This window comes from Psychroserpens damuponensis, assembly GCF_000826655.1.
Classification (GTDB): domain Bacteria; phylum Bacteroidota; class Bacteroidia; order Flavobacteriales; family Flavobacteriaceae; genus Psychroserpens; species Psychroserpens damuponensis.
In genome coordinates this window covers 115,344-173,014 of the sequence record NZ_JXJO01000010.1, presented here as the reverse complement: position 1 = coordinate 173,014, position 57,671 = coordinate 115,344, and the positions used below count along the sequence as shown (strand labels likewise).

Genomic DNA, 57,671 nt, shown 5'->3' with positions numbered 1-57,671 from the left:
TGTCTTCCTCTTATATCAAATACAGAAATATCAATGTCATTATTTGATACACTGTTTAGTTTTATGTTAAATGAACCATTGTTTGGATTTGGGTATACTAAAAACTCAGAAAAATTGCTGTCTAAGTCATCTACAGAAAGTGTTCCTTGTACACAAAGCGCTAAGCTAAAACTATTAAAAGTACCACCATCTGCGTTAGCATCATCAACAACAGTAAGAATCCAGTCTCCACCAGACATTTCGCCATTCAAAGTTGATAAGTCTCCTTCAGGAATATAACTACCTGTAAAAGGTGCAGCTCCATCAACAATGGAGCCATCAGTGCCTTCTTGATCAAACACCGTATCGGTATAATTGTCACCGTTAAACCCGTTGTCTGATGTTAATTCAATCACAGTACCAGCAGGACTTGTTAATGTAATATCTAAATCTCCAACCCATGTATGATTTATATCAATAACGACATTGACATCAGTAAGTGGAAAATTAGGTCCAATATTTATAGTAGAGGTAATGGTGTTGCCTGCTCCATTAGGTGAAATGCTTTGAGCTATGTCGTCTATAAAAACATCACACGTTAAATTAGCAGTTGTAAAACTAAATGTAGAAGATGGTATAGCAGTTGCACATTGGTTAGAAGCTGTTACTCTCCAAAAATATTCTGTATTTGCACCTAAATTAGAAGTTACGTAAGAATTAGACATAGTAGTTGCAGTCTCAATGATAGAATTAAAACTTGCGTCAGTAGCAATTTCAATTAAATAATCTTGAGCATTAGTATTTAAATCCCACTCTAAAGTACCATCGGCTGGCACATCAATAGCTCCATTTGCATGGCTTACTAGCGTCACAGGATCTAATGTAGGGCTAAATATATTTAGTGTTGCATCTACTGATTTTGTTATAGTGCCAGATGTCCCTTGAAAAGTAAAATTATAACTCCCAACAGGTAAGGTGTTTGTTCCAGATACTGTTATTGTTCCGGTGGTACCATTTGTTGTAGCGGTTAAAGGATTTATTACTGCTGTTACTCCTGCAGGTAATCCAACTACAGAAAAAGTAGAAGGATCATTAAAACCGAGAAATGTGTTGTACGTGAAATTGTAAATAGCATTATCTGGTTGGCAAATATTAACAGATGAATCATCTAATGTAATAACAAATTCTGATTCTTGTATGGAAAAACTACTTGAGTTAACAGCATAAAAAATATTATTGTTTCCTTCAACAATTATTCTAGCCATACTAGTGTCTCCACCTGTTATTGGTACAGTTACACTGTGAGAGCCATCATTAGGAACATTGGAGGCCATTATAAAAGGGAAAGTTTGTCCGCCATCTACAGATAAGAGAATATTTACAGTTGGTGTATTAACAGATCCTGTATTTGTTCCTGCAACATCCCAAGTAATAGTTTGGGTTGAGCCTGCATCCCAATTTTCATTTGTACTTTGAGACGTAACAGTAAAAGGTCCAGAGGTGTCATCTACAGTTACTATCATTTCATCAAAATCTGTTTGAGGCATTTGACCAACACCTCCTGCATCAGATCGATCTCTCACAGTAAGCGCGAAATTTAAATTTCTACTAACTGTAGATACGGTCTCCCAAGATGTGTTTTCAGTAGTTTCAACAGGGTTAGATTCTGTCAATTGCCCATTTAATACTCTGTTTAAAATTGGCATATATCTATTAGGTGAAATGCTAGGAGGTCTAGATCGCCAAACAGCTCCTGTAGTTTTATTTGGGCCAAAACTTCCGTTAGTGGTTATGCCGTCATCAATTTGTTCCCAAGTGTAGGTTAAAATATCTCCCGAATTATCATCTGTAGCTGCGCCTTTTAAAATAAAAGCGGTTCCCATAGGTATGGTAAAATCATTGCCAGCATTTGCAATTGGTGGATTGTTGGTTATGTTTGTAACGATAGCGCATTGATTAGCTCCACTAGTTACATTGTCAAGAATTTGATCAATACTCGCATAATGAAAGTAAGGATCGCTATGATCTTGAACATCATTTCCTCCTGTAATACCTGCGTAACCCATGATAGTTGTTCCGCTTCCAGGCTCAACATTTACACCTGTTTGTTCAGAATTATAAGAATATGTGTGATTTGCTCCCATTTGATGTCCTATTTCGTGTGGCACATAATCTATGTCAAAAAAGTCGGCCATAAAAGGGCCTCCATCATTATCGGCAAATGAATGTGAGGAAAAACCACTTCCTTTTCCGCTTTCGCAAACACAACCTATACATCCTGCATTACCGTTATTACCTCCAAAGTCCAAAAGATGTCCAATATCATAGTCTCCTTCTCCAACAGTAGCTGTTAGATTTGATTGTAAATCTCCATTTAAATTGTTTCCGTAAGGATCTGTTCCAGAGTACACTAGGTCTAGAGCAGGATCATCTAGTGTATCTACTAATAAAAATGTAATTGCCATGTCTACTTCAAAGACCTCATTGGTTCTATTTAATGTTGAAACCAATTGAGCTAAAGCGTCTTCCTGTGCATTGCCATTAGAGTTGTCTCCATCATCCCAAAAATTGGTGTACTCTGATGTTACAGACATTGCCATTCTAAAGGTTCTTAAAACTTGGTCGTTGGCATCTCTTGATATTTGATTATTGGTAATTGTTTTTGAAATGTCAATGTCTTCGGTTAAACATTCATAAGTATTAGATGCGTTAATCTCTGCTCGTTTATTATAAATTAAATATTGACCATTAGATACTTTAGTAACTGGTTGTATGTAAACAACTTCTTTTCCTGGCTCAGAAATCATTGCTTTAAGACCTAAAGGTGTAATGCTAAAACGTATTCTTGTGCTTGAATTACCTGTATTAAAGCCTAAATAAGTTTTAATATTTGGGTGTTGTGCTGCATTGTCTTCCGAAGAAAAAATAGAAGTTTCTACTATACGGTATTGTTGTAGTTTACCATTAATACTAGGAAAGCTAACGAGTGTGTTGGAGTATCCTTGAGACTGCTGCCTCAAAGGAGCATTGGTAAGTTGCTGTTTAATTTTTTCTATATCTAAATTAAAAACTGAATAGTGTTTTTGGTTTAAACCTTGTAGTGAGACACCTTGGGTACCTTCAATAAATTGAGTTTTCTGCCATTGACTTTCTTGGGCATTTAAAGAAAGAGATGCTAGTAAGAAAGAAAAAGATAACAAGTGGTATAATTTTGTTTTCATAATTAAATTTTTTTATATAAAAATATTCTATTCATTGCAGATTTACTAAAAACAACAAAAATATTTGTTTTTAAAAATTAAAAAAGGAGAGACTAAAAATAGCCTCTCCTTTTGATAAAAGATTATATTAAAATTATTCTACAACAATCTTTCTAGTGATATTTTTATCACCATCTGAAATACTTACTAAGTATAATCCAGATTGCACATTGTTTAATTTCACTGTTTGGTTAAAGTTGAAACCATTGTTATAAGAGTTGTTATAAATATTACGACCTCTAATGTCGTAGACATCTACATTGATTGCATTTCCAGAATTAGAATTTAATTTTATTGTAAACTCTCCCTCATTTGGATTAGGGAAAATTGCAAAATCTTCAAATCCAAATTCATCAACACTTAATGGTGACTCAAGACATAGTTCTAATTCAAATGCATTAAAATTACCACCATCGATATTGAAAAGATCTGTGACAGTTAAAACCCAGTCACCAGCAGACATTTCACCATAAATTACTGATAAATCTTCTAATGGTGTAAATGTACCAGAAAAAGGAGAAACTTGATCTTCTATAGCTAAGCTAGCTTCTTGATCAAATATTGTATTTAAATATTCTCCTGCTCCATCAAGACCAATATTGTTAGTAAGTATAACTTCTGTTCCGTTAGGACTTGTTAGTGTTACCCTAATATCTCTAATCCAATCATGATCTATATTTACAGTAACATTTACATCTTCAACTGGTAAATCATCAGTTATCGTTATAGTAGAGGTATAATCATTCGAACCTGAAGCAGATATAACAACTGGTAGTCCTGTAGCAACATAATCATCACAAACAGTTTCTACACAATTATTTTCTAAAACAACATCTACTGATTCAGTAACGTTACTTGGTGTAGAAGTACCAGTAACTGTAATTGTATAATCTCCTTCAGCCGTTAGGTTAATATTGTTAATTGTCATAGTAACATTACCATCAGAATTTAGATTAGCTGGAGAAAAAGTAGCTGTTGCACCTGCAGGAACTCCCGTTGCAGTAAATGTTGTAGTTTCATTAAAGCCCATTACAGTTGAATAAGAAAAATCAAAACTCACTTGATTATCTGTTGTAGGACAACTTAAGATTGTATCATCTCCAGAAGAGGCTATGTTAAATCCAGGAACTGCTGGTTCACAAACTCCTGGCTTAATACCAGGTGCAATAACACTTGATACGTAGGCATCAACCGCACTCATTTGATTTGGTGTAAACATATACATACATGCATCATTTACATAATCCATATAATTCATTGATAGAATTTTTTGTGGAGCAGAACAAGCATTTAAAGATCCTGGTGTTGGGCAATTATAGGTTTGTTGACCTGTGTTTGGTGTATCTGCAAAACCATCATCTGATGCACAACTTACGTTTTGATCATTACCCCAAGGGTGTCCTAAACTATAAAAGTGTCCAAGTTCATGAGTTACCGTACGTCCTAAGTTAAAAGGAGCTTGTGGTCCAATATTAGAACCAGTACAATCAGAACTAGTACCAAAAGTTTCTAAGTTCATAACTACGGCTCCACCATTAGTTAAATTTCCACCTAAAGGAGAGTATCCTAAAAGTCCTGGTCCAATATCTTTAATTAAAAAGTTCATATAACCAGCCCAATTAGCATCTTGTTCAGGAAAGCCTGCGCCATTTGCAAAATTATAACCAATAGTTACAGCTGGCTCTCCTTCAATTAGATCTGGGTCAATGCCTTCAGGGTGATTTGATGTTGCTAAACAAAAAGAAATATTAGCAGCGCCAGGTTGTAAACCAGGATAAAAAACACTAGCAGCTGCCCAATTTACAACATCGGCATTTGTAGCGGTATAATCTGCATTTAATACATCTACTTGACTTTGTGCTAAAGCAACAAGACATGCTCTGTCTGCTTCATTTCCTGATGGAAAGTGAACCGCAACAGGTATCGTAATTGTTGAGCCTCTTTGGCTATAATCTCCATTAGCTCTTCTAGCAAGTTCAGCTTGAAATTTCTGTTGATCTGCTTCGTATTGTGCAGCATATACAGGGTTCTTGAGAGCCTCTGCCATGTACTCGTCAGTAGCACATGTTCTCTGTTGTGCATACGAAGAGTAACTCATTAATAATGTTAATGCAAACATTAAAAATTTCGTTATTGTAATTTTTCGTTTCATGATTTTTATTTTAAAAATTATAAGATTTGTAAAAATATCTAAAAAAAAGTAATAAATGGGTCTCTCAATTAGAGAAATAAACACTTTTGTGATAATAAAAGTTAGAATGTGTTGATATTTTATTAATTATTTTGAGTTCTCCATCTTTGAAAGAGTGAATAAACATATCAAGCTTATTTAATTATTGTGCGCTACTTTCATTTTTAAGAAGGCAAATAACTATTTTTACAAAAAAATAGGTACTGAAAACAAATACCAAAAATATCGAGCATAAACAACCATCTGTAATTACAATAGGCACCTTTGATGGTGTTCATATTGGTCACCAAAAAATACTTAAACGACTAGTAGAAACGGGTAAAAAGAATGATTTAAAATCTATAGTGCTCACTTTTTTTCCGCATCCTAGAATGGTATTGCAGCCAGATTTTGATATTAAATTATTACATGCTATTAATGAACGAAAACACGTGTTATCTCAATTTGGTTTAGACCAAATAGTTATTAAAAAATTTACTAAAGCGTTCTCAGATTTATCTGCTCAAGATTATGTAAAGCAAATTCTCGTAGATGAGCTAAATGCCAAACATATTATTATAGGTTATGATCATCACTTCGGAAAAAATAGAACCGCAAATATTGACGACCTAAAAACCTTTGGACAGCAATACGATTTTACCGTCGAAGAAATTTCGGCTCAAGATATAAAAGACGTTGCAGTAAGTTCAACCAAAATAAGACAATCACTTTTAGATGGAGATATTGAAACTGCCAATTCTTTTCTAGGCTATCCGTACTTTATTTCGGGAACCGTTATTAAAGGAAAAGGTGTTGGAAGAACTTTAAACTTTCCTACCGCAAATATTCATATCAATGAAACTTATAAATTAATACCTAAAGATGGTGTATTTGTAGTTAAATCCTTAATTGATGGTGAAACCATTTATGGGATGATGAACATTGGTAAAAATCCAACATTTAAAGATCATAAACATGCGGTTGAAGTTCACTTTTTTAACTTAAATCAAAACCTTTACGATACAACTCTAAAAATTGAAATTCTACATCGTTTAAGACATGAATTTAAATTTGATTCAATTGATTTGCTTAAAAAACAACTTCAAAAAGATAAGCTAGAGGCCCTAAAACTAATATCTAATTATAATGAATAAACTACTGTTTAAACATATAGATAATAGTGGACTTATCGTTTTTAGAATCTTATTTGGAGCGCTTATTTTTTTAGAAAGTATAGGAGCAATTTTTACGGGTTGGACAAGAAGAACTCTCGTAGAACCAGAATTCACTTTTAACTTTATAGGTTTCGATTTTCTTCAAGCCATACAAGGTGAATGGATGTATGCTCACTTTGTAATTATGGGTATTTGTGGCTTGTTTGTAATGCTTGGCTATAAGTATAGAATTAGTATGATCACCTTCACGTTGTTTTGGGCTACAACGTACCTAATGCAAAAATCATCGTATAATAATCATTATTATTTTTTAATGATTTTAAGTGCTATCATGGTGTTTTTACCAGCTAATACATATGCCTCAATTGATGTGAAGCAAAACCCAAGTATACAAAGTAATTCTATGCCTAATTGGTGTCGCTTGGTTTTTATTTTGCAATTATTCATCTTGTATACGTACGCATCAATTGCTAAAATGTATCCAGATTGGTTAGATCTCACAGTGCCAGAATTATTGATGAAAAGCAAAAAGCATTATGTTCTCGTCGGAAATGTGCTGCAGCAAAAATTTGTCCATTATTTGGTAGCCTATGGCGGAATTCTATTTGACGGACTCATAATTCCGCTTTTACTCTTGAAGCGAACTAGGAAATTAGCATTCTTCGCTTCCATTTTTTTCCATCTGTTTAACTCATTTATCTTTCAAGTTGGGATATTTCCGTATTTGTCATTAGCCTTTGCAGTGTTCTTTTTTGAACCTAAAGTTATTCAAAAGCTATTTCTAAAACGAAAGCCATTATTTTCCGTAGAAAAAATTGAAATTCCATCCTATGCCACTGCTTTTAAAACCGTATTTGTGCTGTATTTTGTGGCTCAAATCGCATTACCTTTGAGGCAGCATTTTATTCAGGATAATGTATTATGGACAGAAGAAGGTCATAGATTGTCATGGAGAATGATGCTACGAACTAAAAGCGCAACAACTAGTTTTACTGTTGTAGATAAAGGGACGCAGACAAAAATACGAGTTAAGTTAAATGATTATTTAACTAAAAAACAAATAAGATCTGTTAGTAGCAAACCTGATGTTATGTGGCAGTTTGCTCAACGTTTAAAATCTATTTATGCTAAAAAAGGAATGGATGTAGAAGTGCATGTAAATGCCTATGTAAGTGTTAATGGTAGGCAAATTAAACAGTTTATTGATCCTAAGGTAGATCTCGCAAATGAGAAATGGAATCCCTTTAAACATCATGATTGGATTTTACCTTCAAATCTAGACAAGAATAACTAACAATTTATTAATTTTGACGTTTCAAAATAGACACCTTTTCAAAACGTTAAGGTGCATAAATTAGAATATAATTATGTTACAAGTTGCTTTTATAAGAGAACACAAAGAAGATGTTATCAAAGGTTTGGTAAAACGAAATATCGATGCCACTCAAATGATTGATGATGTAATTTCGCTTGATGAAGAACGTAGACAATTGCAAACCCAATTGGATAATACACTTGCAGAATCTAATGCGATCTCAAAGCAAATTGGTGAATTATATAAAACAGGAAAAGCTGCCGAAGCTAATGCATTAAAAGAAAAAACTGCAACACTCAAAGAAAGCTCTAAAACGTTAAGTGATCAACTTAATGAAAAGACTGATGCGCTTACTCAGTTATTATACCAAATTCCAAATGTGCCTCATGAAAGCGTTCCAAAAGGGAACTCAGACGAAGATAATGAAGAAATTTTCAGCGAAGGTGAGATTCCTAAACTTCATGATGCTGCTATGCCTCATTGGGAATTAGCAAAAAAATACGATATCATAGATTTTGAATTAGGTAATAAAATTGCTGGTGCTGGTTTTCCTGTATATAAAGGAAAAGGCGCAAGATTACAACGCGCTTTAATTGCTTATTTTTTAGATAAAAATACCGAAGCTGGTTATACTGAGTACCAATTACCTCATTTAGTAAATGAAGCCTCATGTTATGGTACTGGTCAATTACCAGACAAAGAAGGTCAAATGTATCATGACTCTCGTGATGATTTATATTTAATCCCAACAGCCGAAGTTCCAGGAACCAATGTGTTTAGAGACGTATTATTAGCAGAAAGTGATTTGCCAATCGGTATTACGGGATATACACCATGTTTTAGACGTGAAGCAGGAAGTTACGGTGCACACGTTAGAGGCTTAAATAGATTACACCAATTTGATAAAGTCGAAATTATTCGTGTCGAGCATCCAGATAATTCATACAAAGCATTTGAAGGTATGATTGATCACGTTAAAGGCATTTTAAAGGAATTAAAATTACCTTATAGGATTTTACGTTTGTGTGGTGGAGATACTGGTTTTCCATCTGCAATGACCTATGATTTTGAAGTGTTTTCTACAGCTCAAGATCGTTGGTTAGAAATCTCTAGTGTTTCTAATTTTGAATCTTACCAAGCCAATCGTTTGCGCTTACGTTTTAAAAATAGTAATGGTAAAAATGAGTTAGCTCATACCTTAAATGGTAGTTCATTAGCTTTGCCTAGAGTTCTAGCTGGTATTTTAGAGAATTACCAAACCGAAGATGGTATTAATATACCTGAAGTTTTAATACCATATACAGGTTTCGATAAAATATAATCAACCGTTACATAGTTTAGTATTGATGACAAAATTGGGACATAAATTTAGTATTAAAAATAATGACCAATATTGTGGTGTTTGTAGGAAAAATAAATTTAATATCGTTTAAATGCTAAAAAAAGACGTTGTTCAACGAATTTTTGGCGCTTTTTTTTGTTTTTTAAATTTTAATTAAGAAGTTAGTACTCCAAATGCGAACCAACCTATTAAATTATGAAAAATGTAAAACGAATTGTACCACTAGTTGCATTAGTAGTTATGGCAAGTAAAGTTTTTCTTTAAAATTTTATTTTATTTATATAGCTTTAAGAAAAGCCAAACAGAATAACTGAATCATATTGTAAAGAATTGATTAATAGCACATTTATTTTGTCGGTAATGCCTAAACTCATGTTTAGGCATTTTTTTTTGAAAGTGTTTAAAGGTTTTGAATTCATTAAGAACCTAAAAACTATTAATTATAAAAACATTCACATTATCTAGTTAGAGGAAATGTTATATTTACATAAATTAGAATATAATATGCGTCAAATAATTATCTGTTTAATAGTGTTATCATGTGGTCTTATGTTTTCGCAAAGCGAACAATTGGCTGATGACTACTTTAAACGTGGTGAATTTGATAAAGCATTAATCTCCTACCAAAAACTTAACGATACTAAAAAAAGCTCAAAATACGTTTATAAAATTATTGAAACCTTACAACAATTAGAGCGCTATGATGAAGCACAATTGGAGATCTCTAAACGTATGAAAGAAATTAATTATCCGCCTCTACTAGTGGACCTTGGCTATAATTATCAACTAATGGATAGTTTAGATTTAGCACACAAATACTATAAAGAAGCCATAGTAAAAGTTGAAGAAAGACCAAGTTATACGTACGCTATAGCAAAAAAATTTGAAGATCATTCTTTATTAGATGAAGCACTTCAAACCTATAAAAAGGGGATGGAGTTAAATCCAGATTATAATTTTAATATGCCAATGGCACGTATTTATGGTGAGCTAGGTAATATAGAGCTACTTTTTTCAAATTATTTAGATTATATAGAAACGAAACCTGAGTTTCTAAATACTGCCAAACGAGCATTTAGTGATTTTGTTTCAGAAAATAAGGAAATTGAAAACAATCAAACACTAAGAACATTATTACTCAAAAAATCGCAATCTAACCCACAACCGTATTGGAACGATATGTTGAGCTGGTTGTATATTCAGCAAAAAGAATACAATAAAGCGTTTATTCAAGAAAAAGCATTGTATCGTAGATCTAAAGAGAGTTTGAGTCGTATTTTAGACCTGGCTTTAACAACGGTAAAACAAAAAGATTACAACACAGCAAATTCTGTTTTTGAGTTTGTGTTAGATAACTCTCAAGACATCAACACCATATTAAAAGCACATCAATATATGCTAGAAATTGAGATTGACCTTGCAGAAACTGATAAAAAACAACTTAAAACCATTGATGAAAAATTTAATAAATTATTTTTCGAATATGGAAAATATGAGCAAACCATTGCGCTTCAAATTGCCTACGGAAATTTTATAGCCTTCAATAAACAGCAACCAAAAGAAGCTAGCGATTTTTTAAAAAAGAGCCTCAAACTAAATTTATCAAGCTTTCAAGCAGCAACCGTAAAGTTGAAATTAGGAGATATTCTCGTGTTTCAAGAACGCTTTAATGAAGCTTTGATCTATTATACGCAAATTCAAGCCAATTTAAAAAACAGTACCATTTCTCAAGAAGCACGTTTTAAAGTAGCAAAAACAAGTTATTATAAAGGCGATTTTGAGTGGGCAGAATCACAACTAAAAATCTTAAAATCTTCAACATCGCAATTAATTGCTAATGATGCTTTAGAGTTAAAACTGCTTATTAGCGATAATAAAGATGAAGACTCCTTACAAACGGCTTTAAAATTATATTCGAAAGCAGATTTGATGTCGTTTCAAAATAAAAACAACGAAGCCATTACGCTTTTAGATAAAATTCTAACTGAGCATAAAGGCGAAACCATAGAAGATCAAGCCTTATACATGCAAGCCAAACTCTACGAAAAAACTAAACAAATAGAGAAAGCAGTCGCTAATTACGAATATATCATCGCAAACTATAGAGACGAAATTCTTGCAGATGATGCACATTTTTACTTAGCAGAACTCTACCAAAACCAATTAGCACAACCCGATAAAGCTAAAGCACTCTACGAGAACATTATTTTTAATCACGAAGATAGTATCTACTTTATTGAAGCCAGAAAACGCTTTAGGATGTTGCGTGGTGATGCGATAAATTAGTATTCAGTTGGTAATGTTTATTCTTATATATAAAAATTAGTATAAATCATTTTTGGATTTACATTACCAATAAACAAACTATCCATTCAACTTTTGGAAAAATAAGGCTTATCTTATCAAAAAATAATAAAACCCTTTGATGACGACGAATAACTTCTGTTATTTGCAAAAGCGTTATAAGAAATTGACATTACGCGCTTGATGCGAAATTTACTACAAACGATAAAGAAAAGCATGATAATCTACAACATCACAATAAACATAGACGATTCAGTCCATACCGAATGGTTAGAATGGATGAAAACCGACCATATTCCTAAGGTGTTAGGAACAGGTAAATTTGAAAAAGCAACACTAACTCAAGTCATGGTAGAAGAAGATATGGGTGGGCAAACATACTCAGTGCAATATCGTTCGTATTCTCGAGAAGCCTTAGATGCGTATTATAAAGAAGATGCCGATAAATTACGTCAAGAAGGTCTTGTGAAATTCGCCGATAAAATGCTCGCTTTTAGAACAGAGCTTCAAATAGTAGATGAATTTAATGTAAAGTTTACTTAAGTAATACATATGTTGCGTAAAGAGTTTTTAGTTTTGAGAGCTTTAAAATAGATATTAGATTGCAAAGGTGTAATCACAATAGAGTAACTATAACGACGCTTTGAGAACATAAAAAGTAGAAGAAAAAATTAAAATAAAAAACGTGTCAAACAACCATCAAGTCAAAGCAAAAAAACACTTAGGTCAGCATTTCTTAAACGATGAGCAAATTGCAAAAGATATTGCCGATACTTTATCATTAGAAGGCTATAAGCAAGTTTTAGAAATTGGTCCAGGAACAGGTGTGTTGACAAAATACTTGCTTCAAAAGGATGTTAAAACACATGTGATTGAAATTGATACAGAATCTGTAGAATATCTCAAAGCCAACTATCTCAATTTGGCCGATCGTGTTCATGAAAAAGATTTTTTAAAACATGATTTAACTCAAATTTTTGGTCATGAGCCTTTTGCTATTATTGGTAATTTTCCTTATAATATTTCTACCCAAATTGTATTTAAAACCTTAGAAATGCGTGAGCAAATCCCAGAATTTTCAGGGATGTTTCAAAAAGAAGTGGCAGCGCGCATTTGCTCAAAAGAAGGCTCAAAAGTGTATGGTATACTATCTGTATTAACACAGGCTTTTTATGAAGCTGAATATCTATTTACAGTGCCTCCAACCGTATTTACTCCACCACCTAGAGTAGACTCAGGAGTGTTACGACTTAAACGAAAAGAAAATTTTACATTACCAGTTGATGAAAAATTATTTTTTAGAGTGGTAAAAACGGCATTTCAACAGCGTAGAAAAACGTTGCGAAACAGCTTAAAAAGCTTTAATCTTTCAGATAATTTAAAAGCAAATGTTATCTTTGGCAAACGTCCAGAGCAACTAAGCGTAGATTCGTTTTTAGAGCTTACAAAACTTATTGAAACAGACGCTAATTAAGCAGTTTACATTTCCGAAGAAAATAGCAGTACGATTTTATGATCGAAGAAAGAGAAAATAGTCAATTTGAACTCACAGATGAACTCATTGAGCAGGTAGAGCTTTGCATCGAAACTAAAGATGATAAAGAGCTTAAGCGTGTGCTTCATGAATTTCATTTTGCCGATGTTGCAGAGATTCTTGACGAATTAGATCTAGATGATTCGGTGTATGTTATTAAACTTCTCGATTCTGAAACAACGTCAGAAATCCTTATGGAACTCGATGAGGATACACGAGAAAAAATACTAAAAAACCTTACCGCAAAAGAAATTGCCGAAGAAGTAGAAGAGCTAGATACCGATGATGCTGCAGATATGATTGCCGAGCTGTCTGAAGAGCGTCAAGCTCAAGTAATTTCTCAAATTGAAGATGATGAGCATAGAGAAGAAATTACAGAATTACTTACCTATGAAGACGATACTGCAGGTAGTTTAATGGCAAAAGAGCTCGTAAAAGTTTATGAAACCTGGACCGTTGCAGGATGTTTGCGTCGCATAAGAGCTCAAGCAAAAGAGGTCACTAGAGTGCATTCTATTTATGTCGTAAATAAAGAAGAAAAACTCATTGGTCGCTTATCACTTAAAGATTTAATTGTTGCCAAAAGCGATCATAAAATTGCAGATATTTTAAAAGAAACTGTCGACTCTGTCAATGTTAATGATGATGTAGAAGATGTTGCTAAAGTAATGTCCAAATACGATTTGGAAGCCATTCCTGTTATTGATGATAGCCATACCCTTTTAGGCAGAATTACCATTGATGATATCGTTGATGTTTTAAAAGAAGAAGCAGAAAAAGATTACCAAATGGCAGCTGGTATTACAGGAGATGTTGAGGCAGATGATAGTATATTAGAACTCACCAAAGCACGATTGCCATGGCTGGTTTTAGGGCTTTTTGGAGGTTTAGGTAGTGTGTTTATCATGAAAGGTTTTGAAAACATCATGGAAACCGTACCATCACTCTTTTTCTACACACCATTAATTGCCGCAATGGCAGGAAATGTAGGTGTACAATCTAGTGCTATTATTGTTCAAGGTATAGCAAATGATAATGTTAGAGGCAGTATGGGAAGTCGATTGTTAAAAGAAGTAGGACTTAGTCTTATTAATGGTTTTGTTTTGGCAATTCTCGTCATTTTATTTGGTTTTATTATAGGTCAAGATCCAACCGAAAGCTTAGCAATTGCCCTCTCAATGATGTCTGTAATTGTAGTAGCAGCACTCGTTGGCACCTTTGTGCCTATCATTTTAGATAAGCGTGGCATCGATCCAGCCATTGCAACTGGTCCATTTATTACAACCAGTAATGATATACTTGGTATTTACTTGTTTTTTGTGCTTTCGGGATTAATTATTGGGTTCTAAAATTTTATTTTGGGCGTTCCCTTGTAGGTCGTGCTCTCGCAAGTCGCTCTCTGCGAGGAGCTCCAACAATTGCTCCATCACTAACGCAAAAATTCGTAATTTTAATGTCATAAATTCTATTGTTTATGAAGTCCATTAATATCAAAGACAAACACCAACTCTTCTCAAAACATTGGCATCCGCATCGTATTGCTACTGTTGATAATATGCAAGTTATTCTCGCCAAAATAAAAGGCGAGTTTGTATGGCATAGTCATGAGGATGAAGATGAGTTATTTCAAGTTGTAAAAGGGACCTTATACATGCAATTTAGAGATAGAACAGAGGTTGTAAATGAAGGAGAACTTATTGTTGTTCCCAAAGGTGTAGAGCATAATCCCTCAACTAAAAATGGTGAAGAAGTGCATTTGCTTTTATTTGAAAAACTCAGTACAGCACACACAGGAACCGTAAAAGACGAAATGACGCAAACTGAATATCCCGAAATATAGAAGTTTACGCGTCACGTCATGCTAAACCCGTTTCAGCATCACAGTATTAATACTAAACATTAAAACATATTCCAGCCTTTGCAGGAAATTATCATGAAAATACTCCACTTAGACCAAAATCATCCTCTACTCATTGAGCAACTCAATGCTTTAGGATATACCAACGATGAAGACTACACGTCACCAAAAGAGGCTATAGAAAACAAAATTCATCAATACGACGGATTTATCATACGAAGCCGATTTAAAATTGATGCACCATTTTTAGATGCTGCAAAACACTTAAAATTTATTGGTCGTGTTGGTGCAGGGTTAGAAAACATAGATTGTGAGTACGCAGCGCATAAAGGCATTAAACTTATTGCTGCTCCAGAGGGTAATCGCAATGCTGTAGGAGAACATAGTTTGGCAATGGTATTGTCTCTTTTTAATAAACTCAATACAGCAGATCGCGACGTGCGTCTAGGCAAATGGCAACGAGAAGAAAACCGCGGACTAGAACTTGACGGAAAAATCGTTGGTCTCATTGGTTATGGCAATATGGGAAAAGCCTTTGCTAAAAAACTTAGAGGATTTGATGTTGAGGTGCTCTGTTATGATCTTAAAGAAAATGTAGGTGATGAAAATGCAAAACAAGTCTCATTAAAAGAACTTCAAAATAAAGCCGATGTGTTAAGTTTACATACACCAGAAACGCCTTTAACTATTAATATGATTAATTCTGAATTTATCGATGGTTTTAAAAAATCGTTCTGGCTTATAAATACAGCTAGAGGAAAAAGTGTGGTGACCAACGATTTAGTTTCAGCTTTAGAAACCGGTAAAATATTAGGCGCAGGATTAGATGTTTTAGAATACGAAAAATCATCGTTTGAAAACTTATTTACCACAGAGATGCCAAATGCTTTTAAGTATCTCATTGCTGCAGAAAATGTGATTTTAACACCTCATGTTGCAGGTTGGACTATTGAGAGCAAAGAGAAATTAGCGCAAACCATTGTAGATAAAATAAAAGTAGAATTTTGTTAACTTTAAATAATCAATACATCTAATTATGACCTCTAAAGCAACAACTCCAGAAGAGTATATTAACCAATTACCAGACGATAGAAAAGCACCAATTACCAAATTAAACAATCTTATTATAAAGCATATGCCAAAAGGCCTAGAGGCTGGAATGGGATATGGTATGTTGGCCTATTATGTGCCAAAATCTATCTATCCAAATGGGTATCACTGTAAACCTTTTCCGCCATTGCCATTTATCAATTTGGCATCGCAAAAAAACTTTATTGCTTTATACCATTCTGGTTTGTACGCTAAAAAAGAGTTGTATGATTGGTTTGTAGCTGAGTATCCTAAGCATTGTAAGTATAAACTAGATATGGGTAAAAGTTGTGTGCGTTTTAAAAAAATGGAGGATATACCTTACGACCTAATTGAGCAGTTGTTAAGTAAAATGTCTGTTGAAGAATGGATTGAAATTTACGAAACTGCTATAAAAAAATAAAAGAATTGGTGATGTAGTTACATTTCCGAAGTCATAAAAAAGAGTTTAATTAAGTCTCCTGCATTTGTAGGACTGAAAATAGATATGCGATGAAAAAAAGAGTCACAGGAATAGGTGGTCTATTCTTTAAAACCAAAGATCCAAAAGCCTCAAAAGATTGGTATAATAAACATCTAGGATTTAATACCGATGATTATGGTAGTACATTTTGGTGGAAAGATAATGATGGTAAAGAATGCTCTACACAATGGAGCCCTTTTAAGGAGGATACCAATTACTTTGAGCCTTCTAAAAAAGAGTTTATGTTTAACTATCGTGTTGAAAATTTGAAAGAATTATTAGCAACTTTAAAGGAGGAAGGCGTCACAATTGTTGGAGATATGCAAGAGTATGATTATGGTAAATTTGGTTGGATTTTAGATAATGAAGGCAATAAAATAGAACTTTGGGAACCTATAGATCAAGCTTTCAAATAGTACTGTAACAATTTGTTAACTTTAACTACTTATAAATAAAAGCTTACAGTTAACGCAATTTTATTAAATTTATACCCTAACCGTTAAAATACAATTAATATGTCTGACGATAATAAAAATTTGAGTGACGACCTTGATGATATGATAGGTGATGCAAAAGATGGCGCAAAAAGAGCAGGAGAAAAAATTAGTAGTTCTGCTAAAGAATTTAGTGATGATGCAAAAGAGTTTGCTAATGATGCTAAAACTTCAGCCAAAGAATTTGCAGATGATGCAAAAGATGTTTTAAGTGATGGTAAAAACGTTGCTATTATTGCACATATTACACTTATAGGATGGATTATTGCTATTGTTATGAATAGTTCTAATAAAACAGAATATGGTTCATTTTATGTGCGTCAAGTTTTAGGTATTATGCTTCTAGGATTTGTTTGTGGTTTAATACCTGTTGTTAATCTTATTGCATGGATTTTACCTGTTGCAATGTGGATTATGAGTTTGATAGGATCATTAAGCGGAGAAAAGAAACCTGTATTTTTACTAGGAAACCAGTTTCAAGATTGGTTTAAAGGGATTTAATGAAATTGTATTTAAAGATACGTTATAAAGCTAAGAAGCCAGAATGTTATTTGTTCTGGCTTTTTTTATTCAATAGTGTCAAGTCCATAATTTAAGGGTAAAGAATCACCAACACGTTGACTACCCATGTTACCACCAAAAAGAACATCTTGTATTGGTGAGTAATTTCCAAATTTATCGATTTTGAAATATTGAACTTCGGTTTGTATTATAGATTCAATGGTGCCTTTATAAAAGATATCTAATTTTTCTTTTAACGCTACTGTTTTTATACCGTTAGAATTGGCTTTAGACATGATAAAATAGTCGTAGGGATTTACTACAAATCCTTCAACTCCAAAAATATAACCTTTGTCTTCTAATTGCTTATTATATAATGCTCTTATAAAATGTTGAACAGAACCATCATAAGCGCTTTGTCTGTTTTTAGAAGTACGTTTCTTTTTTTTAGGGTCTAAGTCTTTAAAAAACGAGGTTCCAGTATATACAACAGATGATGCTCCCCAAATTCCTAATGTCATTTCAAAATCAATAATTTCAAAGCTTACCTCATACTTTAAGTTTTTGTTTTTAACTATAATAGGTGTATTGCTCCAGGCGGTTATTGTTTTGTCACGCTTATTATAGCGTAATTTAATATCATCTTCATTAAGAATTTTACAGGATTTCCCATTTTCAGATTTGCCTAGAAATTCTCTTTTAAACTTCTTCAGCTTTAATTCTCTTGACATACCGTCATCTGCGTCAATTACTACGATGTCTAGTTCGTTTGCTGACTCTTTTAATAAAATTTTGATGTCATCTTTACTGCGATAGTCTGCAATGAATATTTTTTCATATCCTAAAAATGAAATGACCAAAGTAGATTGAACAGCATCTGTATATTCAATACTAAAATATCCTTTATCATCGGTTGACGTACCTATAGTTGTATTGTCAAAATAGACACTAACAGATTCCAATGGTTTATTGGTAGCTGTGTCTAAAACAGTTCCAGAAAATATTTGAGAATGTGAAATTGAAATATATAAAATAAGAAAAACTGATAGTAATTTAGTCTTCATTATGACCTGAGAATTTACGCTCTAACTCAGCTTGAAACTCTTCCATTACTGGTTTAACAGTGCTTTCTGGTAAATCTGCAATTTTAATGTACATCAATCCATCTACCGAGTTATTAAACAATGGATCTACATTAAAAGCAACAAGTCTAGCATTTTGCTTTATATATTTTTTTAGAAGTACAGGTAAACGTAAAGCTCCAGGTTCTATCTCGTCTATAATTTTATCAAACTTGTTTAAATCGGCTTCGGTTTCGTCAAAAACAAAATCTTTGTCGGCATCTTTTAGTTTTACTTTAAATTCTTTTTTAGGATGCACATATTGCGCCACATAAGGGTCGTAATAATGAGATTTCATAAACTCTATCATTAGAGATTTTGAAAAGTTTGAAAATTGATCACTAATACTTACACCACCAATTAAGTATTTATGTTCTGGATGACGAAGTGTGGTGTGTACGATACCTTTCCAAAGTAAAAATAAAGGCATTGGTTTTTGTTGGTATTCTTTAATGATAAAGGCGCGACCCATTTCAATAGATTCGCTCATCATTTTATAGAGTTCTGGTTCAAACCTAAACAAGTCTTGTAAGTAAAAACCATCAATACCATAACGTTCAAAAATTTTAGAGCCTAATCCCATTCTATAAGCACCAGCAATTTTTTTAGTTTCTGTATCCCATAAAAACATGTGGTGATAATACGTGTCAAAACTATCTAAATCTATAGCTTCGTTGGTGCCTTCTCCAATTTCTCTAAATGTAATTTCTCGTAAACGACCAATTTCATGAAGTATGTTAGGGATGAGTTTAGCTTCGGTTAAATATACCTCGTAATTTTTACTTTCTAGCAGTCTAAAATTTCCTTTTTTTAGAGCCTCTACTTCAGCAGCCATTTTTTCTGCACTTACAGATCCAACAATACGCTTTGGTGGTTTTGCAGGTGGTTTTAATGTGTTAGAGATATTATCTAAAATTTTAGATTTTTCTTCGAAAGAATTTGATAAAATATAGGTTTTACGTCTTATAAAATCTGAAAAATCGGATAACGATTTGTGTTCTTTTTGATCATTTACAGAAATCGCACGACCAATTCTCACTTTAATTACTCTGTTTTTTTGAGTTAGTAATTCTGATGGTAATTTTGCAGTTCTAAACGTATCACTTATTTTGGAGAGTTTATAAAATAATTTACTGTTTTTAGCATGAAAATAAATAGGTACAACAGGAACTTCTGCTTTTTGAATCAATTTCATTGCTGCCTCTTCCCATGGTTTATCAACAACTAATTTGCCATCTCTATAGGTTGATACTTCACCTGCAGGAAACACGCCTAATGGATGTCCATTTCTTATATGTAAAATTGCATTTTTAAATCCGGCAATACTAGATTTCACATCTTTTCTGTCTTCAAAAGGGTTGACAGGCATGATGTATGGTTTTAGAGGTTCAATTCTATGTAGTAAGAAATTGGCTATAATTTTAAAATCTTCACGCTGCTCAATCATTAATTTGAGCAATAAAATACCATCAATGCCACCAAGTGGATGATTAGAAACTGTGATATAAGCACCATCTTTTGGGAGTCGTTTTAAATCTTCTTCAGGGATTTCAAATTTTATTTGAAAATCCTCTAGAATACCATCTAAAAATTCACCATCGCTGAGGTGTTTGTTTCGTTTATAGATTTTATTGAGTGTAGATATTTTTAGAACTTTCATTAATACCCAACCAAAAAATGTTCCTACAAAGCCATATTTGCCAGCGTTAATTGCTGTTGCAACTTCTTTTGCAGTAACTAATCCTGTGTCTTGTTTTTTGGTCATATTTGATTGGTAGTAATGGTAAAAATAGTAAATCTTTTGATGAACTCATCTTCACGTTTTTTTTCTACTGAAAATTTCCCATTTTATGCCCTGAATTTGATAAAATGAAGTTCAGGTTATTGTGTTACAATTTGAATTGTTTCATGAGTTAACTGCTTTAAAAGTAGTTCTTTATCTTTTTCTATCGAAGCAATTGCCTGTTCGTTATAATGTCTTACAGTATAAAGACTCACATTGTCATTAATTGTGACTTTAAATTTTGCTTTTAAATGCTGCAGTAAACGTTCTAAATTGTCATACGTATTTTCAAAACATACCGAAAAGCTAATGGCAGAATTTTGAATGACATCAACCTTCATTTTGTACAGGTGTAATAATTTAAAAATTTCACTGATATTGTCTTCAACGATATAGCTAAAATCTAAAGATGATAAAGAGATTAAAACCTGATTCTTTTTAACAATAAAACAAGGTATGTTAGGTTCTATTCCAATTCCTTTACCAACTCGTGTTCCTGCATTTTTTGGATTTAAAAATGATTTTACAAATAATGGAATTTCCTTTTGCTGTAACGGTTGCAACGTTTTAGGATGAATCACTGAAGCTCCATAAAATGCTAATTCTATAGCTTCTCTGTACGATATGTTATTTAGTAATTGTGCGTTTTCAAAGTAACGAGGATCTGCGTTTAAAACACCTGGTACATCTTTCCAAATGGTGACGCTTTCGGCATTGAGGCAATACGCAAAAATCGCTGCTGTATAATCACTTCCTTCGCGACCTAATGTAGTTGTAAAGTTATTGGCATCACTGCCTAAAAACCCTTGGGTTATATTTAAAATAGTAGTATCAAAGTTGTTTTTTATATTGGCTTGTGTTTGATCCCAATCAACGTTAGATCGTCGGTAATAATCATCTGTTTTAATAAATTCGCGTACATCTAACCAATTGTTTTTAAGCCCGATTTCATTAAGATAAGTACTTATAATCGTGGTAGAGGTGAGCTCTCCAAACCCAATAACTTGGTCGTAAACAAAATTATAATCTGGTGATTTATTCCGAAGAAAAAATCCTTCTAAATCTGCAAATATAGAAGCTACGTGTTTAAATATTTGATGCTGTGGGTTGTCAAAAAGATCTAATAATATCTCATTATGATATGTTTTTACGTCTTGTATTGAATTTTGTAATTCACTTTTATTCTCAAAATAGTTTTTAATAACCAACTCTAAAGCATTGGTCATTTTACCCATTGCAGAGACAACGACTAGCGTATTTTGATAACCAACTTGCTTTAAAACTGATGCTAAATTTTTTACACCTTCGGCATTTTTTACAGATGCACCTCCAAATTTAAATACTTGCATGCTAAATATTTGATATATAGTTTTTTATTGCGTCTTCATTAAGATGTACAATATCCCAATCTCGCTTTACATTTGCGCCCTTTTTTTCGTAGAATGTAATGGCAGGTTCATTCCAGTCAATAACTTCCCAGCATATACGTTTAACGCCTAAACTATGACCATATTTTACAACTGTATCTAAAAGGGCAGTACCTAATCCTGTTCCTCTCATATTTTGACTAACAATTAGGTCTTCTAAGTGCAATACAGAGCCTTTCCAGGTAGAAAATCGATTATATACTAAAGCGATGCCTTCTATGGTACCTTCACAATCGGCCACAAAGCACACAAACTGCTTTGGAGTTTCAAAAGCACCTTTTTGCAAATCTTCTACTGTGATTTCTACAGCATCAGGCTCTTTTTCAAATACCGCCAATTCATGTATGAGTTCTAATACTCTTGACATATCTGTATTAGTCGCTTCTCTAATGGAAAAAGTCATAATTTTTCTTTAGTTCAAATATAGTTCAAACTAAGTTATTTTATGACACAATAAATACTCGAAATCGTTGTAGTTGAACAAAAAAATGAGATATTTGTAAAAACAACCATGCCATATGTCTCGAAAAAATCAAACGCTAGGAGAATTTATCATAGAAAATCAATCGTCTTTTAAATATACTTCTGGTGAATTATCCAGACTTATAAACTCTATACGTTTAGCTGCAAAAGTGGTAAATCATGAAGTGAATAAAGCAGGTCTTGTAGATATAATTGGTGCTGCAGGTGATACTAATATTCAAGGTGAAGATCAGCAAAAACTAGATGTTTATGCTAATGACAAGTTTATCCAAACAATGACTAAACGTAACATTGTTTGTGGTATTGCAAGTGAAGAGGAAGATGATTTTATTGCTATTAATAGTCAGGATGAAAATAATCAAAACAAATATATTGTATTAATAGATCCGTTAGATGGGTCTTCAAATATAGATGTTAATGTATCTGTAGGAACCATTTTTTCAATTTACAGACGTGTGACACCTGTTGGAACTCCTGTAACAATTGAAGATTTTCTTCAAAAAGGAAATCAGCAAGTCGCAGCAGGATACGTGGTTTATGGTACATCTACCATGATTGTATACACTACTGGTGATGGTGTTAACGGGTTTACATTAAATCCTGCCATAGGTACGTTTTACTTATCGCATCCAGATATGAAATTTCCTGAAGATGGTAAAATTTACTCGGTTAATGAAGGTAATTATATTCATTTCCCTCAAGGCATAAAAAACTATATCAAATACTGCCAGCAAGAGGAAGGAGATCGTCCATATACAAGTCGTTATATTGGTTCTTTAGTTTCAGATGTGCATAGAAATATGATTAAAGGAGGTATTTATTTGTATCCTAAAAGTTCAAAAAATTCTGTTGGTAAATTGCGTTTGCTTTATGAATGTAATCCTATGGCATTTATAGCAGAGCAAGCTTCTGGTAAAGCAAGTGATGGTTTTACTAGAATTATGGATATTGAACCAACAGAGCTTCATCAACGTGTGCCTTTTATCTGCGGAAGCAAAAACATGGTAGAAAAAGCCGAGGAGTTTATGCGTAATGCATAATAGCTAAATCAAAATTAAGTTCATAAAAAAGCCACTAATTAAAGTGGCTTTTTTGTTATAAATTCATTCTGATATTGTTCAGAATATAAAAAGAGTATTATCTATTCATGGTTTTAATCTCTTCCATAAACGTGTCTAAGTCTACACCATTATTTACTAATGTCAAAGCCTTATCAACCAAGTATTTTACGTTTTCCGAAGAAAAACCTAAACCTACAGCGATTTTACGCAATACGATTTCTTCATGATCTCCTTTAATGTGATCTACATAAACCATACGTGATAAGTCATATAAACGCTCTAAACGATTATCGTATGATGTTGGTGGGTTAATAGGGTGCGTTTTATAATCTTTTAAGATGGTAGCATAATCATTTTCGCCTATATCTAATCGTCTTGCCAAACGGTCTAAAAATGCTTTTTCTTCTTCGGTAATTATTCCATCGTCCATAGCAACTCTAACAATTGCTGCAAAATGGTCTTCGTTTCGTTTTTTAAATCCGCTATCAAATAAATCTGCAAATGACATATATCTTGTTTTTTAGTGGCACAAAGATAGTCGTATTAAAACATTTTAACAATAGTGTATAGCACAAAAATTTTATATTTGTATAAAATAAAATGTCTTGAGTAAATCTAGTCTCTCGCAAACTTATGCACAGACTTTGCAAATGCAAAATCTGCAAACTGCTATTGCCAATTTTGAACCTTCTGCAACCCTTAAATCTAAGAATAAAGTACACTTAAAAGGTCTTGTAGGTTCAGCATTATCACTCGTTTTAAGTGAAAGTTTTAAATCTACCAAGCTCCCTTTTTTACTCATTTTTAATGATAAAGAAGAAGCTGCTTTTTATCTTAATGATTTAGAAGCATTACTAGGCGATAAGGATGTGTTGTTCTATCCAGGAAGTTATCGTAGACCTTATCAAATTGAGCAAACCGATAATGCAAATGTGCTGCTAAGAGCTGAGGTTTTAAATCGAATTAATTCTCGTAAAAAACCGGCTGTAATAGTCACTTATCCTGATGCACTCTTTGAAAAAGTGGTCACACGTAGGGAGTTAGAAAAGAACACCTTAAAAATTGCGGTTAATGATGAACTATCGCTAGATTTTGTAAATGAAGTATTATTTGAATACAAGTTTAAACGTGTAGATTTTGTAACTGAGCCTGGAGAGTTTTCAGTGCGAGGCGGTATTGTTGATGTATTTTCTTTTTCTCATGATGAGCCTTATCGTATTGAATTTTTTGGTGATGATGTCGATAGTATTAGAACGTTTGATGTAGAAACACAACTCTCTACTGAGCAAATTAAAAAAATAGGGATCATACCAAATGTTGCGAATAAATTTTTAGATGAAAGCCGACAGAGTTTTCTAAAATATATTGCGCAAAAAACAGTAGTATTTTCAAAAAATACAGATTTACTGTTTTCTAGAATTGATGATTTCTTCGGAAAAGCAGAAGAAGCATTCAAAAATTTATCTTCAGAGATTAAACATTCAGCGCCAGAAGAACTTTTTTGTAATCAAGAAGAATTGAAACGTCAATTATTGGACTTTAGTTTGGTCGAATTTGGGTCAACTAGTTTGTTTTCCGAAGAGAAAATAGAATTTAATATAACGCCTCAACCGTCATTTAATAAGCAATTTAATTTACTAATTGAAGACCTAAATCTACATCATGATAGAGGTTATACCAATTACATTGCTTGTGTTAGTGAACAGCAAGCCAAACGCTTTCATGATATTTTTGATGATGTAGAGCAAGATGTACATTATAAAACAATTGTACTCTCATTATATCAAGGATTCATAGATCATGACCAAAAAATAACCTGTTATACAGATCATCAAATTTTTGAACGTTATCATAAGTTTCAACTTAAAAATGGTTACGCTAAAAAGCAAGCCATTACGTTAAAAGAACTAACAAACCTTGATATTGGCGATTATGTAACTCATATTGACCATGGTATTGGAAAGTTTGGTGGTTTACAAAAAATAGATGTTGAAGGTAAAAAACAAGAGGCAATTAAATTAGTGTATGGTGAGCGTGATGTGTTGTATTTAAGTATACATTCGCTTCATAAAATTACGAAGTTTAACGGTAAGGATGGGAAACCACCAAAAATCTACAAATTAGGAAGTAAAGCTTGGAAAACACTTAAGCAAAAAACAAAATCTAGAGTAAAAGAGATTGCGTTTAATTTAATTGAAGTGTATGCTAAGCGTAAATTAGAAAAAGGCTATCAATATAGGCCTGATAGTTATTTGCAACACGAATTAGAGGCATCCTTTATTTATGAAGACACTCCAGATCAAATCACATCTACTGCAGATATCAAAGCAGATATGGAAAGTGAACGACCAATGGATCGTCTTGTTTGTGGTGATGTAGGTTTTGGTAAAACTGAAGTCGCTATTCGTGCCGCTTTTAAAGCTGTTGATAATGGTAAACAAGTTGCCGTTTTAGTGCCAACAACAATTTTAGCATATCAACATCATAAAACATTTAGTGAGCGTCTTAAAGATTTTCCGGTTACTGTAGATTATGTAAATCGTTTTAGAACCGCAAAAGAAAAAAGAGAAACCCTCGAAAAATTAGAAAAAGGTCACGTTGATATCATCATTGGGACACACCAATTGGTTAATAAAAAAGTGAAATTTAAAGACCTTGGATTACTTATTGTTGATGAGGAACAAAAATTTGGTGTTGCGGTAAAAGAAAAACTTAAAACTATAAAAGATAATGTAGATGTATTGACATTAACTGCAACACCAATACCTAGAACGTTGCAATTTAGTTTAATGGCAGCACGAGATTTATCGGTTATAAACACTGCGCCACCAAATAGATACCCAATTGAAAGTCATGTTATTCGTTTTGGCGAAGAAACTATTAGAGATGCCGTAACTTATGAGATTCAACGTGGCGGACAAGTGTTCTTTATTCATAACCGTATTGAGAATATTAAAGAAGTTGCTGGCATGATACAACGTTTGGTGCCAGATGCTAAAATTGGGATTGGACATGGACAATTAGATGGTAAAAAGTTAGAAGCATTAATGCTTTCATTTATGAATGGTGAGTTTGATGTTTTGGTAAGTACAACAATTATAGAAAGTGGATTGGATGTGCCAAATGCCAATACCATTTTTATTAATAATGCCAATAATTTTGGATTGAGTGATTTGCATCAAATGCGTGGACGTGTAGGTAGAAGTAATAAAAAGGCGTTTTGTTATTTTATTACTCCTGAGTATTCTGCAATGACTACAGATGCTCGTAAACGAATCACGGCTTTAGAGGAGTTTACTGCCTTAGGTAGCGGATTTAACATTGCTATGAAAGATCTTGAAATTAGAGGTGCTGGAGATTTATTAGGAGGAGAGCAAAGTGGCTTTATAAACGATATAGGATTTGATACCTACCAAAAAATATTAAGTGAAGCTATTGATGAACTTAAAGAGAATGAGTTCAAAGATTTATATCAAGATGATGGCAAAGAAAAAGAGTATGTTAAAGAAATCACTATTGATACTGACTTTGAACTGCTTTTTCCTGATGACTATGTGAATAATATTACAGAGCGTTTAAATTTATATACCAAATTAAACACTTTGAAAGACGAAAAAGAACTTCAAAAATTTGAATCTGAAATCATAGATCGTTTTGGTGAATTACCTATTCAAGTGATAGATTTATTTAATAGTGTTCGTATTAAATGGGTAGCTAAAAAAATAGGATTAGAGAAAATTATAATGAAAAAAGGGCGTTTTGTAGGCTATTTTATCAATGATCAACAAAGTGCATTTTATCAAAGTGCTAATTTTACCAAATTGTTACAATTTGTTCAAACGCATCCAAGAGCGTGTAAAATGAAAGAGAAACAAACTAGAAATGGTTTACGTTTACTTTTAACTTTTGAACAAATTAAATCTGTGCAACAAGCATTAAGTAAGTTACAAAACATGTAGACCGTTTTGTTTTTAAGTAAAACGAGCAGTTCATAGCATGTTAATTTGGTCTCATAGATGAAATCATGATATTTGGCTTGATATTTGGAAATGAATTAAAGTAAGGTTTTAGTGACCTTTTAAAACACAATATAAAACCCATTCCACACAGGAATTTAATTAAAATTTTGATGAAAAAATTAGTATTATTACTTGCCTTAATTCCCTCTTTTATTTTTGCTCAGCATCGTATTGATGGTGTTTTTACACCAGCTAAAGATTACACCTACGCGTTTTTGTATCATGTGACTTCAACAAGTTCAGATTATATAAATAGAGCACAATTAAGTGAAGATGGTAGTTTTAGTATTCCTTTTGATTCTACATCAACACCAGGAATTTATAAAATAGTCTATGCATTGCCTCCTGAAGACAATAATTTCGATTTTATTTATAACGGAAAAGAGTCTGTTGCTTTTACTTTTAATTTAGATAAAGGTTTAGAATTTACAGCGAGTAATGAGAATAAGCTTTGGGCTTCTTATATTAAAAGTATGGACATGATTAATAGAACCATTAGTAATTTTTATACTCAAGAAAGTACAGATAAAAAAGCGTTTTCAGACATTATAAAAACCTTGAGCGATACGCAAGCTGCTTATGAAGATACAACTAAAGGGAGCATGGCTTCGGTATTTGTGAAAGCCAACTCTCCTTATATACCAAAAGGCTTTGAGGATTTATCAACTTATTCAAAAAATTTAAAACGCACCTATTTAGAGCACGTAGATTTTGAAAATCAATTGTTACAAAGTTCAGATTTTTTGGTGGAGCGTGTAATGGCTTATATCTTCGGAATGTCTTCAAATACTAGCAATGACGTTTATAAAAAGGACGTTGATAGCTTAATGTCAAAAATTGGTGACGGCAATACAGAAATAAAAATCATTTTATTTGAAATGATTTGGAGACGTTTTAAAGGCATGGAAAACTCAGAATTAGCAAATTATGTTACAGATAAATATCTCTTAGAGTTAGCAGAACTTACTAATTATGAAGCGCTTAAAGAGAAGTTGGTGGTTTATAAAAACAATGCAATTGGTAATAAAGCCTCGAACTTTGATTTATCATATAATGATGATGGTATGACGATTTCATCTACTTTATATGATTTTGAAAAATCTAAGCAATATTTAATCATATTTTGGAGCAGTACGTGTGGTCATTGCCTTGAAGAGTTACCTAAAGTGAAAGCTATACTGGCAGATAAAAAAGATGTAACGGTTATCGCTATAGGTTTAGAAGATGATGCAGAGAGCTGGCAAAAAATGATTGGAGAATATCAAAACTTTATCCATGTTCTAGGATTAGGGAAATGGGACAACCCAATTTCTAATGCCTATGGAGTAGAGTCAACGCCTTCTTTTTTCTTATTAGATCAAAATAAAACTATAATCGCAAAGCCTTATGATGCAGAAGCTTTAAAAGCTATTTTAAAGTAAATTAAATAGGGTTATGACCTAGTTACATTTCCGAAGAGAAATTAAAGCCATATAAATTAGAAAGCCTTGACAATTGTCAAGGCTTTCCTGCTATTAATCACACCTTCTGTAACAAAAGGTCTTTATCGTATTCTAAGATTCTAATGTAGGTGTTGGCTCACTAATTTCACTATCTTCTTTACCAAATTTAGTGCGCATCCACATTTTAAGGCGCATTGATAAAAAGAATAAAATAGGAACCACAATTAAGGTTAAAAAAGTTGCGATAAGCAAACCATAAATAACTGTCCAAGCCAATGGTCCCCAAAACACTACGTTGTCTCCACCCTTATAAATATTAGGATCGAAATCGGCAAATAGTGTGAAGAAATTAATATTTAGACCAATGGCCAAAGGAATTAACCCTAAAATGGTGGTAATTGCTGTTAATAGTACGGGTCTTAAACGTGCTTTACCAGCGGTTACAATGCTTTCAAAAAGATCTTCATCATTTAAAAAGGCGTCTTTACCGAGATCTAATTCGTTTTTCTTTCTATCAATCAATAACTGAGCGTAATCTAGTAAAACCACACCATTATTAACCACAATACCAGCAAGGGAAATAATACCAACCATAGTCATCATAATAACAAAGGCGCTACCAGAAATTACGATACCTCCAAAAACACCAATAAAACTCAAGAATATCGCTATCATTATTATTGTAGGTTTTGATATGGAATTAAACTGAAATATTAAAATGAAGAAAATTAATCCAAGACCAGTGAAAAACGCACCCATTAAAAATAGCATTTGCTTGTTTTGCTCTTCAATTTGACCTGTATAATCAATTTTGATAGTTTCAGGAAGTCCTTTATAACTCTTCATTTCACTTTGTATTTGAGTAACAATGGCACCAGCATCAGTATAACCAGGAGCCATTGCAGAATACACAGTTACCACACGTTTGGTGTCCTTGTGCTTAATGGCGCTAAATCCAGAGTTATTTTTTTGCTTTGCAACCGTTGATAAAGGGATTTCTTTAACCTGACCAGTATTATCTCTAAACGTAATGTTTTGATTAAATAAAGCACTAGTATTATATCTATTTTCTTCGTTGAAACGAATATAAATATCAAAATCATCACCATCTTCTTTATAAATACCGGCTTTAGCTCCAAATATTGAATTACGTAATTGTTGACCTACTTGTGAAGCACTTATGCCTAATTCTCCGGCTTTTTCGCGATCTACTTGAACTTGCATTGTTGGTTTGTCCTTGTTGACATCAATTTTAAGTTCATCAATTCCTGGTATGTTTTTAGAGTTTATAAACTCACGCATTTGCTCTGCAGTGGCAATAAGCTCGTTATAATCATCACCTTCAATTTCAATATTAATTGGCGCACCAGCAGGTGGACCATTAACATCTTTTTCTACTGAAATTAATACACCTGGATAAATACCAACTAATGCTTCTTGCACCTTTTGGCGCAATTGTTCACTATCTTCACCACGTCTATATTTAAATTCTCTCATAGAAGCAGTAATTTTTGCTTTATGAGGCATTTCGGCAGCAGATCCTCCATCAGTTTGCGGATTTCCAGCACCTTCTCCTACTTGAGATACAGCGCTTTCTACCATGAAATTTCTACCATTGTCCATGTATTTGTCTTGATTGATAACATCAAAAACACGTTTCTCAATTTGAGAGGTAATAGCATTTGTTTTTTCAATGGCTGTACCTTGCGGATATTCGATATAGACAATGATTTGATTTGGTTTATTATCTGGGAAAAATTCAACTTTAGTACGTTGAGTTCCAAGTGAAATTCCGAAGGCAATAAAAGCAGCAATCAGTAAGAGAAACGTACCAATACTTAAAATGTAAGGACGTTTTTTAGAAAGTGCTCCTCTTAATTGACGTTCATACCAGTTTTCTAACTTCACAAGTGTGTGTCTTTGGAAGTTATTGGCCCATTTTCTAATAAAAAATCGATAAGCCCAAAGCATGATGGCTGTAAAAATCATAACGGTTCCTAAACCTCTATAAGTGCCACCAAATAATAGAATTAAAACACCTATAAGGGCAACAATAATCGTTGTTCTAATGATTTGACTCAACGGCATATCTTTATCTTCAATAGTCATAAATCGAGACACTAAAACAGAGTTAAAGAAAATTGCAACGATTAAAGACGATCCTAATACAATGGCTAATGTTATAGGTAGTATTTTCATAAACTCACCCATAATGCCTGGCCATAATGCTAAAGGTACAAATGCTGCAACCGTTGTTGCAGTAGATATAATAATAGGAAATGCAATTTCTCCAATTCCTTTTTTGGCAGCTTCAAATCTGCTCATGCCTTCGTCTTCCATTAAACGATAAACATTTTCTACAACAACAATACCGTTATCTACAAGCATTCCTAGACCCATTATGAGTCCAAAAAGCACCATTGTATTTAAGCTATAGCCTATAAAACTCAAAATCATGAGTGACATAAACATAGACATAGGAATTGCAAAACCAACAAAAAGAGCGTTTTTAAAACCTAAAAAGAACATTAATACAGTTACAACTAATATTACACCAAAAATGATATTATTTACTAAATCATCAACTTGGCCAATCGTCACAGGAGATTGATCATTGGTAATTGTTACTTCTAAATCCTGCGGAAATTCTTCAGCTTTAGCATTTTCAACAATCACCTGAATTTGCTCTGCTGCAGCCACCATGTTTTTTCCTGCTCGTTTTTTAACATCGAGCATGACTACGGGTTTTCCAGATTTTCTAGCAAACGTGGTTTTGTCTTTTTCTGAAAATGATACTGTAGCTACATCTTTAAGATAGATTGGATTTCCGTTTTCGGCTTTAACAACAAAATTTTCTAACTCAGAAGGTTTTTCTATTTCACCTAAAATTCTAATGGTACGACGTTGACCACTGGCTTTAAGATTTCCAGCAGACATGGTCATGTTGCCACCATTTATAGAATTGATAATATCTGAAAAAGTGACTTTAGCAGCCATCATTTTATAAATATCTACGGCAACTTCAACTTCTTTTTCTTGAGCTCCACGAATATCTGCTTTTTTAATTTCTTGTAAATCTTCAATTTCATCTTGAAGAAACTCAGCATATTCTTTTAATTTTTCAATAGGATAATCACCAGAGATATTGATGTTAAGGATTGGCATTTCTTCAGAAAGGCTCAGTTCAAACACATCGGGTTCTACTTTTGCGCCATTAAATGTTGGCCAATCTTCACCAGAAGTTTCACTGTCAATTTCATCTTTTACCTTTTGTTTGGCTTGATCAACACTAATATGTTCATCAAACTCTACAATGAGCATAGAGTAATCTTCTTGAGAAGTAGAGGTGATTTCTACAACATTACTCACTGTTTTTAGCTTGTCTTCTAAGGCATCTGTAACTAGTTTTTCTATATCTTCAGCTGTATTACCAGGAAATACAGTACTCACATAGATTTTGGTTTCATTAACCTCAGGAAAATTCTCTCTAGGCATACTAAAAAATGCAGAAATACCTAGATAGAAAAATACGGCAATTAGCACATACATCGTGGTTTTATTATTAATTGCCCACGATGACAAACCAAATTCTTTATCTATACTTTTATTGTTTTTGTTTTTAGTCATTGCCTTCGGTTTCTTTATATTCAATCACCTCTACAGACTGTCCGTCTCTCACACTTCTAGCACCTTCTTTAATAATTTCTGTACCATTTTTAATACCACTAAGTACTTCAATATTATCACCTTGGGTTTTACCAGTTTCAATAATTACACGTGTTGTGACACCAATACCATTTGCGTTTTTATCGGTAACCACATATACATATTGCTCACCGTCTGCATTTTCTGAAATCACACTTTGAGGGATTAAAAGTGCACTTTCATTTGTGTAATCATTTATTTTTAATCGTGCAGTAAGATTAGGTTTTATGCTTTTATCTGTATTAGGAATTTCAATTTCTGCTTTAAAGGTTCTGTTGGCAGGATTGATAACGTCTCCAGCTTGACGTATTTTGGTTTCAATAGTTTTTCCTAAAACGGGTAGCTCTACCGTTACTTTTTTACCTTCTACAACATTGGCAACATAGCGTTCAGGTACTTCTGTTTCAATATACATATCGTCTAAATTTACAATACGCATTAATTGTGTTTGTCCAGCACCTACAACACTTCCTTGTTCTGTGATAACGTCATCAATAGTTCCTGAGAATGGAGCTCTAACCACAGTTTTATTAATTTGTTTGTTGATTTGATTCACAGCCTCTTGTTGAGATTCATAGCTAGATTTTGCTTGTAGGTATTGAATTTCGCTACCTATCTTTTGGTCCCAAAGTCGTTTTTGACGTTCAAAAGTTGTTTTTGCTAAATCAGCTTGAATTTTTAATTGAGCTATTTGTTGGCTTAAACCACCATCATCAATTTTAGCAAGTAATTGTCCTTTGCTTACTTTTTGACCTTCTTTCACATAGACATGTGTTAAAATACCATTATACTCTGGTGTTATTGTTAACAGGTTTTTTGTAGTTACATTTCCTTGTAATTCTAAAACATGATCAAAAACCTCTGTCTTTGCCTTAAATGTTGTAATCAAAGGCACATGTTTAGTTGTGTCTAAGGCTTTTATTTTCTCATCCAATAACTTTATTTTATCGTCAAGAGCTTCTTGCTCAACAACGAGCTCTCCTCTTTTTTGTCTAATAGTTTCTAAATTACCTTTTTCTATAACACTTTCTACAGAGTTTTTTTTATCTCCAGAACATGAGACTAAAATTAAGGTTGCAATTAGAATGGCATATATGTGTTTCATTGATTATGGTGTTTAATTGTTGATTGGTGAGTTTAATACGGTTTCTAATTCTGCTTTTGAATTGATTACATCAAGCATGGCTTGAAGCAATTCTTGTTGCGCAGCATATAATTGAGTTTGCGCTTGTCTAAGTTCAAAACTTGAAGCGATACCTTCAAAAAATTTAGTTTGATTTTTGTTTTCAATACGCTCAGCAAGCGCTAGGTTTTTCTTTTTATTGTCGTAGTCTTCAATAGCAAATCTAAAATCGCTTTTTGCAGAGGCTATTTGTAGTTTAAGTGTTTGTTCGGTTTCGGTTAAATCATCTTCGGCTTTTTCTAATTCTATTTTTGCTCGCTGTGCTCTGGCACTTTTTAATCCAGAACCAAAAATGGGAATGTTCATATTTACACCAAAAGCAGCTGTTCCTGCCCAAGCTTGATTACTGTTAAGAAACCTAAATTTTTCATTGTTACCTATATAGGATGCCGTTGCAAATCCGCTAATAGTTGGTAGAATTTTACTCTGTTCTAGTTTTACTAAGAGCTCTTTTGAAACTTTATTATTATTAGCAATTTTATAGTCAATGGTATTTTCTACATTAGTATTACTATCTAATAACTCCAACTGCATATTCATGATTGTTAAAGTTTCAAGAGAATCTGATAATACAGTTTCATTTTCTATATCTAAACCTAAAGTGATGTTAAGCATTTGGTATGCAATATCTTTTAGTCGTTTTGTGTTATTGAGATTACTTTTTACACCAGTAAGTGTTATTTGAAGTTGCTCAACGCTTTCCTCTTCATCTAAACCGTTTTCATATATTTTGGTAATATCATTAAGGTTTTTTTCAAGCACATCAATATTACGTTTTAGAATTTGCACACTTTCTTCTGCTAAAAGCACATTTCCGTAGGCATTAATAACACTCTTTCTAACCTCTAAATCGGTTTTTACTTTTGCGTTTTCTGAAATTTCTAAAAACACTTTAGCAGATTGTAATCCTACTAAATAAGACCCATCAAAAATGAGTTGATTTAAGGTTACAGAAGGTGTTACATTCTGTTTTGCTCCAAAATCAATAAGGCCATCTCCATTAAAATCAATACCAGGAAATTGTTGTTTTACATTATTAACGTAGCTTATTTGACCATCAATTTGTGGTAAACCCGATGCTGTGGTTTCCCATTTTTGTTTTATTGCAGCATCAATATCTCGACCTGCATTTTTTACTTGTCTATTATTCTCTAAAGCATAATCTATAGCTTCTTGTAAACTAAAGTTTGTTGGTTCGTCTTGAGTGAAGCCAAGATGGAAGCAAAAGAGTAATAGAATTAATAAAATTTGTTTCATTTTTTTAAGATTGGTTTTTTATGAAATTGTTGAGTATGGTCATTCCTTTTTCAGAAACAATGGCACGTAAATGATATTCTAAATAACTTTCCATTAAGTAGTCCATTTGATATTGTTTTGGTGGAAAAAACATATTGTCTTTAATACCAGACATACCAGTAAAATACATGCGAGAGATAAAATCTACGTCAATAGTATTTCTAAATACACCTGTGTTTACACCATGTTCTAAACTTTCTTGTACAGATTGATGCATCTTTTCAAACTGCTTAAATTTTAAGTCACTGTGTATTTGAGGATAATATTTTTGTAATTGATGTTGAGGTGATGATTTTTCATTCTTTAAATGCTGCATTACAAACATTTTAATAGAATATAACTCTTCAATTGGGTTGGCAGCCGTATTACAAATATTGTCAATACCATAACAAATAGTATCAAAAAAGTTAAACGTAACCGCTTCTACTAATTTCGTTTTATTCGGAAAATGAACGTATATAGTTTTTTTGGAGATACCCATTTCATTTGCGATATCATCCATAGTAACGCTTTTAAACCCAAGGTTTAAAAATAATTCTCCCGATTTATGTATAATCTTTTCTCTCATAATTTGGCGCAAAAATACAATAGGAAACTTTAAAAACAAAAAAAGTTTCCAAAGTTTTGTTTTTATCTTAAAGCCTTGAGTAACTTTAGTTTATTTGACCTTTGTTTTGCTAACATTAGTTTTTTTAAAAGATTCAAAAAATTCGTTTAAACTGAAACCAAATAATAGATCGAAATCAGGTTTTTACATTATTTTTGCACCATGCAAAACATTTCATCATATCAAGATGCGTTTATAGATTATTTAAATGCATTTATAACACATAAAGAGCCATCAAATCTTTATGAACCTATTAATTACATTTTACAACTTGGAGGTAAGCGATTAAGACCTGTTTTAACGCTTATGACTGCAGAAATTTTTGATTGCAATTATAAGGTTGCATTAGATGCTGCGCTTAGTATAGAGGTATTTCATAATTTCTCTTTGGTTCATGATGATATTATGGATGATGCACCTTTACGACGAGGTCAAACAACAGTTCATGAAAAGTGGGACATCAATACAGGGATATTATCTGGTGATGCTATGCTCATAAAAGCATACCAATTGTTTGAAAATTATGAGCCAAAACAGTTTCAAGCGCTAGCAAAATTATTTAGCAAAACAGCATTAGAGGTTTGTGAAGGTCAACAATATGACGTCGATTTTGAAACACGAGATGATGTTACTATTGACGAGTATTTAAAAATGATAGAATATAAAACAGCAGTTTTAGTTGGTGCAGCCATGAAAATGGGAGCCATTGTAGCTAATGCATCTCTAGATTGTCAGGATTCTATTTATAACTTCGGAAAATATTTAGGCATAGCCTTTCAATTACAGGACGATTATTTAGATGCTTTTGGAGATCCAAAAACGTTTGGTAAACAAGTAGGAGGTGATATTATTGAAAATAAAAAAACCTATTTGTATTTAAAAGCTTTAGAGTTTTCTAGCCAAGATGATGCCTTACAATTAGAGCATTTGTATGGTGTAAATCCTTCAGATCCTAGTGAGAAAATAGAGACTGTAAAACAGTTGTTTGTTTCTAGTGGTTCTGCCGAAGCAACAAAAACCGAAATTGAGAACTATACTAAAAAAGCATTCTCAGTATTAGATTCACTTAAAATTTCTGAAGCCAATAAAACCGCACTCAAAACTTTTGGTAATGATTTAATGAATAGAAACACCTAATGCAATTACCCGTAAATTTTGAAGAGTTAATCTCAAAAACCGAAGAATTAAACCTCTATCATAAACTTGTTCAGCAAGTAAATAAAGACTTTTTGTTGGCTAATATTGATCTAGATTTTGATGAAGCTATTTTGCCTTCTAGTTTAAAATATCTGCTTCACGAAGTGGTTTTTAAATTGATACAAGAAAAGTTTGTTGAGTATTTAAACTTACTTTATATAGTAGATGTTTCCGAAGAAAAAGTAAGACAATTAGATGGTAGTGATATGTTGAAATTATCTGAAGAAGTTACGTTTTTAATCCTGCAACGTGAATGGCAAAAGGTTTGGTATAGACATCAATATTCATAGTTGTAAAACATAAATATTGATAACCACGCGTGTCAAAATTAAAAATAAACTCTAAAAAAAGGAGCCCAAGGATCTGCATAAATACTCTTGTCTCTATCGTAAAGTACATCGTATCTAATGCCAATGGCAATGTTATTCATTCTATAACCTGCACCTAAAAATAGAGCAGGATACCAATAATTTTCGTCTTCATATATATTGTTATCAAATGATCGGTTCACATTGAGTTGCTCAAACTCTCCAGATAATTGAATTTCTGGCAATGGATTAAACAAACTAATAATGCTACCACCAAAAATTGTAGAATTATAGGAGTTTTTTAAACTGTTATAGGTGCCGTTAAGTCCTAATCCTAACGAAAATTGATCGTTAAAATCATAAATGGCACTTGGAGCTAGCGTTCCGCTAAAAAAACCATCACTAAAACTCAAGCCAATACCGCCTCCAAACCGAACATTATTCCAGAAATCACTCTTTTGGTTGTCAACCTGTGAAAATGATTGTAATGTAAATCCCATAAATAGGGCTAATAAAAACTGATATTTGAGATTAAAACGCTTACAAATATTCATAATTCTAAATTTGAGTTAAAAATGGTTTTAAATATAACAAAAAGGTATCTATTTTTAGTAATTGTTGTATTTTTGAGTTAAACTTTGTTGAAGCGAAAACGACATCAACCATTTTATGGATAAATATTCTTTTTTAAACGCAGCACATACAGCATATTTTGCTGATTTATACGACCAATACTTAAAAAACCCAGATTCTGTTGAGCCAAGTTGGAGAGCCTTTTTTCAAGGTTACGATTTTGGAAGCGAAAGCTATGGCATGGAAGACGAAAGTGTAGAAGTGGTTTCTACTCAAATTCCAGAGCATGTTCAAAAAGAGTTTCAAGTGGTGAAACTTATTGACGGTTACAGGAGTCGTGGTCATTTATTTACCAAAACAAATCCTGTAAGAGATCGTAGACAATATGAACCAACATTAGAATTGGAGAACTTTGGTTTATCTAATTCTGATTTAGAAACGACTTTTAATGCAGGTGAAATTTTAGGGATTGGTAAACAACCTTTAAAGGAAATCATTAGGCATCTAGAAAGCATTTATTGCGATTCTATTGGTGTTGAGTACATGTATATTAGAAAACCTGAAGAAATTCAATGGATTCAAAACAAACTCAATATCAACGATAATCAGCCTAACTTTTCTCCCGACGAAAAAAAGAATATTCTCAAAAAATTAAACCAAGCAGTTTCTTTTGAGAGTTTTCTACATACCAAATATGTGGGTCAAAAGCGTTTCTCTTTAGAAGGAAATGAGTCGTTAATTCCTGCTCTAGATTCCTTAGTTGAAAATGCAGCGCAGCATGGAGTTAAAGAGTTTGTCATGGGAATGGCACATCGTGGTCGTTTAAGTACATTGACTAATATCTTCGGAAAAAGTGCCAAAGACATATTTAGTGAGTTTGATGGCAAAGATTACGAACAAGAAGTTTTTGATGGCGACGTTAAATACCATTTAGGTTGGACGAGTAATCGTAATACCGAAGGTGGACATAAAATTAATTTAAGTATTGCGCCAAACCCTTCTCACCTTGAAACAGTAGGATCTGTTGTAGAAGGGATTGTAAGAGCAAAACAAGACGATAAATATTCAGACAACCCTTCTCAAGTGCTACCTATAGTAGTTCATGGTGATGCTGCAATTGCAGGTCAAGGACTTGTATATGAAGTTGTGCAAATGGCACAGTTGGATGGTTATAAAACAAATGGTACTATTCATATTGTGGTGAATAACCAAATTGGTTTTACAACAAATTATTTAGATGCTAGATCAAGTACCTATTGTACTGATGTTGGTAAAGTAACATTATCACCAGTACTTCATGTTAATGCAGATGATGCTGAAGCAGTTGTACACGCTATGTTATTTGCGCTACATTTTAGAATGAAATTTAAACGCGATGTGTTTATTGATTTATTAGGCTACAGAAAATATGGTCACAATGAAGGCGATGAACCTCGATTTACACAACCAAAATTATACAAAGCCATTGCAAAGCATAAAAACCCTAGAGATATCTATGCTGAAAAGTTAATGGCCGAAGGTATTATTGATGATACACATGTTGCACAATTAGAAAAGCAATACAAAGATAAACTTGAAGAAAACCTTGAAGATTCTCGTAAAATAGATAAAACTGTCATTACACCTTTTATGGCAGATGAATGGGTAGACTATCAAACAGTAATTGAAGATAAAATGCTTCAATCTATTGATACTACATTTTCAAAAGATGGTTTGGCTAAAATCACAAAAGTGATTTCTAACTTACCAAAGGATAAGAAATTCATTCGTAAAATTGAACGTTTGGTGCAATCGCGTCAAAAAATGTTTGATGAAGACAAACTAGATTGGGCAATGGCAGAGCATTTGGCTTATGGTACATTGTTAGAAGAAGGTTATGATGTGAGAATTTCTGGTCAAGATGTAGAACGTGGGACATTTTCACATAGGCATGCGGTTGTTAAAGTTGAAGATAGTGAAGAAGAAATATTATTACTTAATGAGATTAGTGATACACAAGGTAGATTCTTCATCTATAATTCTTTACTTTCAGAATATGGTGTAGTTGGTTTTGACTACGGTTATGCCATGGCAAGTCCTAAAACATTAGTAATTTGGGAAGCACAATTTGGAGATTTCAGTAATGGCGCCCAAATTATGTTAGATCAGTACATTTCCGCAGCAGAAGATAAATGGAAACTTCAAAACGGATTAGTCATGTTATTACCTCATGGTTATGAAGGTCAAGGAGCAGAACACTCGTCTGGTCGTATGGAACGTTATTTACAAATGTGTGCAAAAGATAATATGTTTGTTATGGATTGTACAACACCTGCAAATATGTACCATTTACTACGTAAACAAATGAAGGCAGAGTTTAGAAAACCTTTAATTGTATTTACACCAAAAAGTTTATTGCGTCATCCATTAGTAGTATCATCTGTTGATGAATTTGCTAACGGTAGCTTCCAAATGGTCATTGATGATGCAACAGCAAAAGCAGATAAGGTAAAAACTTTAGTGTTTGTAACAGGTAAGTTTTACTATGATTTACTAGAGCAACGCGAAGACCTTAAAAGAGATGATGTGGCATTGGTAAGAGTAGAACAGTTATTTCCTTTACCAGAGCAACAAATAAAAGACGCTATTGCGAAGTATAAAAATGCAGATGATATTGTTTGGGCACAAGAAGAACCAAGAAATATGGGAGCATATAGTCACATATTAATGCATTTAGATGAAGCCAAAACATTTAGAGCAGCAACACGTAGACCATATGGTGCACCAGCAGCAGGAAGTAGTGTGCGTTCAAAAATACGTCATAAAGAAGTGATTGATTATGTTTTTGATAAATCAAAAAACAATCAACGCTAGATTACAAAGAATTTACAAAATAGAAACAGAAACAAACGCTTAAAATAAAATTACAGAACGATGATTTTAGAAATGAAAGTTCCTTCACCAGGAGAGTCAATCACAGAGGTAGAAATTGCAGAATGGTTAGTTGCAGATGGAGATTATGTTGAAAAAGATCAAGCCATCGCAGAGGTTGATAGTGATAAAGCTACATTAGAATTACCTGCTGAAGCAAGCGGAACCATCACACTCAAAGCCGAAGAAGGTGATGCAGTAGAGGTTGGAGCTGTAGTGTGTTTAATTGATACTAGTGCAGAAAAACCAAGTAGTGATGCAGCTAAAGATGCTCCTAGCACATATAACGGTGGAGATGAAGGTGGAAATTCTAATGCTGAAAAAGATGTAGCAAAAGATCAAAAAGCGACACCAAATAAAGAGAATCACGAAAAAGCACCTAATCCAGCGCAAAAAACATATGCTTCTGGAGTAGCAAGTCCTGCAGCTAAAAAAGTATTGGCAGAAAAAGGTATGGATGCTTCATCAATTTCTGGTTCAGGAAAAGATGGTCGTATTACAAAAGACGATGCGGTTAATGCTGTACCTTCTATGGGAACTCCTACAGGAGGAAACCGTAGTAGTTCACACAGTAAAATGTCAATGTTACGTCGTAAAGTGGCAGAGCGTTTGGTTGAAGCAAAAAATACAACTGCAATGTTAACGACATTCAATGAAGTTGATATGTCACCAATTTTTGCGTTGCGTAAAGAGTATAAAGAAGACTTTAAAGCTAAGCATGGTGTAAGTCTTGGGTTTATGAGTTTCTTTTCTTTAGCTGTTGTGAGAGCATTACAAATGTATCCTGCTGTTAATTCTATGATTGACGGTAAACAAATGTTAACTTATGATTTTGTTGATATTTCTATAGCAGTATCAGGACCAAAAGGATTAATGGTACCAGTCATTAGAAATGCCGAAAACTTAACGTTTAGAGGTGTAGAATCTGAAGTAAAACGTTTAGCACTCAGAGCTAGAGATGGTGATATCACAGTTGATGAAATGACAGGTGGAACCTTTACCATTACAAATGGTGGTGTTTTTGGTAGTATGTTATCAACGCCTATTATTAATCCACCACAAAGTGGAATCTTAGGGATGCACAATATTGTAGAGCGTCCAGTAGCCATTGATGGTCATGTAGAAATTAGACCAATCATGTACGTCGCTTTATCTTACGATCATAGAATTATTGATGGTAAAGAGTCTGTAGGTTTCTTAGTTGCAGTTAAAGAGGCTTTAGAAAATCCAATAGAGTTATTAATGGATAACGACGTGAAGAGAGCATTAGAAATGTAAACTAATTTTCTTTTCTTCGGAAATATAAAAACTCAAAAAGCGTAATCTATATTTTAGATTACGCTTTTGGTTTATATTAATTTTTATTATTTAACTAACACCTGATGTGTTTCAATATGCTCTCCTAAATAAATTTTGAGCACATATACCCCAGGGTTTAATCTTGCTACTGAAAATTGAGCTTTATTGTGTTGCATATCAACTTTTAGTTTTGATTTCCCAAGAACATCAAATAATTCTCCAGAGACTTTAGTGTCTTTTTTGGTTTGTTCTTTCTCGTCGCTAATCGAAGTAATGTTTACGATGTCTTTTGATGGATTTGGATAAACGCTATAGCTATTTGACATTCGTGGATAAAATTGTGGATCACCAGCTTCATTAACATAAAAAACTCTATCAACAGGATAATAACCACAACTGTTTGTAATTCTACTCTGTATATAGTAACTACCCTCTGGTGTTGATGCATCTGCTGTAACTACAACGGTTTTATTACTTCCGCCAGTAGATTGAATATTAAAATTTATTGAAGCATTTGGGTAAGAACCACTATAGATTACCCAATCAATAGAACTCCAAGCTTGCATATTATTTGTATTTACGGTAAATACCGCAGAGTCAGTTGGTCCTGGATTTAAATCGGCATCACCAAAAATAAGAACTGAACCATTAGCAGTTGGACGACCAAAGTGTATAGTTTTACTTAAGGGAATATCATTACCACAACGATTTGTATCTACTGAGGCACTCAAAGTAACAGTACCACTGTATCCAAAAGCTCTAGTGATTGTAATCTGCGATACATCATTAATATTCTCTGTTATAGTACCAGCATTTACAGGTGTGATATCCCAATCTATATTGGTTATATCTGTACTGTTAATTGAGTAGGTGGCAGTATTGCAAATTAATCCTGAACCTGAGATTGCGTTCTCATCACAAACAAAGGAGCAATCAAAATCAAAATCAGCTATTGCTACATCTAATTCTGCTGCTAACCAATCTCCATTTCTTCTATTAAATGTAATATGTGGTTCGTTAGTACTTGTGTTATTTAACGATGTACTAAAACTGTCAAACGGTATTGCTTTTGAACCCGTTGGAGGATTTGCAGATGTGTAAATTCTAAAATAATCAGCATTAGTCAAAGTAGTATTTCCGCTACCTACATCTAATGCACTAGTCACAGGTATGAAATCAAAATCTAAATTAACATCTAAATTAAAACCATAATTAAAAAAGAAATTATCTTCAAAATCACTAGCATTAAAAATTACTGAACTTGGATTAGCACCTCCAGGAAAATTATCTAAAAACAGATCTCCAGGTTGAGAGTTTTTAGATTCATCAAAAATTGTTCTTGTAATTGGGACTAACCATAACAGCGTTTTTTTGTACGTTAATCTACCCTTATATACACGAGAAATGCCAGAAGATGGAAAAGCATTTACCCTAAACTCTGCGTCAAGTAATGTGTTACCAGGAAGAAACCCTAATAAAAAAGTAGGTGTATCATTTAAAAAGTCACCGACTAAAGGTCCAAGAAATAAGAAAAACTCAACTAAACTTGTAAAATCACTTGTACCTCCATTTCCTGTCACTGTAAGTAAGCTTTGATTAGAAATTAAGCCTTGTGGCTCTGCACAGTGGCTAGCATTACTTAGTGCTATATTTCTTGTTTGCTGAGGATATCCCATGGTATTAAGCTCTGTTTGCCAATTGGTATGCACAGTGTCATCTCTATTACTACTGCTATTAACTCCACTAATTAACATTTGATTGATAGCTGGTGCGTCTAACAAATCATTGATAGTAGCTAGACCTAAATTACCAACGCCTTCTACGGGTATATTAATATTACCCAATGGTGTTTGTAAAAACTCATGCGCAACATGTCTTCCCATGTGCAATATACCAGGAGGTAAATGCGCACCTTGATGAGGAGCATCATGACTTATATATAAATTAGTGTCGTGATCTTCACTATTATTCTCCATATCACGCAAGGCATAGCGTGCAATTAAACCGCCCATACTTTGACCGAGTACAACATTTTGTGCATTACCTGTTTTATTAGTATTAACCCAATCTATAACTGCTTCTAAAACAAAAGCGTTACGTTGAATAAAATCTGTACCGTTATCCCAGTTGACGTATACTATGTCGTAATCAATTGCTGTATTGTTCGTTATTAAATCTTGTAAATCTGGACTTTGAGATGCTAACACTGAGAATCTAAAAGAATTATAATCACTATCACCAATACTTCCTGCCTGCGCCAATAATCCCGTATCTAAACCTTCTGCAATAATCAATGGATTACGCAATTGACAATCTGCAGAACCATAAGCAATCTGTAAAGTCGCTGTACCAAATACCCCTTGGTAAGATTTTGATGCTGTAATTTCTTCAATATCCAATTGGCCACAAGCAGGATTTCTAGCCTGAGCACTATTATCTACTTGAGTTACCTTAACTTTTTGTCGACAATATTTATATTGTCCATTACTTAATTGTACACGATAAGTCCAATCATAAGTTCCAATATTAGTATATGTTGTATTCGCAGTGGTGTTATTTAAAATACTTTTGTACCCATTACCATCACCAAAATCTATATCTAGATTAGTAATTGTAGTATTGCTATGCCAAAGTGTGGCAGGTAAAGATACTTCTACTTGCGGTTTGTTGATATATAATATGGGAGCACTTATAGCAAATGCTGTATGTACATCATAAGGATTTTGCCAAGCACCTCTTTTGTATTTATCATCATACTTGCCATTAATGACTTGTATTTTGTTATTTGCAAGCGCATTAGAGTTAATTTTAGAATATTTGTAGAGCAACCCATTAAGTATCACAGATGCCTTATTACTCATTTTAGCTAAGTCATTTTTTTGTTTTTGTAAAGTTTGCCACTCTGTAAGTTCTTGACTTGGAGGTTCAAATCCACTAACATTTACTGCTGTTGCAGAAGATACCAAAGCATTATAAATTTGACCATAGCGTTCTAAACCTATATAGTTATCTGTACGTAGTACGCCATCAAAACTTGCCACATCAATACGGTCAAAACCATAATCTAAAAGGATGTTGTGAGGTATTCGATTTTTTTCTAAAAGGCTAAATACGTTATTGATATCTTGAGCTAATGTGGTATTGATGGTTTGAGCTTTGGTTGAAGTAGTGAAAAATAATAATACCAAACCAAAAAGGCTTTTTAATGTGTGTTTAAGGATTTTCATAAATAGTTGAATTAGATGTTGAACGGTTAATAATTTAAGTTTGTTAGAAGAGAGTTTATAAAATAGATTGTCTTTTGTTATTTTTTAAGCTAAGTCATTTTGGATTGTTTTTAGGATTAATTAGTGAAGTTTAAATCGAATCTACCGTCTGTGATATTAATTTCGTTGCCATCATCATCTAAAACTATAAATTCAAATGTCCCTGATATAATAAAATTTTGATTGTCAAAATTTGTAATTGTTAATGTTCCTGGATAATTTTCATTAGTGTAATATGTTTCTGAATTCTCATCCAAAACCAAATCATATAAGCCATAAAGATTACCAATTGAGAATGATTCCAAATCATAGGTGATTTCATTAATATTTACAATATCGATTCCACCAATTATTATCGACTGTAAACCAATTGAGCTATTATTTCTTGCAGAAATCCCAAGTGTGTAAGCGCCATCTACAAATTGATAAAAAGCATTAGGAGCATTACTGCCAAAACTTGGCGGTATAAAAGGTTCTCCATTAATAAGGCAACCAAATGTTTGCTCTCCCGTTTGTGTCATAGGTGGCAATTGGTCTATTGGGTTTTGTGGTGGATTGTCATCATCATTTTTACAGGCTGTAAATAAACAAATGAAGAAAAGAAATATTACTGATTGGTTAAGTTTTGTTTTTAAAAGTGATTTCATAAGGCTATGTTTTTTTCTTTAAAGCTATAATAAAATTACATATAATATTACGTTTAAACCGTAATCAAAGTTATGCTTAGGTAACTATTTTGTAAATTTGAAGTCTAAATTAGATAAAGTTGAACGGTTATTTAATTTAAGTTTATTGAGAGACTGCTTACTTAGTAAGCGGTCTTTCTTTTTTAAAAAAGCGCAACCCATAAATAGTGTTGCGCTTTTTCTCCCTAATAAAAAATAACTAATAACTAACTAAAAAAAATTTACGAGAATATTAATTGATATGATTAAAATGGCACTAAAGATTAAGCCAGCAATAAATATTCTATTGGTAAGACTTTGTTTGTTTTTCATCGTTTCCATTTTTGTACGTTTTAAATTATACGTTTTTGTTTAAATAAAACTCTGGGATTATGAAGAGTCCCAGAGCCTTATACCCTAATTAATTAATAGAGTTACTTTAAAGTAAATCCCTTTAAACTTAATAACTCTTGTACAAAGTACGTCATTAAAGCAACGTCATACAATACGTAGTTCTACGTATATTTTGATTTTAAACTGTTAAAATTTTATTTTTTAAACACAAAAAAGCTCTAAACCATATGGCTTAGAGCTTTAATCCTTTGTAAAAAGGAAATTGATTAATAGCAATGCAAACTTCGGTATTATATCATGACCAAACAATACGTAGTTCTACGTATATTTTGATTTTAAACTGTTAAAGTTTTATGATTTATATGAAAAACTCTAGACCTTTAAGATCTAGAGTTTCTTATAAATTAAATTCTCCCTTAAGAAATTAATAACGGTGTAAATGTCTTCAATTCTATTCATATTGACAATAGGTATATTTACCTGTTTTTAATAAAAAACGCAGAAATTACTAATAACCTAGACATTAATACTCTAATTTTTTTATAAATATATTGATGAAAGGTAGACAACTTTGTGTACTCAAAGTAGAGTAATACGTTTAATAAAGTACATTTTGTTTATCTCGCAATGATCTTCTAGTCATACTTATTTAAAAATTCTTCATGAGCTTTAGCATACAATACGATACTATTGGCCTTAGATTCTAATTTGAGCTTAGTTCGTATATTACTTTTGTGTTTTTCAACGGTTCTATCAGAAATGGACAAATCATTAGCAATTTCTTTAGCCGTTTTATTATCAGCAATGCGTTTAAGTACTTTTATTTCGGTATCTGTTAAGGTTTTTAGTGCCTCAGGGATTTTCTTGATTTCTATATATTCTATGAGCTCCGGACTAAAATAATGGTATTCTCTTAAAACACAAGAAATACAGTATTCTAGTTCCTCAATAGCAAACTCTTTTAAAATGTAACCATATATATCTAACGATTTTGCCTTATTATAAATAGCTTCACTTTTCTCAAAAGTGATTATAATAATTTTAGTATCTAGATTGGCTTCTTTACATTTCTCTGCCACTTGCAATCCAGTAAGGATAGGCATTTGTATATCTAATATGGCAATATCTGGTTTATGAGCATTGATGAGAGTTAAAGCCTCTTTGCCATTTTTTGCACTAGCAATAACATTAAATTCTTTTTCTACTAAAAAATCTTTGAGTCCTTTTAAAATAAGTGGATGATCATCTGCTATAATGATTGACGTTGACATGTTGCTATTAAAATCAGGGATTAAATTTAAATATAAGGGATTTTAACATAAAATGATATTTTCCTACAGTTTTAAATACAAATATTTTTTTTCGTAGTCTATAACTGCCTTAGATTTTTTTAAAATATCGGCACCTATAATGCCATCTACAGGTTGTGCGTTATGGGCAGTTAGTGCTGTGTTGACGTGAGATAAATTGAATAAAACTAAAACGACTTTATCTTTTTTCCATTTGCCAATTTTAAGCGTATTTTTCTTAGATAGTTGAGTAAGCATGTCGGTTGCTCCAGCACCAGCTGCCTTTATTTTAGAGTCTTTAGCATTGAGTTTAAAAGTATCAATAGCTTCAAAGCCAACACAAGAACTCGATGCTCCAGTATCTAAAATAAAGTTTCCTTTTACACCGTTTATTTTGGCTTTGATTTCAAAATGATTGGTCTTAGTTAATTTTAATTTGATTTTAGTATACCCTTTATTTATAAGGTACTCTTGTAAAGTTTCCATTACTCTAGATTTTAAGCAAATATAATTCTATTTTTTTTGCTTAAACTCGTGTTGAGTTTTAGTTTTATACCGAGAAGTTCGCTTTTGTCCTATAATGAAGTTGTTTTTTGTCAACATAGCATCGCTACGTTTATAAAAAAGAACAAAATTAGAGTGCAAAATGGTAATTTTGCAAGTGAAACAAAAATTCAACATGAGTTTATAATGATAATTACAGATACACATACACATTTATATAGCGACGCTTTTGATGACGATAGAGACGAAATGATGCAACGTGCCATCTCGCAAGGGGTTTCTAGATTTTTTATACCTGCAATTGATGCTACACATACACAATCTATGCTGCAATTAGAAGCTGATTATCCAGAGCAGGTATTTTTAATGATGGGTTTACATCCAACTTCGGTGAAGGAAAATTATAAGTCAGAGTTACAACACGTAGAAGAGATGCTGGCAAAACGTTCATTCTATGCAATAGGAGAAATAGGGATTGATTTATATTGGGATACCACAACTTTAGAGATTCAAAAAGAAGCCTTTAAACATCAAATTAAACTAGCAAAACACTATAAATTACCTATTATTATTCATTGTAGAGAGGCTTTTGATGACATTTTTGAAGTACTTGATGAGGTTATGGATGATGATCTCTTCGGAATTTTTCATTGCTTCACTGGTACATTAGAGCAAGCACAAAAAGCCATTTCATTAAATATGAAATTAGGAATAGGAGGTGTAGCAACATTCAAAAACGGTAAAATAGATCAATTTTTGAATGCCATTGATTTGAAACATATTGTATTAGAGACAGATGCTCCTTATTTAGCACCAAAACCCTTTCGAGGAAAACGTAATGAAAGTAGTTACATCATTAAAGTTGTTGAGAAATTAGCCGAAATTTATAACGTTTCCGAAGAAAAAATTGCCGAAATTACCACTCAAAACTCTAAAGATATCTTCGGAATATAACTTATGGTAGCAAACCAACCTAACATATTATTAGTCTATACAGGCGGAACCATTGGGATGATAAAACATCCCGAAACTGGTGCCTTAAGAGCTTTTGATTTTAATAATCTTCTTAAAAAGATTCCTGAATTAAAATTACTTGACTGTAATATTGAGACCATATCTTTTGACGACCCTATTGATAGTAGCAATATGAACCCTAAATATTGGATTCAAATTGCCGAAATAATAGAAGATAATTATGAAAATTTTGATGGTTTTGTGGTATTGCATGGTAGTGATACGATGAGTTACTCGGCCTCGGCATTGAGTTTTATGTTTGAAAATTTAGCAAAGCCTATCATATTTACAGGATCTCAATTGCCAATTGGTGATTTAAGAACAGACGCAAAAGAAAATCTCATCACCTCCATTCAAATGGCTTCTTTACAAAAAGGAGGCAAGCCAGTGATTAAAGAAGTAGGATTGTATTTTGAGTATAAGTTGTACCGCGGAAATAGAACGGTAAAAGTAAATGCCGAGCATTTTGAGGCTTTTGAGTCATTAAATTACCCACATTTGGCTGAGTCTGGCGTGCATCTTAAAGTAGATTATAACGAATTATTTAAACCTAACACACGTAAAAAGTTAGTTGTACATAAAAACTTCGAGAATGATATTTTATTGATAAAGCTATTTCCAGGCATTAGTGAATCGGTTTTAAAACCTCTTTTTGAAATTGTACATATTAAAGGTATCGTATTAGAAACTTATGGAGCAGGTAATACCACAACAGAAACTTGGTTTATTGATATGCTAAAAGCGACCATAAAACGAGGTGTACCTATTATAAATGTAACACAATGTTTTGGAGGTAGTGTTTCTATGGGACAATACGAGACGAGTTCACAATTAAAAACAATAGGAGTTATCTCTGGAAAAGATATAACAACTGAAGCTGCATTAGCAAAATTAATGTTTATGCTAGGAGAGAAAGTATCTATGAAAACATTCAAAACTATTTTTGAAACGGCATTACGTGGTGAGATGTCATAGAATTTTAGAATTAGCTTTTTTTAATATCAATTGAGTTGTATGTTTGCAAACTCAAAATAGAGAGGTGGCCGAGTGGCTTAAGGCGCACGCTTGGAAAGCGTGTATACTTCACGGTATCGAGGGTTCGAATCCCTTCCTCTCTGCAAAAGGAAACCTGCAACGTGAGTTGCAGGTTTTATAGTTTAAAAGAAGTGCCAAGCCAAAGCTTGAAGCACTTCTTTTAAACTATAAAACCAAACATCTTTTTAGATGTTTAGGTTTCTATGCTTGCCCAAGATTCTCTTTTGGGATGCACGCAGTGAATCCTTTGGCTTGAGCCACTATTTTAAACTATAAAACCAAACATCTTTTTAGATGTTTAGGTTTCTATGCTTGCCCAAGATTCCCTTTTGGGATGTACGCAGTGAATCCCTTATGGCTTGAAGCACTTCTTTTAAACTATAAAACCAAACATCTTTTTAGATGTTTAGGTTTCTATGCTTGCCCAAGATTCTCAAATTGGGATGCACGCAGTGAATCCTTTGGCTTGAAGCCACTATTTTAAACTATAAAACCCAACATCTTTTTAGATGTTTAGGCTTCTATGTTTTACTCAATTGCGATGGATGTAGTCAACCGAACATGTAAGCAACACTATTTAAACGAACGTCATGACTATATATAGTTATACGGTGTAGTTTTTTCCTTGTAAACTTAAATTAAGAAGAGATTAACAAATTTCACAATAACTATAGAATTCATCATTATAATTTACTTTATTGGAGTTGAAATTGATTAAAGGATGTGGAAATGAATTATTTGAAGGTTTTAATATTTCTGAAGAAACGATAATTTCTTGATGGCTAATTAAAGAAATGTATACGAAACCATAAGTTTTTCGTTTTATAGCTGAATAATCCAAAACATTTTATTTAAATTCGTCTTATGTAATTTTACTAATTGACTAAATCAGCGTGAATGCGTATGACTCAATTTGTATTTTTATTTTTTAATTCCAATTTTTTTTTATCTTTAACACTTTAACTAATAAAATTAAGAACAATCACGATGAAAAGACTTTTTTCAATCTTAGCCATAGCAGGTATCATGGCTTTCGGTACTGTTAATGCAAGTACAAATGCAAACACAGTTGAATCTGCAACAACGGCAGTAGCCACTACATTTCAAGACGCAACAGAGACAGCAGAAGCTGATAAATCTTTTACAGAAGTTGTAAAAGAACGTTTTATTGAAGGTGGTCCATTTTTTATGGGAATTGTATTATTATGTTTAATTCTAGGTTTAGCAATTGCTATTGAAAGAATTATATATTTAAATCTTGCAACAACAAATTCAAAGAAATTAACTCAGAATGTAGAGGATGCTCTTAACTCTGGTGGAATTGAAGCAGCAAAAGAAGTTTGTAGAAATACAAAAGGACCTGTTGCATCCATCTTTTACCAAGGTTTAGATCGTGCAGACGAGAACATTGATGCTGCTGAAAAAGCTGTTGTAGCTTATGGTGGTGTTCAAATGGGACAATTAGAGAAAAATGTATCATGGATTTCATTATTTATCGCTTTAGCACCAATGCTTGGTTTCATGGGTACTGTACTTGGTATGATTGATGCCTTTGATAAAATTGAAGCTGCAGGTGATATGAACCCTTCGTTAGTGGCAGGTGGTATTAAAGTAGCCTTATTAACGACTGTATTTGGTCTTATCGTAGCTATTATATTACAAATTTTTTACAATTACATTATCTCTAAAATTGACAGTATCGTTAACGATATGGAAGATTCATCGATTTCACTTATCGATTTATTAGTAAGACATAAAAAATAATAACCCAATTATTAAATCAAACATAACATGAATATTCAAAAAATAATCAAAATTGTTGCTTTAGTAATAGGTCTAATTGCTGTATTCTTTTTAGTAAGAATAATGATGTTAGGAGATGAAGCAATAAAAGCTGATGGTGATAACCAAGCGGTATTATCATGGTTTGCTAATCTTGCTTATGTGGTTTTAGCAATTGCAGCATTTTCTGCAGTTGTATTTAGTTTGGTTAACTTATTTAGTCAACCAGAAAAACTTAAAAAAGCATTAATGTCATTAGGTGTATTTGCACTTGTATTGATAGTAGCATGGTTTGCCTCATCTGGTGTAGAAACTGAATTAACAGATGGTGAAATGTTATCTGCTAGTGGTTCTCAAATGATAGAAGCAGGTATTAAAGCATTCTATATCTTAATTTTATTAGCAGCAGGTTTAATGTTGTTCTTTGGAGTTAAGAAGATGATAAAGTAAATAAAATTAATTATGGCAAAACGATCAGCACCAGAAGTGAATGCAGGCTCTATGGCCGATATTGCATTCTTACTTCTTATATTTTTCTTAGTAACAACGACAATCCCTAAAGATTCTGGGATAAATCGTAAGCTTCCTCCAATGGAGCCGCCTAACGATGATGAAGTTGTTATTAAGCAAAAGAATATTTTTACTGTTTTGATTAACGGTAAGGATCAATTATTAGTTGAAGATGAGTTAATGGAACTCAAAGATTTGCGTAAAGCTGCTATTGAGTTTTTAGATAATGGTGGTGGAACTGATGCCGCAGGTAATAGATGTGATTACTGTAAAGGTAAGCGAGATGCATCATCGTCTGATCATCCAGATAAAGCTATTATTTCTTTAAAGAATGAAAGAGAAACATCTTATGCGCAATATATTTCGGTGCAAAACGAATTAGTTGCTGCATATAATGATTTACGTAATATTAGAGCTTTAGAAGTAGGACCTAGAAAAGGGTTTAGCGACATGGATTTTGTTAAGATGGAAGAGAATTACAAGGATGCTAAATTCAATGGAAATAAAGAAAAACTCAAGGAAGTTATTGATCAAATTAGAAAAGAATATCCTGAGAAACTTTCTGAAGTACAATAAATAAAAACACTATAATATGTCTAAATTTAAAAGTAAAAAAGACAATGCGTTACCAGCTGTAAATACAGCATCTTTACCAGATATTGTTTTTATGCTACTGTTTTTCTTTATGGTAGTAACTGTAATGAGAGAAGATACGCTTATGGTTGAGCAAAGACTTCCTTTAGCTGATCAAGTTGAAAAACTAGAGAAAAAGTATCCTATTAGTTATATATATGCAGGTAAACCATCTAGTGGTTACAAAGATTTAGGTGATGAAGCGAGATTACAGCTTAACGATAAATTTGCAGATATTGAGGATATTCAAGCTTTTATTAATGCAGAACGAGCAGCTATTGCGAGAGAAGAATTAATTGATTTCTTAACCGTATCACTTAAAGTAGATAAGGAAGCGAATATGGGTATTGTTGGAGATATCAAAAAAGAACTCAGAAAAGCGAATGCACTTAAAATTAATTATTCTGTTGGTACAGGTAGTGCTTTAGATAATTAAGAAACAAACAGTATTGAATATACAAAAAAGCATCCATAATTTGGATGCTTTTTTTTATGTTATCCCGTGAAATATGTTATGATGTATTAGGTTATATTTGTATGACATTACAAGTGATTGTATGATTTTTTTACTAAGATTAACTATGGTATAACGAATAGCGTGTGACCAATGAAATTAAATATTAACATATGAAACAACTCCTTTATTTGTTTTTATTATTCCCCTTATTGTCGATTTCTGCACAAGAAGGCGATCAAGGTCTTAGTAAATCTATAGTACAAGATAGTATCAAAATTGTGGATGATGCGTATAGAGAAGATCAATTCTATGTGTCAGTTACCTACAATTTACTAGAAAATAAACCTGATGGTGTGTCTCAAAATGGTTTTTCTAGCGGATTTCATTTCGGATTTATTAGAGACATGCCAATAAACGCCCAACGTAATGTTGCTCTTGGTTTAGGTTTAGGTCTGTCTACAAATTCTTATAATCAGACATTACTTATTTCTAACAGTACTTCAGGTTACGAGTATACTGTTCTAGATGACGTAACTTACAGTAAAAATAAGTTTACTACGTATCTTGTTGAATTTCCTGTAGAGTTTAGATGGCGAACATCTACAGCGAAAGATTATGATTTTTGGAGAATCTATTCAGGAGTAAAATTGGGTTATGTATTCTATAATACCTCTAAATTTAGAGGTAGTCCCAATGATATTTCTCTATCAAATATTAGTGATATAAATAAATTACAAGTTGGACTTACACTTAGTGCAGGTTATTCAAATGTGAATTTTCATCTCTATTATGCGCTTAATGATATTTTTGATAAGTCTGCTAAACTGAGTAGTACTGGAGAGACTGTCGCTATGAATACTATTAAAATAGGACTACTCTTCTACATATTATAAACACTAAAAGTGTTTAATGTCTACATCCAATAATTTAATAAAATGAGTTGAGGCATTAAGCCTACAAAAAATCCCGCTATAAGCTCAACAGGTGTATGTGCTTTTAAATGAAGTCGTGATGTCGCAATAGCACCAATTATGATGCACATTAAAGCAAGGGTACCATTTATGTTTATCTTAAAATGGATAGCAACAGCTATAGCAAACATAAAAAATCCAGCAGATGCAATCATATGGATACTTGCTTTAAAATTCGCTAGAGCTAATGCAAAACACGTTATCGTTGAAATTAATATCCCAATAAAGAAAAAATGTAATTCAGGTATCTCGTCTTGAGGTAAAACACGTACTAAAATTAAAGTAATAATAATACTATTGATGAATAATGGTATGATGCGCTCTTTAACTGTTACTAAATGAAACGTATCTACTTTTTTAATAGTTCTTAATAGGTAAAATAATAAAATGGGTAAAACAATAGTGAGAATCGAAATAGAAAACATCTTGGCTTTCATTATAGATTCTGGAATAAAACGTGGGGTTTTAGAAAAATAAAATACAACACCCAGTAATGGCATTAATAATGGATGGAAAATGTATGATATGCTTTTGAGGAGTTGGTTCAAAATATTCTAGTTATTTAAATCAAAGTTAACCAATATATTTAAATGTTTATTCAATTTAAAAACCAAACTATATTATAGAAAATATTTTGCAATATAGATTATTTTCTATATATTTATTATGAAATTTTTGTCGACGCTAAATTTTGAGTATTACATCTATTCATGAGAATAGATGTGACTTTATATAAATAATTTAAACGTAACAAAAAATTAAAAGAATTAAGTACTTCACACATTTATTGCTGTTAATTACAGTTTTTACCTTTACCAATTGTCAAGAGGAAGAATTTATTATCGAATCAGCTCAATCTACAAATGAGTTGTTATTTCATCAAACCAGATATGTATTTGAAGATGAAATCGATCAAAACAGGTTACTATCAGAAATTTTATGTGACTTAAAAACGAAACCATTAAAGTCTAAAAAAGGTGCAGAAAGCAGACTAATTTATAATAGTGATTATGACTTTACTATTGAAACTGATTTTGCAAAATATATGGAGTCTTTTGATGGGACATTTCATTCTTATACATTTCAAATAATTCAAAATGATGTTGAAACTACAACACTTGATAATCTCGTCTTATTTTCTATTGATGGAGCTGCTTATAATGCAAAGCTTATAAAATACACACTATCAGAAGATCAGTTAAATCAACTAATAAACGAAGATCACATAGATTCAAATCTTGAAGTGGAAGTTATTGATTTAGAAGGAGATTTTAATAGTTATTTGCAGCGAGCTGAAGGTGATTGTGAATTTGACATAAGCGTACAGCACGTAACACCTGCAGGAAATACCTTTATTTTTATTGAAGGTGTTAGTACATGTCATCATGTTGGTGAATGTGATGTAAATATTGTAATAACATTAGATTGTCCAGAAACGAGTTCAGGTAGTTCAGGACCCGGAAGTACAACTGGCAACTCTAATCCTATTGGACCAACGGGAAATTCGAACACAGGAGGTAGCTCAGCTGGAGGTAATGTTTATACTTCACCTTCGAGCACAGTTATGCATGTTCGCGCCATCAAATTAATGCTTGATATTGATGTAAATGATTCTGATTTTTTAGATTGGTTAGAAGCACCAGAAAATATTTTTACTGTAATAAGAAATTACCTTGTATTAATAGAAAATAAAGATGAAAATGGAGATATACCTCAACACATAATTGATAATACCAGTTTAGGTTTAAGAGCTGAATACGTAAATGACGAAACTGATCCAAAATGGAATTTTGATAATTCAGGAACATTTAACAACATCAGCTCTTTACAGTTTATTGCAACTTATAACATTCCAAACAATGGTGGTACCATGTATTTGCTTGACAATGGTGGAAATCCAAATTCATATCAAGCATTACTTGTATCTCAATCACCGTACAATATAAATGGACAATATAATAATACAATAGGTCCAACAGACATCCCTTTAGACGGTGTTTATTCTTACATATATGATTATAATTCAAAACAATTTTACGAGTTTGGTTTACCACTTCCAGATTTTGACTGTTTGTCATGTGATTTGAATGATTTTTTTGAATATGTTTTAACAAATACTCTAATAATTACTGGTCGATATTTTTTACCACTAGAAGATATTGTAATCCTTATTGATGGAAAGGATTTTGAAGGAGTTGAACAGAGTAGAGCATTAGCAGCTGCATTTTTATAATAGATAGAATACCAGGTGGACAAGCATTTAAATTGATAAAAGGTGTAAGATATGCAGATGAATTAATAGAAATAGGTCAAGTTGTAATAAAAAAAGCAGATGAATTTTTTGATGCTGTTGCTAAAACTCAAAGAGAAATAATTGATAATGTATTAGATGGAACAGATTGGTATGAATTAGATTTGTTTAATAATACAATAAGAAAAGGTAACTTTGGAGAAATGGTTACAGATGTAGATATGTATACAAAAGGCTATGAGCCAAAGCATATAAGATCTATAAATTTAGATGATCCTTCAGTACTAAATGGAGGTATAGATCATATATTTAAAAACCCTCAAACGGGAGAATTTGTAATTATTGATAGTAAATTTAATAATTCTACTTTAGGAAATCTTGCTGATGGCACTCCACAAATGAGTTCAGGTTGGATTGAAGGAGGTAATAGATTATGCAGCAGGAGGAAATCAAAATTTAGTAGATGCAATATTGAGTGAGGGTTATACAAGTGTCGTAGCAAAAATATCTCAAGTCAATGGAGTAATTACGTACTATCAATTAGACGAGTTTGGGGAAATTATAGGAGTAGGGACACCGTAAATTTGTGTTATGAGAGATAAATTGAAAAGCTTAGAATATTTTAATTCTTATATTAAAACTTTTAATGAGAGCATATATAAGCAGTCTTTAAAAGTTTACAATGATGAGATAAAAATCAATAGACTTCAATCAGTTAAAAAAGGAATATGTGATTCATACTTAAAACTTTTAAGAGCAAAATATTCAAGAGGAGACGATATGAATTCAAAAAGTGTTCTAGATAATTATCATGAAATGATATTATTAATGAATAATTATTGGACAGAAGGTCATTTAAATAAAATACAATACAAAAAGAATAATAAATTAATGGTTTTAAACCAATATTCTTTATCTAGTTTTTTAAATATTCTTGACATTTTATCATTAGGAGTTTTAATAAACATATCGTCTACAGACTTTAAAATATTGGTTAATTTAATAGATAATGATAATGTGTTAGATTTTTTATTTGATTTTC

At 32.5% G+C, this 57,671-nt stretch carries 46 protein-coding genes and 1 tRNA gene (2 of these 47 cut by a window edge); 30 read left to right on the top strand and 17 right to left on the bottom strand.

The window, feature by feature from the left end; all coding sequences use genetic code 11:
- On the bottom strand, positions 1-3,200 hold the 5' portion of the coding sequence (locus tag TD29_RS05025) for a zinc-dependent metalloprotease (RefSeq protein ID WP_052466981.1). The gene continues 136 nt to the left of window position 1, outside the view; the window shows 3,200 of its 3,336 coding nt (coding positions 1-3,200); its start codon is at positions 3,198-3,200; its stop codon lies beyond the left edge, outside the window.
- 133 nt (positions 3,201-3,333) lie between these two features.
- Positions 3,334-5,391, bottom strand: coding sequence for a zinc-dependent metalloprotease (locus TD29_RS05020; protein ID WP_040279344.1), 2,058 nt, complete (start codon positions 5,389-5,391; stop codon positions 3,334-3,336).
- Positions 5,392-5,633: 242 nt separating this feature from the next.
- Here TD29_RS05020 and TD29_RS05015 point away from each other — a divergent pair, with 242 nt between their 5' ends.
- The 12 genes from TD29_RS05015 (at position 5,634) to TD29_RS04960 (ending at position 17,484) form a co-directional block, all read left to right on the top strand.
- Positions 5,634-6,563, top strand: coding sequence for a bifunctional riboflavin kinase/FAD synthetase (locus TD29_RS05015; protein WP_040279343.1), 930 nt, complete (start codon positions 5,634-5,636; stop codon positions 6,561-6,563).
- On the top strand, positions 6,553-7,878 hold the full coding sequence (locus TD29_RS05010; RefSeq protein ID WP_040279342.1) for an HTTM domain-containing protein: 1,326 nt from the start codon (positions 6,553-6,555) through the stop codon (positions 7,876-7,878). The genes TD29_RS05015 and TD29_RS05010 overlap by 11 nt, the downstream gene beginning before the upstream one ends.
- A gap of 73 nt (positions 7,879-7,951) precedes the next feature.
- Entirely contained in the window at positions 7,952-9,220 is a 1,269-nt protein-coding gene (gene serS / locus TD29_RS05005) for a serine--tRNA ligase (RefSeq protein ID WP_040279341.1), read from the top strand.
- A gap of 570 nt (positions 9,221-9,790) precedes the next feature.
- The gene (locus tag TD29_RS05000; protein WP_241485207.1) at positions 9,791-11,527 is read left to right on the top strand and encodes a tetratricopeptide repeat protein; all 1,737 of its coding nucleotides are present in this window, start codon (positions 9,791-9,793) and stop codon (positions 11,525-11,527) included.
- Positions 11,528-11,761: 234 nt separating this feature from the next.
- On the top strand, positions 11,762-12,088 hold the full coding sequence (locus TD29_RS04995; RefSeq protein ID WP_040279412.1) for a DUF4286 family protein: 327 nt from the start codon (positions 11,762-11,764) through the stop codon (positions 12,086-12,088).
- A 142-nt stretch (positions 12,089-12,230) separates the two neighbouring features.
- Positions 12,231-13,019, top strand: coding sequence for a 16S rRNA (adenine(1518)-N(6)/adenine(1519)-N(6))-dimethyltransferase RsmA (gene rsmA, locus TD29_RS04990; protein WP_040279339.1), 789 nt, complete (start codon positions 12,231-12,233; stop codon positions 13,017-13,019).
- A 38-nt stretch (positions 13,020-13,057) separates the two neighbouring features.
- Complete coding sequence (gene mgtE / locus TD29_RS04985; protein ID WP_040279338.1) at positions 13,058-14,428, top strand: magnesium transporter; 1,371 nt, start codon at positions 13,058-13,060, stop codon at positions 14,426-14,428.
- Positions 14,429-14,553: 125 nt separating this feature from the next.
- Positions 14,554-14,919 carry a cupin domain-containing protein gene (locus tag TD29_RS04980; protein ID WP_040279337.1) on the top strand — a complete coding sequence of 122 codons (366 nt, stop codon included), beginning with the start codon at positions 14,554-14,556 and terminating at the stop codon, positions 14,917-14,919.
- 93 nt (positions 14,920-15,012) lie between these two features.
- A complete protein-coding gene (locus TD29_RS04975) occupies positions 15,013-15,948 on the top strand; it encodes a 2-hydroxyacid dehydrogenase (RefSeq protein ID WP_040279336.1) in 936 nt (311 codons plus the stop codon).
- Between the two features lie 25 nt (positions 15,949-15,973).
- Positions 15,974-16,429 (top strand): DUF1801 domain-containing protein, encoded by a 456-nt coding sequence (locus tag TD29_RS04970; protein WP_040279335.1) that lies wholly within the window; start codon positions 15,974-15,976, stop codon positions 16,427-16,429.
- Positions 16,430-16,518: 89 nt separating this feature from the next.
- Complete coding sequence (locus tag TD29_RS04965) at positions 16,519-16,905, top strand: VOC family protein (protein ID WP_040279334.1); 387 nt, start codon at positions 16,519-16,521, stop codon at positions 16,903-16,905.
- A 99-nt stretch (positions 16,906-17,004) separates the two neighbouring features.
- Positions 17,005-17,484, top strand: coding sequence for a YtxH domain-containing protein (locus TD29_RS04960; RefSeq protein WP_040279333.1), 480 nt, complete (start codon positions 17,005-17,007; stop codon positions 17,482-17,484).
- Positions 17,485-17,549: 65 nt separating this feature from the next.
- Here the strand turns inward: TD29_RS04960 and TD29_RS04955 are convergent, their stop codons facing one another.
- From TD29_RS04955 to TD29_RS04940, 4 genes are all read right to left on the bottom strand, one after another.
- Positions 17,550-18,548 carry a carboxypeptidase-like regulatory domain-containing protein gene (locus tag TD29_RS04955; RefSeq protein ID WP_040279331.1) on the bottom strand — a complete coding sequence of 333 codons (999 nt, stop codon included), beginning with the start codon at positions 18,546-18,548 and terminating at the stop codon, positions 17,550-17,552.
- On the bottom strand, positions 18,538-20,370 hold the full coding sequence (locus tag TD29_RS04950) for a GNAT family N-acyltransferase (RefSeq protein WP_040279329.1): 1,833 nt from the start codon (positions 20,368-20,370) through the stop codon (positions 18,538-18,540). The genes TD29_RS04955 and TD29_RS04950 overlap by 11 nt, the downstream gene beginning before the upstream one ends.
- A 116-nt stretch (positions 20,371-20,486) precedes the next feature.
- Positions 20,487-21,737: an aspartate kinase gene (locus tag TD29_RS04945; RefSeq protein ID WP_040279328.1), complete on the bottom strand. Its 1,251-nt coding sequence runs from the start codon at positions 21,735-21,737 to the stop codon at positions 20,487-20,489.
- Between the two features lies 1 nt (position 21,738).
- Positions 21,739-22,218: a GNAT family N-acetyltransferase gene (locus tag TD29_RS04940; RefSeq protein WP_040279326.1), complete on the bottom strand. Its 480-nt coding sequence runs from the start codon at positions 22,216-22,218 to the stop codon at positions 21,739-21,741.
- 115 nt (positions 22,219-22,333) lie between these two features.
- On the opposite strand from TD29_RS04940, the gene fbp reads away from it, so the two are divergent.
- Positions 22,334-23,338 carry a class 1 fructose-bisphosphatase gene (gene fbp, locus TD29_RS04935; RefSeq protein WP_040279324.1) on the top strand — a complete coding sequence of 335 codons (1,005 nt, stop codon included), beginning with the start codon at positions 22,334-22,336 and terminating at the stop codon, positions 23,336-23,338.
- Between the two features lie 97 nt (positions 23,339-23,435).
- Here the strand turns inward: fbp and TD29_RS04930 are convergent, their stop codons facing one another.
- Entirely contained in the window at positions 23,436-23,867 is a 432-nt protein-coding gene (locus TD29_RS04930; protein WP_040279323.1) for a tellurite resistance TerB family protein, read from the bottom strand.
- Between the two features lie 142 nt (positions 23,868-24,009).
- Between TD29_RS04930 and mfd the strand changes: the two genes are divergently transcribed.
- Entirely contained in the window at positions 24,010-27,318 is a 3,309-nt protein-coding gene (gene mfd / locus TD29_RS04925) for a transcription-repair coupling factor (protein WP_394331531.1), read from the top strand.
- 170 nt (positions 27,319-27,488) lie between these two features.
- Positions 27,489-28,799 (top strand): TlpA family protein disulfide reductase, encoded by a 1,311-nt coding sequence (locus tag TD29_RS04920; RefSeq protein ID WP_040279319.1) that lies wholly within the window; start codon positions 27,489-27,491, stop codon positions 28,797-28,799.
- A gap of 132 nt (positions 28,800-28,931) precedes the next feature.
- Here TD29_RS04920 and TD29_RS04915 read toward each other — a convergent pair whose 3' ends face one another.
- The 4 genes from TD29_RS04915 to TD29_RS04900 are packed head-to-tail and all read right to left on the bottom strand — an operon-like array spanning position 28,932 to position 35,572.
- Complete coding sequence (locus TD29_RS04915; RefSeq protein WP_040279318.1) at positions 28,932-32,447, bottom strand: efflux RND transporter permease subunit; 3,516 nt, start codon at positions 32,445-32,447, stop codon at positions 28,932-28,934.
- Positions 32,440-33,630, bottom strand: a complete 1,191-nt coding sequence (locus tag TD29_RS04910) for an efflux RND transporter periplasmic adaptor subunit (protein WP_040279317.1) — start codon at positions 33,628-33,630, stop codon at positions 32,440-32,442. The genes TD29_RS04915 and TD29_RS04910 overlap by 8 nt, the downstream gene beginning before the upstream one ends.
- A gap of 12 nt (positions 33,631-33,642) precedes the next feature.
- Entirely contained in the window at positions 33,643-34,965 is a 1,323-nt protein-coding gene (locus TD29_RS04905) for a TolC family protein (protein ID WP_040279315.1), read from the bottom strand.
- Between the two features lie 4 nt (positions 34,966-34,969).
- Positions 34,970-35,572: a TetR/AcrR family transcriptional regulator gene (locus tag TD29_RS04900; RefSeq protein WP_040279314.1), complete on the bottom strand. Its 603-nt coding sequence runs from the start codon at positions 35,570-35,572 to the stop codon at positions 34,970-34,972.
- 201 nt (positions 35,573-35,773) lie between these two features.
- Between TD29_RS04900 and TD29_RS04895 the strand changes: the two genes are divergently transcribed.
- Together TD29_RS04895 and TD29_RS04890 are read left to right on the top strand one after the other, a co-directional pair.
- A complete protein-coding gene (locus tag TD29_RS04895) occupies positions 35,774-36,748 on the top strand; it encodes a polyprenyl synthetase family protein (protein WP_040279313.1) in 975 nt (324 codons plus the stop codon).
- A complete protein-coding gene (locus TD29_RS04890) occupies positions 36,748-37,098 on the top strand; it encodes a hypothetical protein (protein WP_040279312.1) in 351 nt (116 codons plus the stop codon). Before TD29_RS04895 ends, TD29_RS04890 begins: the two co-directional genes overlap by 1 nt.
- A 38-nt stretch (positions 37,099-37,136) precedes the next feature.
- On the opposite strand, the gene TD29_RS04885 is transcribed toward TD29_RS04890, so the two are convergent.
- Positions 37,137-37,670, bottom strand: coding sequence for a hypothetical protein (locus TD29_RS04885; protein WP_040279311.1), 534 nt, complete (start codon positions 37,668-37,670; stop codon positions 37,137-37,139).
- A gap of 115 nt (positions 37,671-37,785) precedes the next feature.
- On the opposite strand from TD29_RS04885, the gene TD29_RS04880 reads away from it, so the two are divergent.
- Positions 37,786-40,542, top strand: a complete 2,757-nt coding sequence (locus TD29_RS04880) for a 2-oxoglutarate dehydrogenase E1 component (protein ID WP_040279310.1) — start codon at positions 37,786-37,788, stop codon at positions 40,540-40,542.
- A 60-nt stretch (positions 40,543-40,602) separates the two neighbouring features.
- Positions 40,603-41,877, top strand: a complete 1,275-nt coding sequence (odhB, locus tag TD29_RS04875) for a 2-oxoglutarate dehydrogenase complex dihydrolipoyllysine-residue succinyltransferase (RefSeq protein WP_040279309.1) — start codon at positions 40,603-40,605, stop codon at positions 41,875-41,877.
- A gap of 86 nt (positions 41,878-41,963) precedes the next feature.
- Here odhB and TD29_RS18465 read toward each other — a convergent pair whose 3' ends face one another.
- The 4 genes from TD29_RS18465 to TD29_RS04855 all read right to left on the bottom strand — a co-directional run bounded on the left by TD29_RS18465 (position 41,964) and on the right by TD29_RS04855 (position 47,958).
- Entirely contained in the window at positions 41,964-45,125 is a 3,162-nt protein-coding gene (locus TD29_RS18465; protein WP_040279308.1) for a T9SS type A sorting domain-containing protein, read from the bottom strand.
- A 116-nt stretch (positions 45,126-45,241) separates the two neighbouring features.
- Positions 45,242-45,811, bottom strand: a complete 570-nt coding sequence (locus tag TD29_RS04865) for a hypothetical protein (protein ID WP_040279307.1) — start codon at positions 45,809-45,811, stop codon at positions 45,242-45,244.
- Positions 45,812-46,818: 1,007 nt separating this feature from the next.
- Entirely contained in the window at positions 46,819-47,454 is a 636-nt protein-coding gene (locus TD29_RS04860) for a response regulator (protein ID WP_040279305.1), read from the bottom strand.
- A 63-nt stretch (positions 47,455-47,517) separates the two neighbouring features.
- The gene (locus TD29_RS04855; protein WP_040279303.1) at positions 47,518-47,958 is read right to left on the bottom strand and encodes a retropepsin-like aspartic protease; all 441 of its coding nucleotides are present in this window, start codon (positions 47,956-47,958) and stop codon (positions 47,518-47,520) included.
- Between the two features lie 204 nt (positions 47,959-48,162).
- On the opposite strand from TD29_RS04855, the gene TD29_RS04850 reads away from it, so the two are divergent.
- The 8 genes from TD29_RS04850 (at position 48,163) to TD29_RS04815 (ending at position 54,300) form a co-directional block, all read left to right on the top strand.
- Complete coding sequence (locus TD29_RS04850; protein ID WP_040279411.1) at positions 48,163-48,930, top strand: TatD family hydrolase; 768 nt, start codon at positions 48,163-48,165, stop codon at positions 48,928-48,930.
- Positions 48,931-48,933: 3 nt separating this feature from the next.
- A complete protein-coding gene (locus tag TD29_RS04845) occupies positions 48,934-49,965 on the top strand; it encodes an asparaginase (protein ID WP_040279301.1) in 1,032 nt (343 codons plus the stop codon).
- A 58-nt stretch (positions 49,966-50,023) separates the two neighbouring features.
- Positions 50,024-50,108 (top strand) — tRNA-Ser (locus tag TD29_RS04840).
- Positions 50,109-51,012: 904 nt separating this feature from the next.
- The gene (locus tag TD29_RS04835; protein WP_040279299.1) at positions 51,013-51,789 is read left to right on the top strand and encodes a MotA/TolQ/ExbB proton channel family protein; all 777 of its coding nucleotides are present in this window, start codon (positions 51,013-51,015) and stop codon (positions 51,787-51,789) included.
- A 27-nt stretch (positions 51,790-51,816) separates the two neighbouring features.
- Positions 51,817-52,257: a hypothetical protein gene (locus TD29_RS04830; protein WP_040279297.1), complete on the top strand. Its 441-nt coding sequence runs from the start codon at positions 51,817-51,819 to the stop codon at positions 52,255-52,257.
- A gap of 12 nt (positions 52,258-52,269) precedes the next feature.
- On the top strand, positions 52,270-52,893 hold the full coding sequence (locus TD29_RS04825) for an ExbD/TolR family protein (RefSeq protein ID WP_040279296.1): 624 nt from the start codon (positions 52,270-52,272) through the stop codon (positions 52,891-52,893).
- Between the two features lie 16 nt (positions 52,894-52,909).
- Positions 52,910-53,386: an ExbD/TolR family protein gene (locus TD29_RS04820; RefSeq protein ID WP_040279295.1), complete on the top strand. Its 477-nt coding sequence runs from the start codon at positions 52,910-52,912 to the stop codon at positions 53,384-53,386.
- Positions 53,387-53,577: 191 nt separating this feature from the next.
- Positions 53,578-54,300 (top strand): porin family protein, encoded by a 723-nt coding sequence (locus TD29_RS04815; protein WP_040279294.1) that lies wholly within the window; start codon positions 53,578-53,580, stop codon positions 54,298-54,300.
- 20 nt (positions 54,301-54,320) lie between these two features.
- Here the strand turns inward: TD29_RS04815 and TD29_RS04810 are convergent, their stop codons facing one another.
- Positions 54,321-54,926 carry a hypothetical protein gene (locus tag TD29_RS04810; protein ID WP_241485206.1) on the bottom strand — a complete coding sequence of 202 codons (606 nt, stop codon included), beginning with the start codon at positions 54,924-54,926 and terminating at the stop codon, positions 54,321-54,323.
- 239 nt (positions 54,927-55,165) lie between these two features.
- Between TD29_RS04810 and TD29_RS04805 the strand changes: the two genes are divergently transcribed.
- The 3 genes from TD29_RS04805 to TD29_RS04795 all read left to right on the top strand — a co-directional run.
- The gene (locus TD29_RS04805) at positions 55,166-56,611 is read left to right on the top strand and encodes a hypothetical protein (RefSeq protein WP_040279291.1); all 1,446 of its coding nucleotides are present in this window, start codon (positions 55,166-55,168) and stop codon (positions 56,609-56,611) included.
- A gap of 32 nt (positions 56,612-56,643) precedes the next feature.
- Positions 56,644-57,108 (top strand): hypothetical protein, encoded by a 465-nt coding sequence (locus tag TD29_RS04800; RefSeq protein ID WP_040279289.1) that lies wholly within the window; start codon positions 56,644-56,646, stop codon positions 57,106-57,108.
- Positions 57,109-57,220: 112 nt separating this feature from the next.
- Positions 57,221-57,671, top strand: the 5' portion of a protein-coding gene (locus tag TD29_RS04795; protein WP_040279288.1) for a PoNe immunity protein domain-containing protein. The gene runs 323 nt beyond the window's last position; 451 of the gene's 774 nt are visible here — the first part of the coding sequence; the start codon lies at positions 57,221-57,223; its stop codon lies beyond the right edge, outside the window.

Bases quoted from the DNA above. Each gene is read 5' to 3' on its own strand.
- TD29_RS05020 (WP_040279344.1), bottom strand. From the start codon at position 5,391: ATGAAACGAAAAATTACAATAACGAAATTTTTAATGTTTGCATTAACA.
- serS (WP_040279341.1), top strand. From the start codon at position 7,952: ATGTTACAAGTTGCTTTTATAAGAGAACACAAAGAAGATGTTATCAAA.
- TD29_RS05000 (WP_241485207.1), top strand. From the start codon at position 9,791: ATGTTTTCGCAAAGCGAACAATTGGCTGATGACTACTTTAAACGTGGT.
- TD29_RS04995 (WP_040279412.1), top strand. From the start codon at position 11,762: ATGATAATCTACAACATCACAATAAACATAGACGATTCAGTCCATACC.
- mgtE (WP_040279338.1), top strand. From the start codon at position 13,058: ATGATCGAAGAAAGAGAAAATAGTCAATTTGAACTCACAGATGAACTC.
- TD29_RS04980 (WP_040279337.1), top strand. From the start codon at position 14,554: ATGAAGTCCATTAATATCAAAGACAAACACCAACTCTTCTCAAAACAT.
- TD29_RS04975 (WP_040279336.1), top strand. From the start codon at position 15,013: ATGAAAATACTCCACTTAGACCAAAATCATCCTCTACTCATTGAGCAA.
- TD29_RS04970 (WP_040279335.1), top strand. From the start codon at position 15,974: ATGACCTCTAAAGCAACAACTCCAGAAGAGTATATTAACCAATTACCA.
- TD29_RS04965 (WP_040279334.1), top strand. From the start codon at position 16,519: ATGAAAAAAAGAGTCACAGGAATAGGTGGTCTATTCTTTAAAACCAAA.
- TD29_RS04960 (WP_040279333.1), top strand. From the start codon at position 17,005: ATGTCTGACGATAATAAAAATTTGAGTGACGACCTTGATGATATGATA.
- TD29_RS04955 (WP_040279331.1), bottom strand. From the start codon at position 18,548: ATGAAGACTAAATTACTATCAGTTTTTCTTATTTTATATATTTCAATT.
- TD29_RS04950 (WP_040279329.1), bottom strand. From the start codon at position 20,370: ATGACCAAAAAACAAGACACAGGATTAGTTACTGCAAAAGAAGTTGCA.
- TD29_RS04945 (WP_040279328.1), bottom strand. From the start codon at position 21,737: ATGCAAGTATTTAAATTTGGAGGTGCATCTGTAAAAAATGCCGAAGGT.
- TD29_RS04940 (WP_040279326.1), bottom strand. From the start codon at position 22,218: ATGACTTTTTCCATTAGAGAAGCGACTAATACAGATATGTCAAGAGTA.
- fbp (WP_040279324.1), top strand. From the start codon at position 22,334: ATGTCTCGAAAAAATCAAACGCTAGGAGAATTTATCATAGAAAATCAA.
- TD29_RS04930 (WP_040279323.1), bottom strand. From the start codon at position 23,867: ATGTCATTTGCAGATTTATTTGATAGCGGATTTAAAAAACGAAACGAA.
- mfd (WP_394331531.1), top strand. From the start codon at position 24,010: ATGCAAAATCTGCAAACTGCTATTGCCAATTTTGAACCTTCTGCAACC.
- TD29_RS04920 (WP_040279319.1), top strand. From the start codon at position 27,489: ATGAAAAAATTAGTATTATTACTTGCCTTAATTCCCTCTTTTATTTTT.
- TD29_RS04915 (WP_040279318.1), bottom strand. From the start codon at position 32,447: ATGACTAAAAACAAAAACAATAAAAGTATAGATAAAGAATTTGGTTTG.
- TD29_RS04910 (WP_040279317.1), bottom strand. From the start codon at position 33,630: ATGAAACACATATATGCCATTCTAATTGCAACCTTAATTTTAGTCTCA.
- TD29_RS04905 (WP_040279315.1), bottom strand. From the start codon at position 34,965: ATGAAACAAATTTTATTAATTCTATTACTCTTTTGCTTCCATCTTGGC.
- TD29_RS04900 (WP_040279314.1), bottom strand. From the start codon at position 35,572: ATGAGAGAAAAGATTATACATAAATCGGGAGAATTATTTTTAAACCTT.
- TD29_RS04895 (WP_040279313.1), top strand. From the start codon at position 35,774: ATGCAAAACATTTCATCATATCAAGATGCGTTTATAGATTATTTAAAT.
- TD29_RS04890 (WP_040279312.1), top strand. From the start codon at position 36,748: ATGCAATTACCCGTAAATTTTGAAGAGTTAATCTCAAAAACCGAAGAA.
- TD29_RS04885 (WP_040279311.1), bottom strand. From the start codon at position 37,670: ATGAATATTTGTAAGCGTTTTAATCTCAAATATCAGTTTTTATTAGCC.
- TD29_RS04880 (WP_040279310.1), top strand. From the start codon at position 37,786: ATGGATAAATATTCTTTTTTAAACGCAGCACATACAGCATATTTTGCT.
- odhB (WP_040279309.1), top strand. From the start codon at position 40,603: ATGATTTTAGAAATGAAAGTTCCTTCACCAGGAGAGTCAATCACAGAG.
- TD29_RS18465 (WP_040279308.1), bottom strand. From the start codon at position 45,125: ATGAAAATCCTTAAACACACATTAAAAAGCCTTTTTGGTTTGGTATTA.
- TD29_RS04865 (WP_040279307.1), bottom strand. From the start codon at position 45,811: ATGAAATCACTTTTAAAAACAAAACTTAACCAATCAGTAATATTTCTT.
- TD29_RS04860 (WP_040279305.1), bottom strand. From the start codon at position 47,454: ATGTCAACGTCAATCATTATAGCAGATGATCATCCACTTATTTTAAAA.
- TD29_RS04855 (WP_040279303.1), bottom strand. From the start codon at position 47,958: ATGGAAACTTTACAAGAGTACCTTATAAATAAAGGGTATACTAAAATC.
- TD29_RS04850 (WP_040279411.1), top strand. From the start codon at position 48,163: ATGATAATTACAGATACACATACACATTTATATAGCGACGCTTTTGAT.
- TD29_RS04845 (WP_040279301.1), top strand. From the start codon at position 48,934: ATGGTAGCAAACCAACCTAACATATTATTAGTCTATACAGGCGGAACC.
- TD29_RS04835 (WP_040279299.1), top strand. From the start codon at position 51,013: ATGAAAAGACTTTTTTCAATCTTAGCCATAGCAGGTATCATGGCTTTC.
- TD29_RS04830 (WP_040279297.1), top strand. From the start codon at position 51,817: ATGAATATTCAAAAAATAATCAAAATTGTTGCTTTAGTAATAGGTCTA.
- TD29_RS04825 (WP_040279296.1), top strand. From the start codon at position 52,270: ATGGCAAAACGATCAGCACCAGAAGTGAATGCAGGCTCTATGGCCGAT.
- TD29_RS04820 (WP_040279295.1), top strand. From the start codon at position 52,910: ATGTCTAAATTTAAAAGTAAAAAAGACAATGCGTTACCAGCTGTAAAT.
- TD29_RS04815 (WP_040279294.1), top strand. From the start codon at position 53,578: ATGAAACAACTCCTTTATTTGTTTTTATTATTCCCCTTATTGTCGATT.